The sequence below is a fragment of the Pseudomonas sp. KCJK8993 genome, from assembly GCF_046230915.1.
Classification (GTDB): Bacteria; Pseudomonadota; Gammaproteobacteria; order Pseudomonadales; family Pseudomonadaceae; genus Aquipseudomonas; species Aquipseudomonas piscis.
The window spans coordinates 1-55,328 of sequence record NZ_JBJJLO010000011.1 but is presented as its reverse complement, the minus strand read 5'-3'; the positions used below and the strand labels follow the sequence as shown (position 1 = coordinate 55,328).

Below are 55,328 nucleotides of genomic sequence, written 5' to 3'. Positions count from 1 at the left end.
AGGTGCTTGTCGTCCAGGAACAGCACGCTGGCTTCGCGCAGCCACTGGTTCTCGGCGGCGCTGATGCCGTCGAGGAAGGGCAATTGCTGGCGTACCTGCTGCCAGGTCTGGTCGCTGACCGGATGCCTGGCCAGGCGGCGTTTACGGCGCCAGGCACTCAAGGACCACATGCCGCTCAGCGGCTCCCGGCTTTTTCAGCGTTACGCCCGAAGCGGCTGCGCAGCACGCCGATGATCATCGGCACCAGGGACAGGAGAATGATCGCTACCACCAGCAGCGACAGGTTCTTCTTGATGAACGGCACGTTGCCGAAGAAGTAGCCCAGGGTCACCAGGCCACCGACCCAGAGGATGGTGCCCGCCACGCTGAAGGCGAAGAAACGCGGGTAGGGCATTCTCGCCACGCCGGCCACGAAAGGCGCAAAAGTCCGGATGATGGGCAGGAAGCGCGCCAGGGTCACGGTCTTGCCACCGTGCTTCTCATAGAAATCATGGGTTTTCTGCAGATAGTCGCGGCGGAAGATCTTCGAGTCGGGGTTGCTGAACAAGCGTTCTCCAGCCGTTCGTCCGATCACATAGTTGGTGCTATCGCCCAGGATCGCCGCGAGCATCAGCAATCCCCCCAGAAGCACCGGGTCCATGCCGCCGCCAGCCGCCACCGCGCCGGCGATGAACAGCAGCGAATCCCCCGGCAGGAAGGGGGTCACCACCAGGCCGGTCTCGCAGAATATCACCAGGAACAGGATGGCGTAGATCCAGGGCCCGTAGTTGGTCACCAACATGTCGAGATAGACGTCGAGATGGAGGATTAGGTCGATCGGGTTGAAATCCATTGAGGCACCTGTGGTGACGGCCCGGCTCGGCGGGCCTGTGCGGTTGCTTTGAGAAAAGGGGCTATGAGGGTGTGAGATTTTTCTGAGGGGCCAGAAAGGACGGCATTATAAAGGCTGACGGGTGAAATGCGTGTTCAGATTGTAGCGGCACATGTCGATCCGCAACCTGTCGGCACGCTGACAGATTCCGCGGTCTGGGACCGGAGACTCATGCCAATCAGTTAAGGAAAGGGTAGAAGCGAGGCTTGTCCGTGAGGGCTTCAGAGCGCTGCGTTTATCCAGTCGACACGCGCTACCGTTAACGAGCCTCGCGAGCAATCGAGCGTCGACCGGCTGCTCCCTCGGAGGATCACCTCGCTTGACTGACTGGCATCAGGCCCGGGCCGCTCTCAGTCTTCGCTTATGGGCAGGATGTAGTTCTTGAACTCCGTGTCCTCACGAAATCCCATGGATTCATAGGTCTTGCGCGCCACTTCGTTGTCGCTGCTGGTGGAAACCCGCATACGCACGGCATGGGTTTCCTTGGCCATCTTCTTCGCAGTGCGCATCAGGTTGTCGGCCACCAGTTGGCGGCGGGCATCCTCGGCGACATAGATGTCATTGAGGATCCACACACGCTTGAGGGACAGGGACGAGAAGCTCGGATAGAGCTGGCAGAAGCCCAGCAACTTGCTGCTGTCGTCATCGGCCAGGGCCAGGTAGATCACCGACTCCTTGCGCCGCAGGCGCTTTTCCAGGAACGCCCGGGAAGAGTCCGGGTAAGGCAGGGCGCCATAGAACTCGCGGTACTTGACGAATAGCGGGGTCAACAGATCCAGGTGCTCGAGGGTTGCTTGAGTAATCCGCATGATGGCTCTCAACTTCAAGTGGATGTGACGGCACAGGTTGGAGAACTCGGGCAGCCGCGTTGCGATGCTGCCCAAAGCGGTTAAAAAGCGCAATCGTCTTGCAAAATCACACTTGGGGCGGGCCCAGGAGGAAGTTGCCCTTCATGTCCGCGGGCGAGTCGCTGTCCAGGGTCTGGACCTGCGCCTCGTCCTTGAGGTTCACCCCCGACAATTGCCGGCGGCAGGCTTCGCGCATCAGGTACAGCAGCCGATGGGCGGCCATGCCGTAGCTCAGGCCCTCCAGGCGTACGTTGGAGATGCAGTTGCGGTAGGCATCGGTGAGCCCGACCTTCGGCTGGTAGGTGAAATATAGCCCCAGACTGTCGGGAGAGCTGAGTCCCGGACGCTCGCCGATCAGGATGACCGTCATCTTGGCGCCCAGCAGTTGGCCGATTTCGTCGGCCACCGCCACCCGGCCCTGTTCCACCAGGATCACCGGCGACAGCGACCAGCCTTCGGCGGCGGTCTGTTCTTCCATGCGCGCCAGGAACGGCAGGGTATGGCGATGCACGGCCAGCGCCGACAAGCCATCGGCCACCACGACCGCCAGGTCGACCCCGCCGGGGTGGGCCTGGGCATATTCGCGCAGGGCCTGGGCCGACTCGTCGCTGAGCCGGCGCCCCAGGTCAGGGCGTTGCAGGTAGCTGTGGCGATCGGTGGCGGCGCTGTGCAGCAGCAGGCTGTCGCGGCCCCGCTCGGCCAGCTGGGCGCTGAGTCCGGCATGGTCGAACGGCAGGTGCACGGCATCCCGGGCCTGGGCATGGGCGAACTGGAAATCCAGCTGGGCGCCAGTGGGCAGGCTGGTGCCGGTGCGGCCCAGGGCGATGCGCGCCGGGGTCAGGCGGCGCAGTTCCAGCCAGGGGTTTTGCGAGTCGCTCGGGTGTTTTTGCATGAGCCTGTTCCTTATCCCAACTGGGCCAGTGCCTGGCGGAAGGCCGGTGGCAGGTTGTTGCCGAAATGCACCTTGCCGTCGGCCTGGGTGAAGATCCCGGTCCGTGCCAGCCACTGCTCGAATTCGGGCGCGGGCTTCAGGCCCAGGGTCTGGCGGGCGTAGAGGGCGTCGTGGAAGGAGGTGGTCTGGTAGTTGAGCATGATGTCGTCGGACCCCGGGATGCCCATGATGAAGTTGATCCCGGCCACCCCCAGCAGGGTCAGCAGGTTGTCCATGTCGTCCTGGTCGGCTTCGGCGTGGTTGGTGTAGCAGATGTCGCAACCCATGGGCACGCCCAGCAGCTTGCCGCAGAAATGATCCTCCAGGCCGGCGCGGATGATCTGCTTGCCGTTGTACAGGTACTCCGGCCCGATGAAGCCGACCACGGTGTTGACCAGGAACGGCTTGAAGTGCCGCGCCACGGCGTAGGCGCGGGTTTCGCAGGTCTGCTGGTCGACGCCGAAGTGGGCGTTGGCCGACAGCGCGCTGCCCTGGCCGGTCTCGAAGTACATCAGGTTCTGCCCCAGGGTGCCGCGGTTCAGGCTCAGCCCTGCTTCGTAGCCTTCCTTGAGGATGTTGAGGTTGATGCCGAAGCTGGCGTTGGCCGCCTCGGTGCCGGCGATCGACTGGAACACCAGGTCCAGGGGCACGCCACGGTTGATCGCCTCGATGGAAGTGGTGACGTGGGTCAGCACGCAGGCCTGGGTGGGAATCTCGTAGCGCTGGATGATGGCGTCGAGCATCTCCAGCATGGCGCAGATCGAGGCGATGCTGTCGGTGGCCGGGTTGATGCCGATCATGGCGTCGCCGTTGCCGTACAGCAGGCCGTCGAGAATGCTCGCGGCGATGCCGGCCGGCTCGTCGGTGGGGTGGTTGGGCTGCAGGCGGGTGGACAGGCGCCCGCGCAGGCCCAGGGTGCCGCGGAACTGGGTCACCACGCGGATCTTCTGCGCCACCAGCACCAGGTCTTGCAGGCGCATGATCTTCGATACCGCGGCGGCCATTTCCGGGGTCAGGCCCGGGGCCAGGTCGCGCAGGCTCTGCTCGTCGGCGGCGTCGCTGAGCAGCCAGTCGCGGAAGCCGCCGACGGTCAGGTGGCTGACCGGGGCGAAGGCCGCCTTGTCGTGGCTGTCGATGATCAGCCGGGTGACTTCGTCGGATTCGTAGGGAATCAGCACCTCTTCGAGGAAGTGCTTGAGGGGGATGTCCGCCAGGGTCATCTGGGCGGCCACCCGCTCGCCGTCGTTGAGGGCGGCGACCCCGGCCAGGAAGTCCCCGGAACGGGCGGGGCTGGCCTTGGCCATGACTTCCTTGAGGCTATCGAAGCGATAGGTCTGAGAACCTACGCTGTGGGAAAATTGGGCCATCTCAGTCTCCGTTTCAACGATGTAGGGGCGTTGCCGAATGCTGGCGGATCATCAGGATGCCACCTTCTTCAGCAGGTTTTCCAGACGGTTGCCGGCAGCCCGGTGCTGGAGGATGGCAAAGGCCTTTTCCGCCACCAGGCTGCCGCCTTCCAGCGGCGGCAGGCCGCCGCTGTAGATGTTCGAGATCACGGTGTATTCGTAGCCGATACCCGGGTTGCCGCTGAACTGCGCCGCCGCGCGCCGGGCCTGGTCGTCCGGCAGGCGATAGCCCAGGTAGGCGGACATGCTGCGCGAGGCCAGGGCATCGCCGCCGGGACGTTCGCCGATCAGGACGATGATCAGCTGCGGTTGCAGCGCCTCGCCCACCGACTCCGCCAGCTTGACCCGGCCGTAAGGCGCGAGGATCGGTTGGCCGATACGCAGCTGGCGGCTGCGCAGGCCGTCCATCAGCACCGGGAGCAGCTCGGGAATGTTGTGGTGGATGGCCTCGGCGCTGAGGCCATCGGAAATCACGATCTGCACGTCGTTGTATTCCGGCTGCAGTTGGCGCAGTACCTCTTCGGTCAGGCGTGCCCCCAGTTCCGGGTCTTGCAGGTGGGCCAGCTTGTCCGGGGCGGCGGTGCGCAGCTCGCGCAGGGGAATCTCGCCGATCTCGGCCGGGCGCAGGTCGACGTAGATCGCCTCCCGGGCCACCGCCAGGTTGGCCCGCACGATGCGCGAGACCGTGTTGGCCGGGCGCGGCCCGGCATTGTCGAAACCGTAGGTGGCCGGGGTGGACTCCAGCAGGCGCTGGAAGTCGATGTCCGACTCGCAGAAGATCCGCGGGTTGCCCCAGTTCGGCCCGCGCTCGACGTTGCCATGGGCATCCTCCTGGAAGATCCCCTTGCCCAGGGCCCAGCGCAGGTACTCCGGAGCCGGCGCCAGGTCGTGGACTTCGCGCAGGGTCTGGTTGTCGTGGGCGCTGGTATCGAAGTAGGCCAGCATGCGATCGGTGCTCAGGTACACGTCCATGAAGAAGTTGGCGCCGGCCGCGGTCAGCAGCTCGGTGGCCATCTGCTGGCCTTCCAGGGTCACCTGGGAGTGCAGGGTGTAGCAGGGCGCCATGCCCATGGGCAGCCCCAGCAGCTTGCCCATGAACTGGTCCTGCAGGCAGGCGTAGGTCATCTCGAAGTTGTCGAGGTGGGTTTCCGGGCCGATGAAACCGGTGACGTTGTTGACCATGTACGGCCGGTAGCGCCGGGCCAGGCCGTAGCACAGCGCCTCGCAGGTGGTCATGTCGATGCCTTCGTGCTTGCCATAGGTCAGCTCGCTGCCCTGGCCGGTCTCGAAGTACATGAAGTTTTCCGCCACGTCCCTCAGCGGGCCACGCTCGGCCATGGCCTGCCAGGCCTGGTCGAGCAGTTGCACGGTGACGTCGAACTCGTCGGTCAGGGTGCGCTCGGTGCCCGCCAGGCTCTGGAACATGATTTCCACCGGCGCGCCCTGGTCCAGGCAGGCCAGTTGGGTCTTGATGTGCGACAGCACGCAGATCTGCGTGGGTGCCCCGGTTTCCCGGCGCAGCTTGTCCAGGTGGCACAGGGTGGCGCGGATGTTGTCCACGGTGTCGATGGCCGGGTTGAGGCCGATCAGCGCGTCGCCCGAACCCATGCTCAGCCCGGTGTACACCAGCAGGGTGATGCCGCTGAGGTTGTCGGTGGGGTGGTTGGGCTGCAAGCGCGACGACAGGGTGCCGGGCAGGCCCACCAGGGTCCGGGCCTTGGCGGCCGCACCGCTCTTGAGCTTCTTGGACAGCAGGATCAGCTCGTGCACGTCCAGCAGCTTGGCCAGGGCGGCGACCATCACCCCGGTCAGGCCCGTGCCGATGCGGCGGATCTGCGTGCCATGGCTACGCAACAGGCGGTCCTTGAGGGCGCCCAGGGTCAGCCCGGATATCTCGGCGAACACCTGGTGGTCGATGTCGTAGTTGACCTGCATGACGCTGTCGATACGGCCATGGCGGTCGGTCAGGGGATGCTCGAAGTAGTGGCCCAGGGTCAATTCCGAGAGCACCTTGCGGGCCGCTTCGCGAGTGATTTCGTCGGCCGCCGCCAGGCCGGCCACGCGGTCCCCGGCCTTGCTGATGTCGGCGGCGCCGAGTACCGCCTTGAGATTGGCGAAGCGGATTTCGCGATCCAGGACCCGGGTGCCGTAGCTGCGCTCTGCGGGCACCTCGGGCAGGCGGATGTGCTGGAGTTCGGTGAGTGGCATGGCAGGACTCTCCTTGGTTCGCATCGCCTCAGTGCACGCCGTAGAAGGCGACGGGCACGATGTGCTGATGGGGTTTTCCCAGGTTGATGAAGTGCGCCGAGCGCTCGCGTACCTCGTCGATGACGATCAGGTTGCAGGCACTGCGCCCCCAGTCCGTGGCGTAGTTGCCCAGGACCTTGCCGATGTTGCTTTCCAATAGCAGCACCAGTGGCCACTGCGGTGCCGGGGTCGCCGCTTGCAGGGCCTGGGCCAGGCGCGTGCCCAGTTGGCGGACCTGCTCCAACCGGGGAGCCTGGCCGCCATCGAGCAATTGCAGGCAGGCACCGTCGCGACTGCCCAGGGCCAGGCCCAGGGCGTCGCGCAGTTGGCGCTCGCTGGCGTCGATGGGCAGGCGCGCGACGATGGGCAGGTCCTTGAGCGGTAGCGCCTGTGGTCGTGGCAAGAACAGGGTGCTGCCGGAAATCTCGGTGTTGTGCAGGGTCAGGCCATAGACCGTGGCCCGCCCGCGGTTTTCCGGCAGCAGCCGGTTGGCATCCCCCACCAGCCGGGGCTGGCGAGCGATGGCCAGGGCCAGGTCGATGCCCAGGTCGCCATAGAAGGTGGTGCCGGGTAGCGTTTCGCCTTGCAGGTGGCGATAGAGCAACTCGCCGACGCCACCGGAAAACGTCAGCGCGGCACTGGCATGGCCTTGGGGTAAAAGCAGCGGCAACTGCTCGACCAGCCGGCCCAGCGGACTGGCGAAGAACGCCCGGTCGCCCTCGGCGATCGCCAGCAACGCTGCGATGTACCAGGCGAGGACGGCGTCCCGCTCCGGAGGCATGAGCTCCTGGCCGGGCTCCCTGGCGATGCCCAGGTGCTGGAGCAGGGCCCGGCCGTACGCCGAGATTTCCCTGAGCCGATAGCTGCCGGGTTCGAATTGCAGGTGCCGGGCCCCGATGAAATGGCAGCCACTGGCCAGGACGTTGCCATCCAGGCCCCAGGCGGCATTGCTGGTACCGCCGCCGATATCCAGGTTGAGCAGGGGCTGCTGGCGATGGAAGCGGCTCAGGGCCGAACAGCTGCCCATGAAGGCCAGCCAGGATTCCAGGCCGCCGTCGTCGGCCCGGGTCACCAGGACGTTGCCGAGCCGCTGTCCCACCTGTTGCGCCAGGGCCTGGGCATTGTGTCGCCGGGCAGCCAGGCCGGTGATGATCACCCCGCCGGCAAACAGCTGTTGCGGGCGGACTCCGGCCTGTTCCAGCCAGCCTTCGATCAAGTCGCCGATGGCCCCGGTGTCGATGATGTCGTCCTTGAACGGCGTGAACACCGGGTCGCCGCGAAACAGTACGCGGGGTTCATTGAGGGCCATGCGTCCGGTGACGCACTGGCTGCTGAGGCTGGCCTGGGCGATCAGCGCGCTGCTGGTGGTGGAGCCGAAGTCCAGCCCCAGCAGCAACACCGGTGCGCCGCCCGTGATGGCTGGCATGCAGGCGTTCCTTGTCGTGCCGGGCTCAGGCTGTGGCCTTTTGCCCGGGCCCTACTGGCGCTTCCTGCACGCTATCGCCCAGGTACTCGCCCTCGGCGATGATCCCGGCCGCACGGTCCTGGGCTTCCAGTTGCAGGGCCTTGGGCACCGACAGCCAGTAGGCCAGGCCCACGGCGACGAAACCGGCGCTGAGCTTGCCGATCAGCACCGGCAGGATGATGGTCGGCTGGAAGTTGGCGGTGAAGGACAAATGGTCGCCCAGCAGGAAGGCCGCGCAGACACCGAAGGCGATGTTGACCACCTTGTCCTTTGGCGGCATGTAGCGCACCAGGCGGAACATCGCCAGGATGTTGGCGATGGTGGCCAGCATGCCGGCGCTGCCCACGGCGCTCAGGCCGACCTTGCCGCCCAGGCTCTCCAGGGGCTTGCCCAGGTATTTGCGCAGCAGGTAGACCATGGGGAAGGCCCCGGCCAGCATGATGCCGATGTAGCCGGCGGTTTCCAGGGCGCGGGTCTGGTCCTCGGCGTCGGCGATGATCGGGTGGAAGCCCCAGTTGCCGAAGACCGTGGTGAACACGCCGGTGAAGTGCTGGACGATCGACGCCACCAGCACCAGCTTGATCACTGCGTCCAGGGTCCGGCCGAAGATGATGAAGCCCTTGATCATCAGGTCCGGCAGGAAACGCAGGCCCAGGGCCAGGGCCACGACGAAGATCAGGATCGGCAGCAGGTTGGCGAACAGGCCACCCACGGCCAGGGCCAGTTGGTAGCTGGCCTCGGAGTTGGTGCTGACCAGCTCACGGACCATCGGGTTGCTGAAGGCCAGGATCAGGCTGGCCACCATCACCCCGACCGGGATGGTCAGGATGCCGGACATGATCCCCAGGGCCATGTACTTGTGGTCGCGCTTGTCGAGCATCGCCAGGCCCATGGGGATCGAGAAGACGATGGTGGCGCCGCCCATGAAGCCGGTGATCAACGCCATCACCAGCGCTTCCTTGCTGGCCGCCAGGGCCGAGGCCAGGTGGTAGCCGCCCATGTCCGAGGCGATGATCATGGTCGCCGCCAAGGCCGGGTCGGCGCCCAGGGATTCGAAGAAGGGCCCGAAGACCGATTCGATCAATACGGTGAGATAGGGGATGGAAGCCATGATCCCCGCCGCCGGCACGAAGATGTAGCCCGTGGCGTGGATGCCTTCCATGAACTCCTTGCCCAGCCCGCGATCGCTGTCATAGATGGCAGCGAGGGCGCCGAGCACGGCGCAGAGCATGATGAGGTAGAGCACGTAGTTGCCGATCTGGTCCATTGCTTTGCTCCCTAGTCTTATTGTTTTTCAAGGCTCTTGTTCGAGCCCGGGGCTGTGCGCGCGAGGTCGTTGACTCAGAACTTCCGACAGCAGCGTCCCGTCCGGCAAGCCAGTGGCACCGGACCACGAAGGTATAGAGGTGCGGCAGGGCCGCGAAAAACCTCCCGGCGACCGTGGGGCCGCCGGGAGGGTCGATCAGAAGAAGCCCAGCGGATTGATGTCGTAGCTCACCAGCAGGTTCTTGGTCTGCTGGTAGTGGTCGAGCATCATCTTGTGGGTCTCGCGGCCCACGCCGGATTTCTTGTAGCCACCGAACGCGGCGTGCGCCGGGTACAGGTGGTAGCAGTTGGTCCACACGCGACCGGCCTTGATCCCACGGCCCATGCGGTAGGCGCGGTTGATGTCGCGGGTCCAGACCCCGGCCCCGAGGCCGAACTCGGTGTCGTTGGCGATCGCCAGGGCTTCGGCTTCGTCCTTGAAGGTGGTGATGCTCACCACTGGGCCGAAGATTTCTTCCTGGAATACGCGCATCTTGTTGGTGCCCTTGAGCAGGGTCGGCTGGATGTAGTAGCCGGTTGCCAGGTCGCCTTCGAGTTTCTCCACCTTGCCGCCGGTGAGCAGTTGCGCACCTTCGTTCTTGGCGATGTCCAGGTAGGACAGGATCTTGTCGAACTGCTGTTCGGAAGCCTGGGCGCCGACCATGGTGTCGGTGTCCAGCGGGTCGCCACGCTTGATCTGCTCGATCTTCTTCATCACCGCCTGCATGAATTCGTCGTAGATCGACTCCTGCACCAGGGCGCGGGATGGGCAGGTGCAGACCTCGCCCTGGTTGAAGAACGCCAGCACCAGGCCTTCGGCGGCCTTTTCGATGAACTTGGGCTCGGCCTGCATGATGTCTTCGAAGAAGATGTTCGGCGACTTGCCGCCCAGTTCCACGGTGGACGGGATGATGTTCTCGGCGGCGCATTTCATGATGTGCGAGCCCACCGGGGTCGAGCCGGTGAAGGCGATCTTGGCGATGCGCTTGCTGGTGGCCAGGGCCTCGCCGGCTTCGCGACCGAAACCTTGCACCACGTTGAGTACGCCTTTTGGCAGCAGGTCGCCGATCAGTTCCATGAGCACGGTGATGCCCAGCGGGGTCTGCTCGGCGGGCTTGAGCACCACGCAGTTGCCGGCGGCCAGGGCCGGGGCCAGTTTCCAGGCGGCCATCAGGATCGGGAAGTTCCACGGGATGATCTGGCCGACCACGCCCAGCGGTTCATGGATGTGGTAGGCCACGGTGTTGCCGTCGATCTCGGCGGCGCTGCCTTCCTGGGCCCGCAGGCAGCCAGCGAAGTAGCGGAAATGGTCGGCGGCCAGGGGGATGTCGGCGTTCAGGGTCTCGCGTACGGCCTTGCCGTTGTCCCAGGTTTCGGTGATGGCCAGCAGTTCGAGGTTCTGCTCGATGCGGTCGGCGATCTTCAGCAGGATCAGCGAACGGGCCTGGACCGAGGTCGCGCCCCAGGCATCGGCGGCGGCATGGGCGGCGTCCAGGGCTTTTTCGATGTCTTCGGCAGTGGAACGCGGGAATTCGGCGATCGGCTTGCCGTTCACCGGCGAGGTGTTGGTGAAGTACTGGCCTTTGATGGGCGCGACGAATTCGCCGTTGATGTAGTTGCCGTACTTGCTCTTGAACGAAACGATAGCGCCTTCAGTACCGGGGTGTGCGTAACGCATGGGGTATCTCCTGGCTTTTATGCTTATGGGGGAGGACGCGCTGTAGCGCATGGCAAGCGTAGAGCAAAGCCCGGGCCAGTGTGCCCCATGCCAGGTGAATCAAGGCCTTGTGACAGCAGGTCGCAGCCCCTGGGCCCGGACTGTGGCAAATCTGGCGCAGTATCGAGTGACATTTTGTAACCTTGATGGCACAACCTGTGACTTATGGGTCAAGCCGACGTTGCAATGCGGCCACGGCTGGAGGATGCTGATTCGCGTGTCGAATCCTGTCGGACCAATCCGCTGAATCCTCGGAGCTTTCGTCGGCGGGGAGCGATTCCCGGACTTCGGCGGCCACAGGATGGCGCCCGCGCGTGACAGCACAGCAGGAGAACAATAAGAAATGCACAGCAGCAATCATCTGACCCGCCATGCCCAGCAAGTGCTGACGGTCGCGCGGGGCAAGGCTCATCTGCAGGGACCTGGCAGCGATCCTTCCATTGCCCGTTCCTGGCTGCGCTGCCTGGAGGACTATCACCTCGACCCGGCCCTGGCCATGGCGCCGACGGTGCTCGAGCACGGTCGTTTGCTGGAGAGTCGCGAACGCCTGCGCGACGTGCTGCAGATCGCCGGCACCGAAATGGCCAACCTGCACCAACAGTTGTCCGGCGCCGGTCACGCGGTGCTGCTGACCGATGCCCGCGGGGTCATCCTCAACTGCATCACCGCTCCCAGCGAGCGCAAGATCTTCGAGCATGCCGGCCTGTGGCTCGGCGCCGACTGGAGCGAGGCCCGCGAGGGTACCAATGGCATCGGTACCTGCCTGGTCGAGCGCCAGTCGCTGACCATCCACCAGGACGAGCATTTCCGTGGCCGGCACACCGGCCTGACCTGCTCCGCCAGCCCGGTGTTCGACCCCCATGGCGAATTGCTGGCGGTACTGGACGTGTCTTCGGCCCGCCAGGATGTTTCCCGCCAGAGCCAGTTCCACACCATGGCCATGGTCAACCTCTCGGCGAAGATGATCGAGAGTTGTTACTTCCTGCGTTACTTCGAAAACCAATGGTTGCTGCGCTTTCATTTGCAGGCCGAGTCGGTGGGGCTGTTCAGCGAGGGGCTGCTGGCGTTCGACGGCGAAGGGCGGATTTGCGCGGTGAACCAGAGCGCCCTGAACCTGCTGGGGCATATTCGCGGTGGTCTGCTGGGCAAGCCCGTGGAGAGTTTTTTCGATTGTTCCCTGGACGAGCTGTTCGGTCGTGCCAGCCTCAATGCCAGCGCCAGCTGGCCATTGCGCACCCGGGATGGGCGGCGGTTGTTCGCCTTGTTGCGCGGTGTCCCGCAGCCCGTCACGCCACCCTTGTTGCGCGCGCCGCTGGAAGTGCTCCAGCCCCGCGCCCCGGGGATCTGCCTGGGGGACGCCGGCCTGCAGAACGATTTTCGCCGGGCTTCGCGGGTGTTCGAGCGTGATGTGCCGCTGCTGATCAATGGCGAGACCGGCTCCGGCAAGGAGGCGTTCGCCAAGGCCGTGCACCAGGGCAGCGTCCGGGCGGACAAGGCCTTTGTCGCCCTCAACTGCGCGGCGATCCCGGAAAGCCTGATCGAGAGCGAACTGTTCGGCTACCGCGGCGGCAGCTTCACCGGGGCGCGCAAGGAAGGCATGCGCGGCAAGCTGCAGCAGGCCGACGGCGGCACCCTGTTCCTGGACGAGATCGGCGACATGCCCCTGGCCTTGCAGACCCGCTTGCTGCGGGTCCTGGAGGATCGGCTGGTGGTGCCCATCGGCGGCGAGCCGCAACCGGTCAACGTGCGCATCATCAGTGCCACTCACCGCGACCTGCAGGAGCGGGTGCGCGATGGCAGCTTCCGCGAAGACTTGTACTACCGGCTCAATGGCCTGGAGATTGCCCTGCCGGCTTTGCGTGAGCGCAGCGACAAATCCCAACTGCTGGACTTTCTCCTGGCCGAGGAGGCGGGCACGCAGCCGGTGGGCCTGGACGAGGCTGCACGCCAGGCGCTGTTGGGCTATTCCTGGCCGGGCAACGTGCGGCAGCTGCGCAATGTGCTGCGGACCCTGGCGGCTTTGTGCGAAGACGGTCGGATCGGCATCGACGACTTGCCGGCGATGATTCGCCAGGGCAGCCGCCCGGCCCCGGCAAGCGAAGCGCTCGAGGCGCAGCCGGAGCGCCCCCTGGACGACGCCGAGCGCCAGGCGCTGCTGGCGGCCCTGGAGCAGCAGCGCTGGCACATGACCCATACCGCCGAGCAGTTGGGGGTCAGTCGCAACACCTTGTATCGCAAGCTGCGCAAGCACGGCATTTCGCGCTGAGCCCAGGCACGTCCATCGCCCGCCGTGGCCCAGGCCGCGGCGGCATCTCCCCGTCAGCTAAAGGGTGCGATTTGCAGCCCTCTAGGCTACCCTGCGCCGATGTTTTATGAGGTCGACTATGCACATCCATATTCTCGGTATCTGCGGCACTTTCATGGGGTCGATGGCGGTTCTGGCCAAAGAGCTCGGCCACCACGTCACCGGCTCCGACGCCAACGTCTATCCGCCGATGAGCACCCAGCTGCAAGCCCAGGGCATCGAGCTGACCCAGGGTTATGACCCGGCCCAGCTGGACCCGGCGCCGGACCTGGTGGTGATCGGCAACGCCATGTCCCGGGGCAACCCGGCGGTGGAATATGTGTTGAACAAGGGCTTGCCCTATGTGTCCGGCCCGCAATGGCTGGCGGACCATGTGCTGCAAGGGCGTTGGGTCCTGGCGGTGGCCGGTACCCATGGCAAGACCACCACCAGCAGCATGCTGGCCTGGGTGCTGGAGCATGCCGGGATGAGCCCGGGCTTTTTGATCGGCGGCGTGCCGCAGAACTTCGCGGTTTCGGCGCGCCTGGGCGGCACGCCGTTCTTCGTGATCGAGGCCGATGAGTACGACAGCGCTTTCTTCGACAAGCGCTCGAAATTCGTCCATTACCGTCCGCGCACCGCGATCCTCAACAACCTCGAATTCGACCATGCGGATATCTTCCCGGACCTGGCGGCCATCGAGCGGCAGTTCCACCATCTGGTGCGGACTATCCCCAGCGAAGGCCTGGTGATCCACCCCACCACCGAGCCCGCCTTGCAGCGAGTGATCGAGATGGGCTGCTGGACGCCGGTGCAGACCACCGGCGCCGGTGGCCAGTGGCAGGTCAAGCTGCTCAGTGAAGATGGCTCGGCCTTTGAAGTGCTGTTCGAGGGGGTGAGCCAGGGCGTAGTGGAGTGGCAACTGACGGGCCAACACAACGTCGCCAACGCCTTGGCGACCCTGGCCGCGGCCCGTCATGTGGGCGTGGTGCCGGCCATGGGCATCGCCGCGCTGAGTGCCTTCAAGAGTGTGAAGCGGCGCATGGAGAAAGTCGCCGAGGTGCAAGGGGTGAGCATCTACGATGACTTCGCCCACCACCCGACCGCCATCGCCACCACCCTGGACGGCCTGCGCAAGCGTGTCGGCGAGGCGCCGGTGATCGCCATCATCGAGCCGCGCTCCAACTCCATGAAGCTCGGTGCCCACCGTGACGGCCTGCCGGAAAGCGTCAACCAGGCCGACCAGGTGATCTGGTACGCGCCGCCCAACCTGGGCTGGGACCTGGCGGCCACCGCGGCCCAGTGCACGGTCCCGTCGATCGTCAGCGATTCGCTGGACGGCATCATCGAGCGAGTGAAGAGCCAGGCCAAGCCCGGGACCCAGGTGGTGATCATGAGCAACGGCGGCTTCGGCGGCCTGCACGGCAAGCTGGCCGAGGCGCTGCAATGAACAACGGCCCGGAACGCATCACCCTGGCCATGACCGGGGCGTCCGGCGCCCAATATGGCCTGCGCCTGCTCGACTGCCTGGTCCGCGAGGACCGGGAAGTGCATTTCCTGATCTCCAAGGCCGCGCAGTTGGTGATGGCCACCGAGACCGACGTGACCTTGCCGGCCAAGCCGCAATTGATGCAGGCCTTCCTCACCGAATACACAGGGGCGGCGGCGGGGCAGATCCGGGTCTACGGCAAGGAAGACTGGATGTCGCCGGTGGCCTCTGGCTCCGGCTCGCCCGCGGCGATGGTGGTGGTGCCTTGTTCTACAGGCACCTTGTCGGCGATTGCCACCGGGGCCTGCAACAACCTGATCGAACGGGCTGCGGACGTTACCCTCAAGGAGCGTCGGCAATTGATCCTGGTGCCGCGCGAGGCGCCGTACTCCAGTATTCACCTGGAGCACATGCTCAAGCTGTCGAACCTGGGCGTGACCATCCTGCCGGCGTCGCCGGGCTTCTATCACCAGCCGCAGACCATCGATGACCTGGTGGATTTCGTCGTGGCGCGGATTCTCAACCTGCTGAATATTCCCCAGGACATGCTGCCCCGCTGGGGCGAACATCACTTGAGCAGCGATGAGTAAAGCCCTGCTGCTGTTGCTGGCCGCCCTGCAGTTGGGCGGCTGCGCCACGGCCCGCACCCTGGACGCGGCGAAGCCCGGGGCGCCGGTGGTTTACGCCGGAACGCGCCTGGACCTGTATGCAATGCAGGGGGGATGCTGCCCGGTGGATCGCTTCGGCGCCCAGGCGCCCGGTTATCCGGGGCTGGACCTGCCGGCCAGCGCCTTGCTCGATACCCTGTTGCTGCCGTTGTCGGCACTGACGGCGCTGGGGGTGGGGTTTCGTGCCACGGGCGGTTTGTAGCGCGAGGTCATTTACCCAGTTTTCGCAGTTCGTCGGACTCCACGACCCGGGTGCCGCTTTGTTCTTCCAGGGCTAGGCGCCACATGGCCCGGGCCAGCTGGCAGGCCTCGATGCCGTGGTACTTGCCGGGGATCAGTCGCGACAGCGGACCGGCCAGTTGTTCGCCCAGGCGTGGTTCGACCCGGTCTCCGAGCAATAGGGAAGGTCGGCAGATGGTCAGTTGTGGCCAGCCCTGGCGCTTGAGGGCTTCTTCCATCTCGCCCTTGACCCGGTTGTAGAAGATCGATGACTTGGGATCGGCGCCCAGGGCGCTGACCACGACCAGGTGCCGTGCGCCCATTTCCAGGGCGCGCTCGCCAAACGCCAGCACCAGGTCCAGGTCGACGGCGCGGAAGGCCGCCTCGGAACCGGCGCGCTTGATGGTGGTGCCCAGGCAGCAAAAAGCGATCTCCACCTTGCCGACCAGTTGCGGCAGGAGTTCGGGAAGCTCGCCCACCGGGTTTTCCAGGCGTGGGTGCATGCTCAGTGGACGCCTGCTGGGGGCCAGGACACGGGTGATGGTGGGTTCGCTGAGCAGGCGATCGAGCAGTTGTTCCCCGGTCAGGCCAGAAGCGCCGGCCAGCAGAATGCGCTGAGGCGTCAAGTACATATTCATTTCCCCTAGATACTGGTTTCAGCTTAGTTGCTCTGTGCTTCCTTGCTGCTGATAGAGACACTTTGCAGCGCCTTTCGTGCTTGCTGCTTGCGCAGTTGTTGCCAGTGGGCGAGAACTCCCTTGGGGGCCCAGATCTGTGGTTCGGAGGGATCGAAGTTCTCGGCCTGCTCACGTTCGGCCACGGTTGCCTTGGCCAGCAGGAAGGCGTGCTCCAGATCGTCGGTCTGGTTCAGGGCCTGGGCGAACAGCGCATCGCCGAAGTAGGTGAAGTCGGCTTCCTCGGAACAGCCGAAGGACACCCGGTCGGCCCGGGAGGCGGTCATGACCAGGGTTCGTTCATCCTTGAGGGCCGGAATGAAGCCACCGGAATAGCAAGCCGAGATGACGACGATCTTGTCGCGATTCTTCAACGGTGCCAGGGCGTTGGCCAGTTCGTCGGCAGGCAGGTCCGCCAGCTCCAGGCGTGGTTGGTCCAGGACCAGTTCATGTTCGCTGGTGCCATGGCTGGTGAGGTAGATGAACACCAGGTCCTCGGGGCCGCTGCGTTCGGCCAGGGTCCGGGCGGCGCGGCGCAGGTTTTCCCGGGTAGCCATGGGGCGGGTCATCATCTGGTCGCGGTGGTTGACCAGGCGAACCTGGCCCAGGGCACCGAAGCGGCTGGCAAGCATGTTGCTGACGTAGTCGGCCTCGCGCAGGAATACGCTTTGCTTGCCGTCGCCGGCGAGCGTCAGGCTGTAGAGCTCGATAGCCGGGGTGGAGGCGGGCACGGCATCGAGGGCCTCCTGGAGCAAGTGGCCCTGGGCCAGCAGGGCGCCTTCAAGCGGGTCGGGGAGCAGCTTGCCCTCGGCGTCGCGAACTCGCAGGCCGTTGTTCCAGGTCCCGCTTTGCACGCTGCCGTCCCGCAGTACCAGTACCCCGCGGCCCTGGTAGTTGTCGCTGTCGAAGCCACCGATGTAGAAGCTGCCGTCGGTGAGGTTCAGGCGACCTTCGCCGCTGAAACGCCAATCGCTGAAGGTGCCGATGTAATGGCTGCCATCGGCGCCGATCAGCTCGCCCTTGCCACCCAGGGCGCCCTCCTTGAACTGGCCGATCCAGACATCGCCATCGGAGTTTTCGTAGCGTCCCTTGCCGTTGAGCTGATTGTGCTTGAAGCCGCCGACGTAGATATCGCCCTCGGCGCTGTTGAAGGTGCCATTGCCCTCCAGTTGGCCATCGACGAAGTGGCCGCTGAACTGGTTGCCGCTGGAGTCGCTGCGCTGGCCCTCGCCATTGGGCTTGCCCTTGGCGAACTGCCCCTGGTATTGGCTGCCGTCCTCGAGCTCCAGGCGGCCCAGGCCCGAGTACAGGTCGGCCTTGAACTCGCCCCGGTAGGTCATGCCGTCTTCCTTGAGGGTGCCTTCGCCATCCCGGCGCCCCAGCTTGAAGCCGCCGCTGTAGCTGCTGTCCTTGGTGGTCAGGGTGCCCTGGCCATGGAACAGCCCCTGTTGGAACTGGCCCCGATAGACCTCGCCATTGCTGCCGTGCCATTCACCCTGGCCGTGCCATTGGCCCTTGTCGAACTGGCCGGCGTACCAGCTGCCGTTGGGATAGTCGATGCGCCCCTGGCCCTGCAGCAGGCCATCCACCAGGTCGCCCCGGTAGCGACCGCCATCCGGTAGGCGGGCATCGGGCGGCAACAGCGATTCGCCGTCACCGCAAGCGCTGAGCAGGAGGATCATGACCAGGGGGACAAGTGGGCGCATAACGGGTTCCGGATGATTAGGGGTCCGAGTATGCCGTAGCGGTGTGCCTTGTATATAGAGAGACCGAGCGAAACAGCGTGAGCTGTTTCGCATCGAGGGGTATCAGACGAAGCAGAGCGACAGGGGCTCGGCGATGTAGGCGGGTTTTTCCTGGCCGTCGATCTCCAGGGTGGCGGTGACCTTGAGCAACCATTGGCCGGGTTTTTTCTCGGTGACGTCGGTCAGGTCGACCTTGAGCCGCACCTGGGAGCCGACCGCCACCGGCTGGATGAAACGCACGCTGTCCAGGCCGTAGTTGACCGCCATCTTCAGGCCCTTGGGCAGCACCAGGATGTCTTCCATCAGCTTGGGGATCAGCGACAGGGTCAGGAAGCCATGGGCGATGGTACCGCCGAACGGGGTTTGTGCGGCCTTGACCGGGTCCACATGGATGAACTGGAAGTCACCGGTGGCCTCGGCAAACAGGTTGATACGCTCCTGGTCGATGGTGAGCCATGCGGAACGTCCCAGTTCCTTCCCAACATAGTCCTTGAGCTCTGCAGCAGGAACATAGGGCATTGACACTCTCCTTGGTTTCAACAGTTTTAGTGATCGATAGGGTGTGTTTCGATCCAGAATCTCCACTGTAGATCATCATGGCGATCCGGCCCGGGTAAACGTCCATGCTTTTGGCGAATGCCGGTTCATAGCGCCTGCGTGCTTATAATGCGCCACAGGATCTGGCTGGAGAGGCAGTATGTTGCTACGGGGTTTGACATGGCTGGTGCTGTTCCAACTGCTCGGGACAGCGCTCAATCACTTGCTGCTGCCCGTGCTTCCCGGCCCGATCATCGGCCTGTTGCTGCTCCTGGTATTCCTGGTCGTTCGTGGTGAGGTGGGCGAGCCGTTGAGTCAGGCCGCCGGCAGCCTGCTGCGCTACCTGCCGCTGCTGCTGGTGCCGCCCGCCGTTGGGGTGATGGTCTATGCCCGGGATATCGCCGCGGACTTCTGGGCCATCGCCGGGGCGTTGGTGCTGTCGCTGGTGCTGTCCATGGCCTTCGCCGGTGTGCTGATGCAGCGCCTGGTCAAGCGCCAGGCGCGCCGGGAGGAAGGCCAATGACCTTCGATTGGCAGGGGGCCTGGGCGGCGGTGATCCACCATCCGCTGTTCGGCATCGGCATCACCCTGGGGGCCTATCAACTGGTGCTGGCGGCCTTCGAGAAGACCCGCTGGATATTCCTGCAACCGGTGCTGGTATCGATGCTGCTGGTGATCGGAGTATTGCTCGGTTGTGGCTTGAGCTACACCGAGTATCGCAAGAGCACCGAGATCCTGAGCATCCTGCTGGGGCCGGCCACCGTGGCCCTGGCGGTGCCGCTGTATCTCAACCTGCGGCGCATCCGCCAGTTGTTCTGGCCGATCTTTACTACGCTGGTGTTGGGCGGGGTCCTGGCCACCGGCCTGGGACTGTTGCTGGGCTGGTGGTTCGGGGCCGAGCACATGATCCTCATGACCATGGCGCCCAAGTCGGTGACATCACCGATCGCCATGCTGGTGGCCGAGCAGATCGGCGGGGTGGCGGCGCTGGCGGCGGTATTCGTGCTGATCACCGGGGTGCTGGGGGCGATCTTCGGCCCGGCGCTGCTGGATCGTCTGGGAGTCAGGGCGCCCGAGGCGCGAGGCATGGCCCTGGGCATGACGGCCCATGCGGTGGGCACTTCGGTGGCCTTGCAGGAAAGCGAGGAATGTGGCGCCTTCGCGGCGCTGGCGATGAGTCTGATGGGCGTGGCCACGGCGGTCTTGCTGCCGCTGGCGGTGTCGTTGCTGGTTTGAGGATGGTGGCATGAGTCTGGCGTTGTTCCCCCTGAATACCGTGTTGTTTCCCGAGTGCATCCTCGACCTGCAGATTTTCGAGGCGCGCTACCTGGACATGATCGGTCGCTGTATGAAGCAGGGCAGCGGCTTCGGTGTGGTGTGCATCCTGGAGGGCGAGGAGACCGGCCTGGCGCCCCAGGGTTACGCCCAGGTGGGGTGCGAGGCGCTGATCACCGACTTCCACCAGCAGGACAACGGCCTGCTGGGTATCCGGGTCAAGGGCGGGCGGCGTTTCCGCGTGCTGGACAGCGAGGTGCAGAAGGACCAGCTGACGGTGGCCCGGGTGCAATGGCTGGAGGAGGCGACGGAGCAGCCGCTGCGGGACGACGATGCCGACCTGGTAGCGCTGCTCAAGGCGCTGGCCGAGCATCCCATGGTGGAAGCCCTGGACATGGGCGCCGAGGCAGCCGGGCAGCGGTCCCTGGCCAACCAGTTGGCCTATCTGTTGCCCTTTTCCGAACTGGACAAGATCGACCTGCTGCAACTGGACGATCCGCAGCAGCGTCTGGACGCCATCCAGCAGTTGCTGGACGAACTGCAGGGCGAACTCTTCGCCTGAGTCACCGCGCCGCCCGCCTCAATAGGCGTAGCGCAGCAACGCCTGTGGCAGGTGCCGCATCGACATGAAGGCACACAGCAGGACCATCACCGGCAGCACCAACCACCAGGCCTTGGCCGGCATCGGCTTGAGCGGGACCTGCCACTGGCACAGGGTCAGGCTCGCGGCACAGACGCAGGTCGCCAACATGGCCCCGGCGAGAATGTCGGTAGGCCAGTGGGCCCCCAGGTAGACCCGCGACATCGCGATCGACAACGCCGGCAGGCTACCCAGCAGCAGCCAGGTCAGGCGCATCCGCGGCGGTTGGCCACGCCCGGCCAGTACGGCCAGGGTCAGGAACAGCGCGAAGGATCCGGAGGCATGCCCGCTGGGCATGCTGAAGCTGGTCAGCGGCTCGGCCAGCACCTCGGGGCGCACTCGGGCGAAGAACCATTTGCTGGCGGTGTTGGCCAGTGCGGTGCACAGCAGCGTGGCACCGGCGAATATCGCCTGGCGCCACTGGCGCAGTAGCACCAGCAGCAGGGTCAGGGTCGCGCTGATGATGAACATGGCGCGGAACTCGCCGATCTGGGTGACCATCACCATGACCTTGTCCAGCATCGGGTCACGATGCTCCTGCACCAGGGCGATCAGCCCCTGGTCGAACTGGGCCAGGTAGGGATAGCCGATGAACAGCCCGACCAGCAAGGCCAGGCCCAGGCCGGACATCAGCAGTGTTGCCCGGCGATGGCGGCGCAGGCTGCTGTTGACGCTCAGCCCGATCAGCACCGCAAGGCTGCCGATAACCATTCCGGCCTGGGGCCAGAAGCCCTCGGGCAGCGGCAGGCGAATGGCCGCGCCAGTGGCCCAGCCCGGCAACAGGTAGGCCACCGACCAACCCGCCGCGGCCAGCAGGCTGACGGCGAAGAAACGCGGGAACGGCATGTCGAACATGCCCGCCACCATCGGCAGCATCGGCCGTAGCGGGCCGATGAAGCGCCCGACCAGCAGGCTGGCGATGCCGTAGCGTTGGAAATAGGCCTCGGCGCCGTTGATCCATTCAGGATGCTGGCGCAAGCCCGGCAGGCGCCGGATGCTCTGGTGGAAGCGCCGCCCCAGGAGGTAGGAGGTGACATCGCCAAGGACCCCGGCGGTGAAGCCCAGCACTAAGGCCTCGCCCAGCGACAGGGCACCGTTGCCGGCCAGTACGGCAATGGCGAACAGCAGCACCGTACCGGGGACGATCAGGCCGGCGATGGCCAGGCATTCCACGAAGGCGACGATGAATACCGCAGCGGCCAGCCACTGCGGGTTGGTGCTCAGCCAGGCGGTCACGCTGTCGAGCCATGGGCCCATAGGTTCAACTCCATTTCTGTGTCAGGCAGGGCCGGTGGGTCAGCCCTGGATGAGGTAGTCGCGACCTTCGACCTGGCCCCGGCGTAGCGGGTTTCGCGTGCAGCAGGGAGCGTAGGCGGCATCGACGAAGCGATACATCAGGTGTTCGTCGCGCCCATGGGGAATGCCCAGGCGGGTGGTCTGGATGATCGTGGGCACGGTGTTGCCGACGTCTTCGACGAAGAGGATTTCGTGATCGAAGCGTTTCGCGTCCCAGACCGGGACTTTCAGGCCCAGGGCCTTGCATAGCAGGGTCTGGCCGGCGCAGAGCTTTTGCGCGGGGCGGGGCTGGCCGCTGGCATCCGGGTTGTTCAGTTGCATCCGTTGCAGGCTGGCAGGGCCTGAAACCTCGTCGATCCAGGGATAGGCGGACTTGATCAGCACCGCGTTACCGGGGCCCTGGGCGCTGAAGTTCAGCGAGTCGCCGCCCCGGGCGTAATACATATAGATGTGGCCACCATCCAGAAACAACGCCTTACGTTTTTCCGTGAAGCCGAGGGAGGCATGGCTGCCTTTTTCCTCGCAGTAATAGGCTTCAGTCTCGATAATGCGCGCGGACAGCCACAGGTCCCCGACTTTGTGGCGGATCACCTTGCCCAGCAGTTCACGGGCCAGGAGCTGAGCATCACGGTCGAAAAAGCTGTCAGGCAGGGCTTTGGGCAGTTTCGCAGAGGTCAGGATGGACATGATGGTGAGGGGTAATGGCCAGGAAAGTGCCGGAATGATAACAACTTCAGGCTTAATTCAGGCTGAACCAGCAGTATTTCGACCATCCGCCCGTGACCGCTGTCCGTGGGCCGGCGCGACAGCTATAATCAGCGGCTTTCCTCTTTGCCAAGACCACACCAGACCATGACTGAGTCCGTTCTTGACTACATGACCCGCTTGGGTCGCGCTGCCCGCCAGGCTTCCCGGGTCATCGCCCGCGCCACCACCGTGCAGAAGAACCGCGCGCTGCTGGCGGCTGCCGATGCGCTGGACGCCGCACGACCGGAACTGACCGCGGCCAACGAGCAGGACCTGGCCAGCGGCCGGGCCAATGGTCTGGAACCAGCCCTGCTGGATCGCCTGGCACTGACCCCCGCCCGTATCGACGAGATGATCGAAGGCCTGCGCCAGGTGGCCAAGCTGCCTGACCCCATCGGGGAAATCCGCGATATGCGCTACCTGCCCTCGGGTATCCAGGTGGGCAAGATGCGGGTGCCCCTGGGCGTGATCGGCATCATCTACGAGTCGCGTCCCAACGTGACCATCGATGCCGCCGCCCTGTGCCTCAAGTCCGGCAACGCCACCATCCTGCGTGGTGGTTCCGAGGCCATTCACTCCAATCGCGCCATCGCCGCTTGTATCCAGCAAGGGTTGGCGGCAGCCGACCTGCCGGCCCACGTGGTGCAGGTGGTGGAGACCACCGACCGCGCCGCAGTGGGCGCGCTGATCACCATGCCCGAGTTCGTCGACGTGATCGTGCCCCGGGGCGGCAAGAGCCTGATCGAGCGGGTCAGCCGTGATGCCCGGGTGCCGGTGATCAAGCATCTGGATGGCGTTTGCCATGTGTTCATCGATGCCGCGGCGGACCTGGACAAGGCCATCCGCATCGCCGACAACGCCAAGACCCAGCGCTATGCCCCGTGCAACACCATGGAAACCTTGCTGGTCCATGCCGGTATCGCCGGGCGCGTACTGCCGCCGCTGGCCGCGATCTATCGCGACAAGGGTGTCGAGCTGCGGGGCTGCGAGCAGACCCGGGCGATCCTCGGGGCCGATGTGCTGGAAGCCAGCGAAGAAGACTGGCGTACCGAGTACACCGCGCCGATCCTCTCGATCCGCGTGGTGGACGGCCTGGAGCAGGCCATCGAACACATCAATACCTACGGTTCGCACCATACCGACTCCATCGTCACCGAGAACTTCAGTGACGCCCGGCGCTTCCTCAACGAAGTGGATTCCAGCTCGGTCATGGTCAATGCCTCGACGCGTTTCGCCGACGGTTTCGAATACGGCCTGGGCGCGGAGATCGGCATTTCCACCGACAAGCTGCACGCCCGGGGGCCGGTGGGCCTGGAAGGCCTGACCAGCGAGAAGTACGTGGTCTTCGGCGACGGTCACGTGCGTACTTGATGGGCAAACGTATCGGCCTGCTGGGTGGCACTTTCGATCCGGTGCATATCGGCCACCTGCGTGGCGCACTGGAAGTGGCCGAATCCATGCGACTCGACGAGCTGCGCCTGACACCCAGTGCCAGGCCGCCTCATCGGGATACACCGCAGGTGTCGGCGCTCGATCGTCTGGCGATGGTCGAGCGGGCGGTGGCGGGCGTCTCACCCCTGGTGGTGGACGACCGTGAGCTGAAACGGGACAAACCGTCCTACACCATAGACACCCTGGAGCAGATGCGCGCCGAACTGGCCGCGGACGACCAGTTGTTCCTGTTGTTGGGCTGGGATGCTTTTTGCGGCCTGCCCACCTGGCATCGCTGGGAAGAGCTGCTCCTGCACTGCCACATCCTGGTGCTGCAACGCCCGGATGCCGACAGTGAGCCGCCGGATGCCCTGCGCAACCTGCTGGCGGCCCGCTCGGTGAGCGACCCGCTGGCCCTGCAAGGGCCGGGGGGACACATTGCATTCGTCTGGCAGACGCCGCTCGCGGTGTCTGCCACCCAGATCCGTCAACTGCTGGCCAGCGGTAAGTCGGTACGTTTCCTGGTGCCTGACGCGGTCCTGGCCTATATCGATGCTCACGGACTGTACCGTGTGCCGAACTGAAGGAAGGCTGCCGGCCCATGCCGTGCGGCGTTCCATACATACGAGCTGAACGAGTTTTATATGACTAACCAAGTAATGAAAGGCGAAGATCTGGTCAAGGTGGCTGTCGCCGCGCTGGAAGATGTCAAGGCCCAGGACATCCTGGTGATCGATGTGCGCGACAAGCAGAGCATCACCGACTACATGGTGATCGCCACCGGTACCTCCAACCGCCAGATCGGCGCGATGCTGGAAAAGGTCCGCGAGATGGTCAAGGCCCAGGGCGTGCGCCCGCTGGGTGAAGAAGGCAAGGGCGACAGCGACTGGGTGCTGCTGGACCTGGACGACGTGATCGTCCACATGATGACCGCCTCGGCCCGCCAGTTCTACGACCTGGAGCGCCTGTGGCAGGGCGCCGAGCAGAGCCGTGCGGCCGATGGCAAGCACCACAGCCCGGAAAACACCCACGAGCACTTCGCCAAGCTCAACAAAGACCAGCAATAAGGGACGGCTGTGCGCCTGCGTCTGATCGCTGTCGGTTCACGCATGCCCAAGTGGGTGGAAGAGGGTTGGCATGAGTATGCCAAGCGTCTGCCATCCGAGCTGGCGCTGGAACTGGTGGAAATACCGCTCAATACCCGGGGCAAGAATGCCGATGTGGCTCGCTTCATCCGTCAGGAAGGCGAGGCCATGCTGGCCAAGGTCGGGCATAACGAACGCGTCGTCACTCTCGAGGTGCATGGCAAGCCCTGGAGCACCGAGCAGTTGGCGGTGGAGCTGGATCGTTGGCGCCTCGACTCGCGTACCGTGAACTTCATGGTCGGCGGCCCGGAAGGGCTGGCGCCGGAAGTTTGTGCGCGGGCGGACCAGCGCTGGTCGCTGTCGCCACTGACCTTGCCGCACCCGCTGGTACGGATCCTCATCGGCGAACAGCTGTATCGTGCCTGGACCGTGCTGTCCGGCCACCCTTACCACAAGTAGCCCGCGCCTCCCATGCCCCAGCCGATCCGTATCAAGGACCATGAAAAAGACGCCCGCCTGGTGCGTAACCGGGTGGTGTTCGGTGCCATCCTGGTGGTCAGCCTGATCGGCGTGCTGATCGCCCGGCTGTATTACCTGCAGGTGATCCAGTACGAGATCCACTCCACAAAATCGGAGAGCAACCGGGTTCACATGCTGTCCATTCCTCCGAGCCGGGGTCTGATCTATGACCGCAACGGCGTGGTGGTGGCCGATAACCGGCCCAGCTTCAGCCTGAGCATGACCCGTGAGCGTTCCGGCGACTGGCGACAGGTCCTGGATGTGATAGTCGAGGTACTGGAGCTGACGCCGGAGGACCGGGTGCTGTTCGAGAAACGGGTCAAGCAGGGGCGGCGAGCGTTCGAGCCGGTGCCGATCCTGTTCGAGTTGACGGAAGAACAGATCGCCCGTATCGCGGTGAACCAGTTCCGCCTGCCTGGCGTGGAAGTGGTGGCCCAGTTGGTCCGGCATTATCCCCAGGGGGCACACTTTGCCCATTCCGTGGGGTATGTAGGGCGGATCAACGAAAAAGAACAGAAAACCTTGGACTCGGTGAACTACAGCGGTACGCACCATATCGGCAAGACCGGCATCGAACGTTTCTACGAGGCGGAGTTGCACGGCCAGGTGGGCTACGAGGAAGTCGAGTCCAATGCCCGTGGGCGCGTGCTGCGGGTACTCAAGCGCACCGACCCGATTCCCGGCAAGGACATTGTCCTGAGCCTGGATATCAAGCTGCAGGAGGCGGCGGAAGCGGCCCTGGGGGGGCGGCGCGGTGCAGTGGTGGCCCTGGACCCCAATACCGGCGAAGTGTTGGCAATGGTCAGCCAGCCGAGCTTCGATCCCAACCTGTTCGTCACCGGGATCAGCTTCAAGGCCTATGCCGAACTGCGTGACTCCATCGACCGGCCGCTGTTCAACCGAGTGCTGCGTGGGCTGTATCCACCGGGGTCGACCATCAAGCCGGCGGTAGCCATTGCCGGGCTCGACGCGGGAGTGGTGACGGCCACGAGCCGGGTCTACGACCCTGGCTATTACCAGTTGCCCAACTATGACCACAAATACCGGAACTGGAACCGCACCGGCGACGGTTTCGTCGACCTGGACACGGCGATCATGCGGTCCAACGATACCTATTTCTATGATCTGGCCCATAAGCTGGGGATCGACCGGCTCTCGGCCTACATGGGCAAGTTCGGCATCGGCCAGAAGGTGTCCCTGGATATGTTCGAGGAGTCGCCAGGGCTGATGCCGACCCGTGAGTGGAAGCGTGCGACCCGACGGCAGGCCTGGTTCCCGGGAGAAACCCTGATTCTCGGGATCGGCCAGGGCTATATGCAGTCGACTCCCTTGCAGTTGGCCCAGGCCACGGCCCTGGTGGCCAGCAAAGGGCGCTGGAATCGACCGCACCTGGCCAAGAGCATAGAGGGCGAGCGGCCGGTGGACCACAATCCGATGCCGGACATCGTCCTGCGCGATCCGGCCGACTGGATGCGGGTCAACCACGGTATGCAGCAGGTCATGCATGGCGCCCGGGGTACCGCGCGCAAGGCGGCGGTCGGCTCGCCCTATCGTATCGCCGGCAAGAGTGGTACCGCCCAAGTGGTGGCGATCAAGCAGGGTGAAAAATACGACCGCTCCAAGGTCCAGGAACGGCATCGCGACCACGCCTTGTTCGTTGGTTTCGCCCCGGCCGAGAACCCCAAGATCGTGGTGTCGGTGATGGTGGAGAACGGTGAGTCGGGCTCCGGTGTCGCGGCTCCTGTAGTGCGCCAGGTCATGGATGCCTGGCTCCTGGGCCCGGATGGCCAGCTCAAGCCAGAGTTCGCCAGCCCTACCAGTACGGAGGCTACGGCCCGTGAAGAGTAATTTCGACCGCATTCTTTCCAGCGAGGACGTGATGCGGCGTCGGGCGACGCTGTTGCAGCGCCTGCATATCGATGGTCCCTTGCTGATCCTGCTGCTGACGCTGGCGGCCGGCAGCCTGTTCGTCCTGTATTCGGCCAGTGGCAAGAGCTGGGATCTATTGGCCAAGCAGGCCACTTCGTTCGGCATCGGCCTGGTGTCGATGATCGTCATCGCCCAGTTCGAGCCACGCTTCATGGCCCGCTGGGTGCCGCTTGGCTATGTGTTCGGCGTGGTATTGCTGGTGGTGGTGGACGTGATGGGCCACAACGCCATGGGCGCGACCCGCTGGATCAACGTTCCCGGGGTGATCCGCTTCCAGCCCTCGGAGTTCATGAAGATCATCATGCCGGCGACCATTGCCTGGTATCTGTCCAAGCGCACCTTGCCGCCGCACCTCAAGCATGTGGGCATCAGCCTGGTACTGATCGGTATTCCATTCATGCTGATCGTGCGCCAGCCAGACCTGGGCACGGCGCTGCTGATCCTGGCCGGCGGCACCTTCGTGCTGTTCATGGGCGGGTTGCGCTGGCGCTGGATCATCAGCGTGCTGGCGGCCGCGGTGCCGGTGGCGGTGGCCATGTGGATGTTCATCATGCACGACTATCAGAAGCAGCGGATCCTGACGTTCCTCGATCCGGAAAGCGACCCCTTGGGGACCGGCTGGAACATCATCCAGTCCAAGGCCGCCATCGGCTCCGGCGGGGTGTTCGGCAAGGGCTGGCTGCTGGGTACCCAGTCGCACCTGGACTTTTTGCCGGAGAGCCACACCGACTTCATCATCGCGGTCATGGGCGAGGAGTTCGGCCTGGTGGGCATCTGCGCGTTGCTGCTGATCTACCTCTTGTTGATCGGGCGCGGACTGGTAATCACGGCCCAGGCCCAGACGCTGTTCGGCAAGTTGCTGGCAGGCAGCCTGACCATGACGTTTTTTGTTTACGTTTTCGTCAACATCGGTATGGTCAGTGGCTTGTTGCCGGTGGTGGGGGTGCCGTTGCCCTTCATCAGCTACGGAGGAACTTCGCTGGTGACGCTACTGTCAGCGTTTGGGGTTTTGATGTCGATCCATACCCATCGCAAGTGGATCGCGCAGGTTTGAATAAGGTGAACAACTCAATGCAAGTAATGCGTGGCTGGGCCGCTCGGTACGCACCATGGGTCGGCCTGGCAAGCATCCTGGGGGCCATCGAGCCTGCTTCGGCTGGTGCCTACGAAGGCTCGCCCCAGGTCGCCGAATTCGTCGGGGAAATGACCCGGGACTACGGTTTCGCCGGAGAACAGCTGATGGGCGTGTTCCGCGAGGCCGAGCGCAAGCAGGCGATCCTCGATGCCATTTCGCGGCCTGCCGAGCGGGTCAAGCAATGGAAGGAATACCGCCCGATGTTCATCACCGATGCGCGCATCGCTCGTGGCGTGGACTTCTGGCGCCAGCACGAGGCAGTCCTGGCCCGTGCCGAGCAGGAATATGGGGTTCCGGCCCAGGTCATCGTGTCGATCATCGGCGTCGAAACCTTTTTTGGCCGTAATACCGGCAATTACCGGGTGATCGACGCGCTTTCCACCTTGGGCTTCGATTATCCGCCACGTGCCGAATTCTTCCTCAAGGAGTTGCGCGAGTTCCTGCTGCTGGCCCGTGAAGAGCAGCTCGATCCCCTGAGCCTCAAGGGTTCCTACGCCGGAGCCATGGGGTTGCCGCAGTTCATGCCCAGCAGCTTTCGCGCCTACGCCGTGGACTTCGACGGGGATGGGCATATCAATATCTGGACCAATCCGGACGATGCCATCGGCAGCGTGGCCAGTTACTTCAAGCGTCATGGCTGGGTAGCCGGCGAACCGGTGGTCAGCCGCGCCGATGTGCGCGGGGATCGCGTGGACGAGGGACTGACCAGCGGCATCGAGCCGACCAAGACCGTCGGGGAGTTGCGAGCCCTGGGCTGGTCGAGTCATGATGCGCTGCGCGACGATATGCCGGTTACCGCTTTCCGCCTGGAGGGTGATAACGGTCCGGAATACTGGATGGGGCTGAAGAACTTCTACGCGATCACTCGTTATAACCGCAGCGTGATGTATGCCATGGCCGTACATCAGCTGTCTGAACAGCTGGTCCAAGCACGGGGCGTCAAGTAATGCTGGCAATGCCAATCCGCAAACCCCTGAAGCTGTTGGCTTTTGCCGCGTTGGCGCTGTCGCTGGCCAGTTGCTCGACGAGCCGTGCGCCGCAGCCCAAATCCTCCAATACCGTGCGTTCGATGCCTGGCCTGGATGTCAATCGGGCCCACAAGGATGGCGCGCCTTGGTGGGATGTCGACGTATCGCGCATTCCCGATGCGACGCCGACCCTGCATACCGGCCCATACAAGGCCAATCCCTATACGGTGCTGGGCAAGACCTACTTTCCCATCCAGGAATCCAGGAACTACGTGGCTTCGGGCACGGCTTCCTGGTACGGCACCAAGTTCCACGGCCAGAACACCGCCAATGGCGAGGTCTATGATCTGTATGGCATGAGTGCCGCACACAAGACCCTGCCGTTGCCCAGCTATGTGCGGGTGACCAACCTGGACAACAACCGCAGCGTGATCCTGCGGGTCAACGATCGTGGTCCGTTCTATTCCGACCGGATCATCGACTTGTCCTATGCTGCGGCGAAGAAACTCGGTTATGCCGAGACCGGTACCGCCCGGGTCAAGGTCGAGGGCATCGACCCGCAGCAATGGTGGGCCCAGCGTGGCCGTCCGGCGCCTTTGATGCTCAATGAGCCACAAGTGGCGCAGAATAGCGCGCCGGTGGTCACCAGCTCGGCCGGTACCGTCGAACAGTGGACGCCTCCGCCGCAGCAGCACGCGGCCGCCGTGGTCCCGGTGCAGGTCAAGAGCATCGCAGCCTCCGGCCAGTACCTGCAGGTGGGCGCCTTCGCCAACCCGGATGCTGCCGAACTGTTGAGGTCGAAACTGAGCTCGATGGTGAGCGCTCCGGTGTTCATCAGTTCCATCGTACGCAATCAGCAAACGCTGCATCGGGTACGCCTTGGGCCGTTCGGTTCGCCGGACGAAACCCAGCAAGCGCAGAACAGCGTGCGCCTGGCCAACCTGGGCCAGGCGAGCGTGGTCACTGCGGAATAGCGACATCGAGATTGAGGGTCCGCTTGCGACACTGGGGGCGGATCCGGGTTGTTGGCTCGCCGAACAACAAAAGCCCGGCAAGGGTCGTGAGTGAACAACGTACACGCGACAACCCTTCAGAAGGTTGTCTGAAATAGTTTTGCCCCCAGCGGGCAAGTTTCCATTAGCGACTTCGAGAGACGGATGAACATCACCACCTTTGCCAAACGCCTGTGCCTGCTTCTACCGCTGATCATCACGCCCGCCGCCTGGGCGGTCGAGGTGATGCCGTCACCACCGCAGCTGGCCGCCAAGTCCTACGTGCTCATGGATGCCAGCAGCGGAAACGTGCTGGTGGAGAACAATGGTGACCAGCGCCTGCCGCCGGCCAGCCTGACCAAGCTGATGACCGCCTATATCGCCACCCTGGAAATCCGTCGTGGCCAGATCGGCGAGAACGACCCGGTGACCGTCAGCGAAAACGCCTGGCGCACTGGCGGTTCGCGGATGTTCATCAAGGTGGGATCGCAGGTGTCCGTCAGCGACCTGTTGCACGGCATCATCATCCAGTCGGGTAACGATGCCAGCGTGGCGATTTCCGAGCACATCGCCGGCAGCGAAGACGCCTTCGCCGACATGATGAACAAGACCGCCGGCGACCTGGGCATGAGCAACAGCCACTTCATGAACCCCACCGGCCTGCCGAACCCCGAGCATTACTCGTCGGCCCATGACATGGCGCTGCTGGCACGCGCGATCATTCATGAAGATCCGGCCCACTATGCGATCTACTCGCAGAAGGAGTTCTTCTGGAACGGCATCAAGCAGCCCAACCGCAACCTGTTGCTGTGGCGTGACAAGACCGTCGATGGCCTGAAGACCGGCCATACCGACGAAGCGGGCTACTGCATGGTGTCCTCGGCGGTACGTGATGGCATGCGCCTGATTGCCGTGGTATTCGGCACCAACAGCGAGCAGGCCCGGGCTGCCGAGACCCAGAAGCTGCTGACCTATGGCTTCCGTTTCTTCGAAACCCAGACCTTCTACCAGAAGGGCACCGAGCTGGCCCAGGCGCCGGTGTGGAAGGGCACCACTCATCAGGTCAAGGCTGGCCTGGCCCAGGACCTGACCATGACCATGCCCAAGGGCCAGCTGAAGAAACTGGCGGCCAGCATGACCATGAACCCGCAACTGGTCGCGCCGATCGCCAAGGGCGACGTGATCGGTAAAGTCGAAGTGAAACTGGACGACAAGGTGGTGCACAGCGCCGACCTGATCGCTCTGGAAGCAGTCGACGAAGGTGGTATCTTCCGTCGCATGTGGGATAGCATCCGTCTATTCTTCTACGGCTTGTTCAACTGATATTGTCGACCCACGTGGCCCTCGCTCCCAAGCGGAGCGGGGGCCATCCCCGTCGCCACGGCTTACGAGGCCGTTATTGCCATGACAGACACTGACGTTAAGTCGCATAAGATTGAGTTTCCCGTCGATGACTATCCGATCAAGGTGATCGGTGACACGGTCGTCGGCTTCAAGGACACCGTGATCGAGATCCTTGCCAAGTACGCCACCCTGGACATCAAGTCCCTGGCCGAGCGCCAGAGCAGCAATGGCAAGTACACCACGGTGCAACTGCACATCACCGCCACTGGTGAAGACCAACTGCGTGATATCAATAGTGCCCTGCGCGCTACCGGTGTCGTCCACATGGTGCTGTGATGCCACAGACGCTGGGCTTTCGTGAGCTTGGCCTGAGGGCCTACGAGCCGGTCTGGCAGGCCATGCAGCGCTTTACCAACGAACGCGGGACCGATGCACCGGACGAGGTCTGGCTGGTGCAACATCCTCCGGTCTTCACCCAGGGGCAGGCCGGCAAGGCCGAGCATCTGCTGGTGCCGGGGGATATCCCGGTGGTGCAGGCCGATCGTGGTGGCCAGGTGACCTATCATGGTCCGGGCCAGCTGGTGGCCTATCTGCTGCTGGACGTGCGCAGGCTGGGTTTCGGCGTGCGTGAACTGGTCAGCCGCATGGAGCACTGCCTGGTTGAGTTGCTGGCCAGCTACGGCGTGCCGGCGGCGGCCAAGCCCGATGCACCGGGTGTCTACGTCGATGGAGCGAAAATCGCTTCCTTGGGCCTGCGCATCCGTCATGGATGTTCCTTTCACGGTCTGGCCTTGAACGTGGATATGGATTTGCAGCCGTTTCGACGGATTAACCCCTGTGGTTATGCCGGCCTGGCGATGACCCAGTTGAGCGACCATGCAGGGCCGATTGAATTTGCCGAGGTAAGTGCCCGGCTGCGTGCGCAGCTCGTCAAACACCTCGACTACGCTGAGCAGACGACCCTAACGGGCGGAATCGACTGATATGACTACTGCGCAACAAGACGCTGTTCAAACCCTGATCCCGACGCTGGATGTTTCGGAGCGGCCCGCCCGCGCGAAAGTTGAAACCGGCGTCAAGTTGCGCGGTGCGGAAAAGGTCGCGCGTATTCCGGTGAAGATCATCCCGACCACCGAGCTGCCGAAGAAGCCCGACTGGATCCGCGTACGTATCCCGGTATCCCCGGAAGTCGACCGGATCAAGCAACTGCTGCGCAAGCACAAGCTGCATAGCGTCTGCGAAGAGGCGTCCTGCCCGAACCTGGGCGAGTGCTTCTCCGGCGGCACCGCGACCTTCATGATCATGGGTGACATCTGCACCCGCCGTTGCCCGTTTTGCGACGTAGGTCATGGTCGTCCGAAACCCCTGGACGTGGATGAACCGATGAACCTGGCGGTGGCCATCGCCGACCTGCGCCTGAAGTACGTGGTGATCACCTCGGTGGATCGCGACGACCTGCGTGACGGTGGTGCCCAGCACTTTGCCGACTGCATCCGCGAAATCCGCAAGCTCTCGCCGAACGTACAGTTGGAAACCCTGGTTCCCGACTACCGTGGCCGCATGGACATTGCCCTGGAAATCACCGCGGCGACTCCACCGGACGTCTTCAACCACAACCTGGAAACCGTGCCGCGCCTGTACAAGGCCGCCCGCCCGGGTTCCGACTACCAGTGGTCGCTGACCCTGCTGCAGAAGTTCAAGCAGATGGTGCCCCATGTGCCGACCAAATCCGGCTTGATGCTGGGCCTGGGGGAGACCGACGACGAAGTCATCGAGGTGATGAAGCGCATGCGCGAACATGACATCGACATGCTGACTCTTGGCCAGTATCTGCAGCCGTCGCGTAACCACCTGCCGGTGCAGCGTTTCGTGCATCCGGACACCTTCGCCTGGTTCTCCGAGGAAGGCTACCGGATGGGCTTCAAGAACGTGGCCTCCGGCCCGCTGGTGCGTTCCTCGTACCACGCCGACGAACAAGCGAAGCTGGCCAAGGAAGGCCTGGTTTCCTGATCGCCAAGCCCGCAGGAGTTGGCTCCTGCGGGCGTTCTCGCCGCTTCCTCTCGAGTCCCATCGCCTGCCCCTGGGCTTTCTGCTCCTCGCCAGCTATTTCCCCCTTCTGTTTCGCGACATTCATGGCTACTGTGCTCCAGTGAATTCACACAGGGAGAATCCGCATGCCCATCCAACCGACCGCCGCCCTCCATGCCCACCTGCCCGTGCCGGCGCTGGCGGCCGAAGGCGTCATCGGTCTTATCGCCCCGGCCGGTCCGGCCGCGCTGGACACTGCCAAGGCCTTCCAGTGGATGCGCTCCAGGGGCTATGACTTGCGGATCTTCCCCGGAGTAGGGCAGCAGGACGGCTACCTGGCCGGCAGCGACGAGGTGCGCCTGCAAGACCTGCATGACGCTTTCGCCGACCCCGAGGTGGATGCCATCCTGTGCTTGCGTGGGGGCTATGGCAGCCCTCGGTTGCTGGACAAGATCGACTTCGACCTGTTGCGGCGCAATCCCAAGCCCTTCGTCGGCTACAGCGATATCACCGCCTTGCACCTGGCAATCAATCGTTACGCCGGGTTCGTGAGTTTTCACGGACCGCTGCTCAACGCCGACCTGCTGGCAGCCAAGCAGGCTCCCACCGAGGCGTCGTTCTTCAATCTATTGCGCGGGCAGGTCAGGGCCGGCAGCCTGTTGTCCCACCCCGTGGCATTTCCCTTGACCACCATCGAGCCAGGTATCGCGCAGGGGGCGCTGCTGGGGGGGAACCTGTCGATCATCGCCAGCACCCTGGGCACGTCCTACGACATCGTCGCCGACGGCACCATCCTGTTCATCGAGGACGTCAACGAGCCGCTGTATCGCATCGATCGCCTGCTCAATCACCTGCGCCTGGCGGGCAAGCTCGGCAAGTTGCGGGGCGTGTTGGTGGGGGATGTGGCCGGAGTGGACTTCACTGCGCTGTGTGATTTGCTCAAGCGCACCTTCGAGCCGTTGCGGATTCCGGTGCTGGCTGGCTGGCGCAGCGGTCATTGCGACCCCAACCTGACCTTGCCCATGGGGGCGCTGGTCAGGTTGGATGCCGGAGCCAGGGAACTGACCCTGGCCCAGGATGTGGTCTTCAAATAATTGGCTGGCGGAGCAGCGAGCTTTTCTGCTCCGGCCTGCGGTTCAACGGTTACGCAGGCTGTCCAGCAGTTTGCGGGTCGGGTAACCGTCCGCCGGCCAGCCCAGGGTCTGCTGGGCGCTGCGGATGGCTTTGCGGGTGTTGGCGCCGATGATGCCGTCGGGGTTGCCGGCATCGTAGTTGCTGGCATTGAGCTGGGTCTGCAGGTCGATACGTTCGCTGCGACTCAAGGGCAGTTCGTCCTTGGGCCAGGCGCCGCTGATCAGTCCGGCACCGCTGAAACGCTCGGACAACAGGTTCACCGCCAGCGCATAGGATGAGGAGTTGTTGTACTTGAGCACGGCCCGGAAGTTATCCAGGATCAGGAACGCCGGTCCCCGATAACCCGCTGGCAGCAGCAAGGACGCGGACAGTTGCTCGGAACCGTAGGGCAATGCCTTGCCGTTGGCTGGCCTCATCCCCAGGCGCATCCACTCGGCCACGCTCTTGCGCGTGCTGGCATCGGCCAGGGCGTAGTCGAAACCACTGTTGAGCTGGACTTCCAGGCCCCAGGGCTGGCCTTTCTGCCAGCCCGAGCTTTGCAGGTAGTGCGCCGTCGAGGCCAGGGCATCGGCAGGGCTGTTCCAGATATCCCGGCGGCCGTCACCGTCGAAATCCACGGCGTGGGTGTTGTAGGTGGTCGGGATGAATTGGGTCTGGCCCATGGCCCCGGCCCATGAGCCGAGCATCTTCTCGGGTTGGATATCGCCATGCTGGATGATCTGCAGTGCGGCAATCAGCTGGCTATTGGCGAAGGCCGGGCGCCGGCCTTCATAGGCCAGGGTCGCCAGCGAGCGGATCACCGACTTGTTGCCCTGGAAATCGCCGAAGTTGCTTTCCATGCCCCAGACGGCCACCAGCGCCTGGCGATCCACGCCGTAGCGCTGTTCGATACGTTGCAGGATGTCGCCATACTGGTTCAGCAGGGCCTGGCCCTTGCGCACGCGTACGGGGGATAGGGCGCCGTCCAGGTATTCCCATACCGGACGGGTGAACTCCGGCTGGCTGCGGTCGGCCTTGATCACGCTCATGTCCGGAGTGACGCCGGCGAAGGAGCGGTCGAACACATCGGCACGGATACCGGCATTCAGCGCTTCAGCGCGAAAGGCACTCAGCCACTGTTCGAAGCTCTGGGTCGGTTGGATGTCCAGGTTATCGACCACCAGGGGGGCGACGGTCGCTGGTGCGGTAATGGGGGCCGACTGGAGTGCGGGCAACGGTTGGGCGTCGGCGGCGGTAGGTTTTTCCGCGCAGGCGACGAGCAGAATCAGGCTGGAGGCAGCGATCAGTTGGCGTAGGTGCCAACGACGGGAAATACAAAAGGGCATGCACAGGTCCAGGGAGAATGACTATCAGGTGCAGACCTTATCATGCCTGTGGGGTCCAGGGCTTCAGGCGGCCAGAAAGTAAGAAGCCTCCCAGCTTTTGGACTGGAAGGCTTCGCGGCGGTAGCTGCCTTTGCCCTTGGCCGGGCGTTCCTGGCGGCAACGGAACAGTGGCTGGGCAATGATGGATTTGGCCTTGTTGGGGCCATGCTTGGATGGCTTGCTCATGCTCGATACTCGCTTGATGGGGAGAGGTACGACGGCGCGCATCATCGGCCAGCTGGGCACTGCTGTCCAGTACCCATGATCTTTTCCCGTATGGGCGGGCTTACTCGGCGGGCAAGGGTAGGCGTTGGCCGGCCATCAGCAGCGACAGGCGGCTCAGGCTGCTCCAGGCGGAACCGCTGGCCTGGCCCTTGATCTGTGCGTCGATACGCTGGGCGTCCAGCAGCAATTGGCTCCAGCGCTGGGCGGAATAGCGTTGCAGGGCCTTGCTCATCAGCGGCTTGCGCTTGTCCCAGACGGGCGGGCGGGCCTGGCTGAAAACCTTGTCCAGGGGAATTCCCTGGCCGAATTGCAGGGCCAGGTTGGCCAGCAGCCGCAGTTCCCGGGACAGGGCCCAGAGGATCACCGGAGGCTCGACCCCTTCGCCCTTGAGTCCTTCGAGCATACGCAAGGCGTGCGCCGCTTCGCCGTTGAGGATGGCATCGACCAGGCCGAAGACGTCGAAGCGGGCACTGTCGGCCACGGCCGCTTGTACCGTTTCGACAGTGATCTGTCCTCCCTCGGCCATCAACTTGAGCTTTTCGATTTCCTGGGCGGCAGCCAACAGGTTGCCTTCGACCCGGGCGGCGATCAGCTCCACGGCGTCCTGGTTGGCGGTCATTCCGGCTTGGGACAGGCGCTGGCGAATCCACTGTGGCAGCTGGTTGGCGTCCACTGGCCAGATCTGCACGAACTGGGTCTGGGCACCTTCGACCAGGGCCTTGCCCCATTTGGTTTTCTGCGCGCTACCGTCGAGCTTGGGCAGGCTGATCAACAGCACGGTGTCTTCGGCCGGGCGCGAGCAGTATTCGATCAGGGCAGCAGCACCTTTGTCCCCGGGCTTGCCCGAAGGCAGGCGCAGTTCCAGCAAGCGCTTCTGTGCGAACAGCGACATGCTGGCGCCAGCCAGCAACAGGCTGCCCCAGTCGAAATTGGCATCGGCGCTGAACACCTGGCGCTCGTCGTAGCCCTGCTGGCGTGCCGCGGTGCGTATGGCATCGGCGGCTTCCTGGCAGAGCAGGGGATCGTCGCCGCTGATCACATAAACAGGGGCGAGGGAACCTTGCAGGTGTTTGCCGAGTTGAGCGGGGGCGAGTTTCATAGATGCGGGTCGGTGGGGCGCCGGAGCGCCCCACAAGGCTTACTGGTTCGGCAGTTCCAGGGGAGACTGTCGCGGAGTTTCGGCTTCGGCCTTGCGCGCTGCTTCCAGCGCCTGCGCTTCGGCCTTGGCCTTGGCTTCGGCAGTAGCCTGCAGTTGTGCCAGTTGCTCCGGGCTCAGCAGTTGCAGGCGGATCAGCATGCGCTGGACCAGATCGCGGCGCATTTCCCGACGGGTTTCAGCCGCTTCCTGGTCGGAGCCGGTGATGTTGTTGCCGTCATGCAGGAAGACTTTCTGCACTTGCAGCTTGTCACTCAGCAATTGCAGATTGTCGCGGGTGCGGATCTGGTAGTTGAGTACCATGCTGATCTCGTATTCCGCAGAGCGGCCGCCGCCGCTATAACTGAGGTTGCGCTGATTCTCCGCTTCGCTGACCAGAACCAGTTTGTACGGTGCACCGGCATGCACGTCGACGCCACTGTTCTCGAGGATCTGACGCATCATCTTGACGGTGGTGCCGTAGGCGTCCCGGGCGCTGAGGTCGAGCTCCTTGATGCTCAATTCCTGGCTGCCAGTACCGCGCAGTTGAAAGCCGCAGGCGCTCAACACCAGAGCCAGGCCCATCACCAGCAGATTACGTTTGATCATGTATTGCTCCCCTTGAAACCGTATGGGCCAACCTTGTGGCCCCGAAGGTCTTGTTCGGCGCCCGGTTCCCACCGGGCGCCCGATCCAATTAGCTGGCGACGATGTTGACCAGTTTGTCCGGTACCACGATGACCTTGCGGATGGTCAGCCCCTCGGTGAAGCGCAGTACGTTTTCGTTGCTGCGTGCGGCCGCTTCGACTTCCTCGCGGCTGGCGCTGGCCGGCATCTCGATCTGGCCACGCAGCTTGCCGTTGACCTGCACCACCAGTTGCAGGCTGTCCTGCACCAGGGCGCTTTCGTCCACGACCGGCCAGTTGGCATCGATGACCGCACCCTCATGGCCCAGCCGGTTCCACAGTTCATGGCTGATGTGCGGAGTGATCGGGGCCAGCAACAAGGTGACGGCCTCCAGGCCTTCCTGCAGCAGGGCGCGGTCCTGTTCGCTGGCTTGTGGTGCTTTTTCCAGCACGTTCATCACGGTCATCACTTGGGCGATGGCGGTATTGAACTTGTGGAACTGGCCCACATCGTTACTGGCCTGCTTGATGGCGGCGTGGATGGCGCGACGAATCACTTTCTGCTCGTCGCTCAGGGCGGCGACATCCAGCTTGCCCGGCAGGCCATGGATTACGTGGGCCTGGGCCAGGCGCCAGACGCGGCGCAGGAAGCGACTGGCACCTTCGACGCCGGAGTCGGACCATTCCAGGCTCATGTCGGGCGGCGAGGCGAACATCATGAACAGGCGGCAGGTGTCGGCGCCGTACTGCTCGATCATCGATTGTGGATCGACGCCGTTGTTCTTCGATTTCGACATTTTCTCGGTGCCGCCGATTTCCACCGGCAGGCCGTCGGTCTTCAGGCGCGCGCCAATGATCTTGGCCTTGGCATCACGCTCGACTTCGACATCGGCCGGGTTGAACCAGTCCTTGCCGCCATTGCTGGCGACACGGTAGTAGGTCTCGGCGACCACCATGCCCTGGGTCAGCAGGTTCTTGAAAGGCTCGTTGGAGGTCACCAGGCCTTCATCGCGCATCAGCTTGTGGAAGAAGCGCGCGTACAGCAGGTGCAGGATCGCGTGTTCGATACCGCCGATGTACTGGTCCACCGGCAGCCAGTGGTTGGCGGCTTTCGGATCGACCATGCCACCTTCGTAGTTCGGCGAGGCGTAGCGGGCGAAGTACCAGGACGACTCGACGAAGGTATCCATGGTGTCGGTTTCGCGCTTGGCCGCAGTGCCGCATTTCGGGCAAGTGCACTCGTAGAATTCCGGCATGCGCGCCAGTGGTGAACCGGCGCCGTCGGGCACCACGTCCTCGGGCAGCTTGACCGGCAGTTGGTCTTCTGGCACCGGCACGTCGCCACAGGACGGGCAATGGATGATCGGGATTGGACAGCCCCAGTAGCGCTGGCGGCTGATGCCCCAGTCGCGCAGGCGGAACTGGGTGCGCGACTTGCCCAGTTCCTTGCGCAGCAGCGCGGCTTCGATGGCATCGAAGGCGCCAGCGAAGTCCAGGCCGTCGAACTCGCCGGAGTTGATCAGCTGGCCGTGCTCGCCGTAGGCCGCCTGCCACTCGTCGCCGACTTCATCACCGGCGCTGGTGCGCACCACAGCCTTGACCGGCAGGTTGTACTTATGGGCGAACTCGAAGTCGCGCTCGTCGTGGGCTGGCACGGCCATCACCGCGCCATCGCCGTAGTGCATCAGTACGTAGTTGGCGACCCACACCGGCAGCTTCTCGCCTGTCAGTGGGTGTTCGACGAACAGGGAAGTGGGCATGCCCTTCTTCTCCTGGGTGGCCATGTCGGCCTCGGCCACGCTGCCGCTCTTGCATTCGTCGATGAACGCCTGCAGCGCGGCATCGCCCTGGGCAGCCTGGGTGGCCAGCGGGTGTTCGGCGGCGACGGCCACGTAGGTGGCGCCCATCAGGGTGTCCGGACGGGTGGTGAAGACCTTGAGGGTGCCTTCATGGCCGATGCTGGCCTGGTCGAACGGGAACTGCACTTCCATGCCGCGGGACTTGCCGATCCAGTTACGCTGCATGGTCTTGACCTGCTCGGGCCAACCCGGCAGCTCGTCGAGGCTTTCCAGCAGCTCGTCGGCGTAGTCGGTGATGCGGAAGTAGTACATCGGGATTTCGCGCTTCTCGATCAGCGCGCCCGAGCGCCAGCCACGACCGTCGATGACCTGTTCGTTGGCCAGGACGGTCTGGTCCGCCGGGTCCCAGTTCACGGTGCCGTTCTTGCGGTAGATCACGCCTTTCTCGAACAGGCGGGTGAACAGCCACTGTTCCCAGCGGTAGTAGTCCGGCTTGCAGGTGGTGACTTCGCGCGACCAGTCCACCGCCAGGCCCAGGCTACGCAGCTGGCTCTTCATGTAGGCGATGTTTTCGTAGGTCCACTTGGCCGGCGCGACGTTGTTCTTCATCGCGGCGTTTTCCGCCGGCATGCCGAAGGCGTCCCAACCCATGGGTTGCAGGACGTTCTTGCCTTGCATGCGCTGGTAGCGGGAAATGACGTCGCCGATGGTGTAGTTGCGCACGTGCCCCATGTGTAGCTTGCCGCTCGGGTACGGGAACATCGATAGGCAGTAGTAAGTATCCTTGCCTGGCTGTTCGCTGACTTCAAACGACTTTTGCTCATCCCAGAAGGACTGGGCGGCGGCTTCTATATCACGGGGCAGGTATTGTTCGTGCATGGCTACTTTATGTACTGGATAAGGGTGGCCTAATCCTCTTCAACGCGACTCGGGTAGTGAGGGCGCCAGGCATGGCGTTTTCGGTTCCCGGTGGAGCTGGAAGTGGAGTTACAGGAAGCGCCGTAGCATACATGACCGCGCTCAGCCTAGGGAAACCCTGATTGCGCGCCTGGGCCGTTGGTCGCGGCGGCGCGTGGCCCGCGGCGGCCCGGCTAAGCTCAAAAAGGGGAGTGAGTCTTATTCTTCGATGAGGTGAACGGATGCTTGAATTGCAGCGCAAGGCAACAGGTCCTGAGGTGTACGAGCGGCTGCTGAATCGACTGGCTCTGGCCCTGGATGCGGCGAGAACCGCGGATCGGCTGCGCGATGAACGCTCCGTCGAGTTGGAGCTGCGGGGGTTGAGCCCCGCCGAACTGGAATTGATCCGAGCCTACCTGGCCCACAACCGGCGCGAGGTGCCGGTCGATGTATCGAGCAGTCTGCACCACCAGGAGGCACCTCGTTCGGCCAAGATCCTCTGGTTGAAGGACAAGGCCCCCGTCCGGAACTCGGTGAAGGTCCGTTCCCGGCAGTTCAAGTAGTTCCCGGGGCGCGGGGGCGAGCGAGGTCGTTGCCGAGGACCTCGAAAGCGAAAATCACCGGCAGCGGTTGTTGCCGGATAACCATCCCTTTAGGCTTCGGACATATTCTGGAGATGTCCGATGCCTTTTCGCTATTTCATCAAGCAGTTACTGCTGCCGCCCGGTGTTCTCCTGCTGTTGCTGCTGCTCGCCTGGATGTTGCGTCGTTCCAGGCCGCGTCTCGCCCGTTGCTGCTTCTTTCTCGGTCTGGGCGGCTTCTGGCTGATGAGCTTGCCGGTGATGATGCAGTGGGGCGCCCGTGGGCTCGAGCAACTGCCGCCCCTGCCGCCGGAGCAGTGGGCGAGGTTGGCCGAGCAGGCCGATGCCATTGTGGTCCTGGGATCTGGGCGCGAGCGTGGCGATCCGGCGTGGGGCACTGACCAGCCCACTGGCGTGGGGTTGGAGCGCGAGCGCTATGCCGCCCGGCTGGCCAAGGCTTCCGGCCTGCCCTTGCTGACCAGTGGTGGCCTGCATTACGGCACGCCGCCAAGCGAGGCCGCGTTGATGGCTGACTCACTGCGCGACGATTTCGGAGTGACGGTGCGCTGGCAGGAAGACCGCAGCCGTACCACCTGGGAGAATGCGCAGTTCAGTGCCCAGGTCCTGTTGCCCAGGGGCATCAAGCGCGTGGTGGTCGTGACCCAAGCCTGGCACATGCCGCGTTCGGTCTGGAGCTTCGAACGCGCAGGGTTCATCGTGGTGCCGGCGCCGGTGGGGTTCCTGGGGGTGGACAACGCCCGTCCGTTGGGTGGCTGGATGCCGGAGTTCAAGTCCATCTGGCAGAGCGGGCAATTGCTCAATGAGGCGGTGGGCCAGGTGGGGTATCGCCTGTTCTATCGCTGAGTGCCGGCTCCCGGGGGAGCCGGCGCAGGGCTCAGACGGTCTTGGCGATCCGGCTGGCGAGCAGCGCCCAGCCCAGCAGCAGGGTGCAGAGCGCTACCAGAGGCCAGGAGCGCCATTGCAGGTAGGGCGTCAGGTTGTGCATGGGCACCACTTCGCCATAGAGGATGCCGCGTTCGAACTGGGGGATCTGCACGGTGATCTTGCCGAACGGGTCGATCAGCCCGGTGACGCCGTTGTTGGTGGCGCGGATCATCCAGCGGCCGGCTTCCAGGGCGCGCATCTGGGCCATCTGCAGGTGCTGCAGGGGGCCGATGGACGTGCCGAACCAGGTGTCGTTGCTGATGGTCAGCAGCAGGTCGCTGCGGGCCGACAGACTAGCGGCGAACTCGGGGTAGACCACCTCATAGCAAATGAAGGGCGCGACCTGGTAGCCCTTGGCTTGCAGCAAGGGTTGGTCGGCCGGGCCGCGGGCGAAGTCGGACATGGGCAGGTCGAAGAAGTCGATCAGGCCTCGCAGCAGGTCCTGTAGCGGTACATATTCGCCAAAGGGCACCAGCTTCTGCTTCAGGTAGGTGCCATCGCCCTCGCCAGTCACGGTGATGCCATTGAAGTAGCGCTTCTCGTGGTGCACCAGCTGGCGTACCGGTACTCCGGTGATCAGCGCGGAATGACGATCGGCGGCGAAGTTGCCCATCATTGACAGATAGCCCTCGGCCGACTCCTTGAGCACCGGGACCGCGGTCTCCGGCCACACCAGCAGGTCCACGCGCTTGCTGGCCAGGCTCATGTCGCGGTACAGCCCCAGTTGCGCATTGAGCTGGGCAGGGTCCCACTTCACGCTCTGTTCGATATTGCCCTGGATGGCCGCGACCGACAGCGGCTCTCCCGCTGGACTGGTCCAGGCGTGGCCCTTGAGTGCCAGGCCGGCTACCCAGGGGGCCGCCAGCAGTACCAGCCCTGCCGCGATGAAACCCTTGCGGCCATTGCCGATCAGGCGTGGCAGGTTGTAGAGCAGGGCGGCGGTCAAGGCCAGGGCGAAGGAAATCAACCAGATGCCGCCTAGCGGCGCGAGCCCGGCCAGAGGGCCGTCCAGCTGGCTGTAGCCGGAATAGAGCCACGGGAAGCCGGTGAGGAACCAGCCTCGGAAGGCTTCCTGGCCCAGCCACAGGGCGGCGAACGCCAGGGCATCGGCCAGTGGCGCTTCGTTGCGTCGTAGCCAGCGGGCCCAGAGCCAGGCGGGCAGGGCGAAGAACCAGGCGATGGCGGCGATGAAGGCCAGCATCAGCAAGCCCGCAAGCAGGACCGAGGCACCACCGTAGGTATGGATGCTGACATAGATCCAGCTGGTGCCGGCGCCGAACAGGCCGAAACCGAAGCACCAGCCCCGGCCCAGGGCCTGGCGTGGGGTCAATTGCCGCAGGCCGGCGTAGAACAGGGCGACGGCCAGCAGCGCCAGTGGCCAGATGTCGTAGGGGGCCAGGGCCAGGGTGGTGATGGCGCCAGCCGCGACGGCCAGCAGGTTGCCGGGCCAGCCGGGTTGAAGCGAGCGCTGCAAGAGGCGTTTCATCAGCTCTTTCCTGTATCGCACCGGGCAGGGCGCGAGGAGATGGTTCGGGTTGGTGCAGCTGAGCGTCGAATCACGCAGCCCTTCACCGCTGGCCCCTGCGCAGGCCCCCTGCCGGCTGCCGATCGGTCGGCGGCAGGCAAGGTTCCAGTGGGAGGGGCGAGACGTCCAGTTCTCAGCGAGAGACGGGGGTCAGGCGCAGCAGGTGGATCCGCCGGCTGTCGGCATTGAGCACACGGAAGCGATAGGCGCCGATTTCAGTGATTTCGTTGCGTTTTGGCAAGTGGCCAAACGCACTCATCACTAGCCCGCCGACGGTATCGAACTCGTCGTCGGAGAAATCGCTGTCGAAGAACTGGTTGAAGTTCTCGATCGGCGTCAGCGCCTTGATCAGGAAGTCGCCACTGGGCAGCGGCTTGATGTAGCTGTCTTCCTCGACGTCGTGCTCGTCCTCGATATCGCCGACGATCTGTTCCAGTACGTCCTCGATGGTCACCAGGCCTGCCACGCCGCCGTATTCGTCGATGACGATGGCCATGTGGTTATGGTTGGCGCGGAACTCGCGCAGCAGCACGTTCAGGCGCTTGGACTCCGGCACGAAGGTGGCCGGGCGCAGCAGGTCCTTGATATTGAAGCTGTCGCCGTTCTCCTTGAGGATCAGGGGCAACAGGTCCTTGGCCAGGAGGACGCCCATCACGTCGTCATGGCTTTCGCCGATCACCGGATAGCGCGAGTGTGCGGAGTCGATGACCGCGGGCAGGAACTCCCGGGGAGTCTGGGTCGCCTTGATGCTGATCATCTGCGAGCGCGGGACCATGATGTCCCGGACTTGCAGGTCAGCGACCTGGATGGCGCCTTCGACGATGGCCAGCGCTTCGCTGTCCAGCAGTTTGTTCTGATGGGCTTCGCGCAGCAGCTCCAGCAGCTCCTGGCGGTTTTTCGGCTCATGGGCAAAAGCCTGGGTCAGTTTGCCCAGCCATGACTTTTGCCCGTTGCTCGATCGATCTTCGCTCATAGCGATTGCTCTGAATCCTTAGGTTGTTACACGTGGGTTGTTCAGCTTTCGTCGTCTGCATAAGGGTCGGGATGACCCAGTTCTGCAAGCAATGTACGTTCCAGGGCTTCCATTTCCTCGGCTTCGTCGTCATCTATATGGTCGTAGCCCAACAGATGCAAGCAGCCGTGAATCACCAGATGGGCCCAGTGGGCCTCGAGCGCCTTGCCTTGCTCGGCCGCTTCGCGCTCGACCACCGGGATGCAGATCACCAGGTCTCCCAGCAGGGGAATATCCAGCAGCTCATCCGGCACTTCCGCGGGAAATGACAGCACATTGGTGGCGTAATCTTTATGACGCCAGGTGTGGTTCAGCTCGCGGCCTTCGGCTTCGTCGACCAGGCGGATGGTCAGTTCCGAATCGGCGGTGCGCTGGCGCAGGGCCAGCTCGCACCACCGGCGGAACTGCTGGTCGCTGGGGGCCGGCTGTAGGCTGGCGCGCTGCAGATCGAGCTCAAGCATCGTGGCGGTTGTCCTTGTCGGCGGCGGCCTTGGCGGCTTCGTCGGCATTGCGCTGCTCGAAGCGCTCGTAGGCTTCGACGATGCGTTGCACCAGTGGGTGGCGCACCACGTCCTTGGGCATGAAATGCGTGAAGCTGATGCCCGGGACGTCGCCCAGCACCTTGATCACGTGGGCCAGGCCAGACTTGGTGCCCTTGGGCAGGTCGACCTGGGTGATGTCGCCGGTGATCACCGCCGTGGAGCCGAAGCCGATCCGGGTAAGGAACATCTTCATCTGTTCCACGGTGGTGTTCTGGCTTTCGTCGAGGATGATGAAGCTGTTGTTCAGGGTCCGGCCACGCATGTAGGCCAAGGGCGCGATCTCGATGACCTGGCGTTCGATGAGCTTGGCCACATGCTCGAAGCCGAGCATTTCATACAGCGCGTCGTACAGGGGGCGCAGGTACGGGTCGATCTTCTGGGCCAGGTCGCCAGGCAGGAAACCCAGTTTTTCGCCGGCTTCCACCGCCGGGCGCACCAACAGGATGCGACGTACTTGTTCGCGCTCCAGGGCATCCACCGCGCAGGCTACCGCCAGGTAGGTCTTGCCGGTACCGGCCGGGCCAATGCCGAAGTTGATGTCGTTGGCGAGGATTTCCTTGACGTAGCGCTGCTGGTTCAGGCCGCGCGGACGGATCATGCCCTTGCGGGTGCGCAGGGCGACGGCGGCGTCGGCCACTGAAGGGTTGTCGAGTTCTTCCACGGCGGATTCCTGGAGGAACAGGTGCACCAGGTCCGGCGACAGCTCGGTACCCTTGGTTTCCCGGTACAGGCGGCGCAGGAGGTTTTCCGCGGAGGTGGTGTGCTTGGGTTCGCCGATCAGTTCGAACTGGTTGCCGCGATTGCGGATTTCGATCGTCAGGCGCTGTTCGATCAAGCGCAAATGCTCGTCGAACTGCCCGCACAGATTGGCGAAGCGGCGAGCCTCGAAGGGCTCGAGGATGAAACGATGAGGTTCTATGGGTGCGTTCAAGGTCGTTTTTAGCCGCCCAACGGCAATTGAGATGAATTCAAGGATAACGCCAGCAGCCTGGGTGCGAAAGCTCTTATGAGGAGCGATGACTGCCGGTATTTCCCCTGGCCTCTGGCCCGGTCGGCAGGCTGGCTTGCGCCCAGGCCGGTTTCCTCGTCCCTACGTCAGCAACGAACCTCGTAGCGAGTGCGGTTGCGCGGAATCGATGTGCACGTCGGCGAACTGGCCGATCAGGGTCGGATCATCGCAACGGAAGTTGACGATCCGGTTGTTTTCGGTCCGCCCTTGCAGCTCTCCCGGGTCTTTCTTGGAGTAGTCGGTCACCAGGATGCGCTGGGTCGAGCCGACCATCTGTCGGCTGATTTCGAAACCTTGCTGATTCAACCGGTGTTGCAGGGCGTTCAGGCGTTCTTTCTTCAGCGCTTCCGGAGTGTCGTCCGCAAGGTCCGCGGCCGGGGTGCCAGGGCGCTGGCTGTAGAAGAAGGAGTAGGAGAAGTCGAACCCCACGTCCTCGATCAGCTTCATGGTCTGCTGGAAGTCTTTCTCCGTTTCCCCGGGGAAACCGACGATGAAGTCCGAGCTGATGCAGATACCCGGCACCGCCGCGCGCAGCTTGCGCAGCTTGGACTTGTACTCCAGGGCGGTGTGGTTGCGCTTCATCGCGGCCAGGATGCGATCCGAGCCCGACTGGACCGGCAGGTGCAGGTGCTTCACCAGTTCGGGCACTTCGGCGTGGGCCTGGATCAGGCTGTCGGAGAACTCCAGCGGGTGCGAAGTGGTGTAGCGGATCCGCTCGATGCCGTCGACGGCGGCGACCACGCGGATCAGTTCGGCCAGGTCCGCAGTGCGCCCCTCGTGGGTCTGGCCACGGTAGCCGTTGACATTCTGGCCCAGCAGGGTGACCTCACGGACGCCGTTTTCCGCCAGATGGATGATCTCGGCGATCACATCATCGAACGGTCGGCTGACTTCTTCGCCACGGGTGTAGGGGACGACGCAGAAGGTGCAGTACTTGCTGCAGCCTTCCATCACCGAGACATAGGCGCTGGGGCCGTCGATACGTGGCTCGGGCAGGTGGTCGAACTTCTCGATCTCCGGGAACGAGACATCCACCTGCGGCAGCTTGGTGGCCCGCGCGATGTCGATCATTTCCGGCAAGCGGTGCAGGGTCTGCGGGCCGAAGACCACGTCGACATAGGGAGCCCGGTCGCGGATGGCCGCGCCTTCCTGGCTGGCCACGCAGCCACCCACGGCGATCACCATTTCCGGGTTGGCCAGTTTCAGTTCGCGCCAGCGCCCCAGTTGGGAATAGACCCGGTCCTGGGCGCGTTCGCGGATGGAGCAGGTGTTGAGCAGTATGACGTCCGCGTCTTCGGCGCGCGCCGTGACTTCCAGGGCCTGGTTTTCGCCCAGCAGATCCACCATGCGCGAGCTGTCGTACTCGTTCATCTGGCAACCGTGGGTTTCGATGTAAAGCTTCTTGGCCATGGACCTAGGTCTCAGGTGATTCAAAGAACCGCGCATTATAGGGGGCATGCCCCCAGGTTCCTAGCATTGCGCGTCGGGTAGCTATGCTATAGTTCGCGCCCCATTTTTTTCCTCGACCTGTTGTCCGTCCGCCATGACCAAACGCGAAGCTCCAATCTACAAGGTGATTTTCCTCAACCAGGGCCAGGTGTTCGAGATGTACGCCAAGCAGATCTATCAGAGCGATCTGTGGGGATTCCTGGAAGTCGAGGAATTCGTCTTTGGCGAGCGCACGCAGGTGGTGGTCGACCCCAGCGAAGAGAAACTCAAGGCCCAGTTCGAAGGCGTGGTACGCAGCTTCGTGCCCATGCATTCGATCGTGCGCATCGACGAGGTGGAGCGCCTGGGAACGCCGAAGATCAGCGAGGCCCGTGGCGTGGGCAATGTCATGCCGTTCCCGATGCCGATGCCCGAGAAGTAACGTCGTTCGATGATTGCTGGCCGTTCCAGGTGAGCGGCGGCCGTCTTGCTGGCCAATGGCTGGCCGAGGCGGTCAAGGCAGGGGGGAGAAGGGCGAGCGGCCGTCGGCGCTCTGCAGTTCCAGCAGGTATTTACGGAAAATCTGTCCCAGCACCTGGGTGGCGACTTCCAGCTCGTCGCGCTGCATGTGCTCGGCGACTTCGTCGGCGGTATCCAGGGCGTCTTCGGCGCCATTGACCGCAGCCATCTTCAGCACGATATAGGCCTGCACGTTGTTGGCCGGTACGCCTTCGCCGTGGAAGAACATGGTGCCGAGCTTGAACTGCGCCTGGGCGTGGCCTTGCAGGGAAGCTTTCTCGAAGTAGCTCAGGGCCAGGTTGAGGTCGCGTGGCGCGCCCTTGCCCTCGTAGTAGAACTCACCCAACTCGTATTGCGCCTGGGCATCCCCTTCATCGGCGGCCTTCTGGCACGCGGCGAGAGCCTCGGCCTGTTCCTGTGCCTGGGGATCGAGGGTGCAGCGACCCAGCGCTGGGATCAACAACGAGTTGCCGCCTGCTTGTGCGTGCGCGAGCAGGGGTTGAAAGAGCAACAGGCAGCCCAGTGTCAGGGCGCGGCCGGTGCGGTTCATGGGAATCGACTTACCTCTGAGGGGCGCGCGGCCCAGCGTGGGGCCCAATAAGCGCGCATTATGAAATAAGCAGGGCCCACCTTACAAAGTCTTTACTCGTTTTTCTGCCGCATGGGCGCGATAGTCGCCGCTTTCGCCAGTATTTCTCCGGTCGGAGGAAGCAAAGTCCGCGTAAAGAGCGTGGCGGACGCTGAGGATCGCAGCGTCCGCCGGCCAGGGCATCACTTCAAGGCGGCGAAGGCGCGTTCCGCGGCATCCAGGGTCAGCTTCAGCTCGGTCTCGCCGTGGGCGATCGAGGTGAAGCCGGCTTCGAAGGCGCTTGGCGCCAGGTAGACGCCACCTTCGAGCATCAGGTGGAAGAAACGCTTGAACAGGTTGGCGTCGCTGGCCATCACGTCGTCGAAGGTGACGATGTCGTCGGCGCCGCTGAAGTACAGGCCGAACATGCCGCCCGCCTGGGTGGTGACGAACGGGATGCCGGCGGCATCGGCGCGTTGCTGCAGGCCTTCGAGCAGGCGGCTGGTGTAGTCGCTCAGCTCGGCGTGGAAGCCCGGGCGGCTGATCAGGCGCAGGGTGGTCAGGCCGGCCGCCATGGCCAGAGGGTTACCGGACAGGGTGCCTGCCTGGTAGACCGGGCCCAGGGGAGCGATGCAGCCCATGATCTCGCGCTTGCCGCCGAAGCAGCCCACTGGCATGCCGCCACCGACGATCTTGCCGAAGGTCGAGAGATCCGGAGTCACGCCATAGTGGGCCTGGGCGCCGCCGAGAGCGACCCGGAAGCCAGTCATCACTTCGTCGAAGATCAGCACCACGCCGTGTTTGTCGCACTGCTCGCGCAGGCCTTCGAGGAAGCCTGGCGCCGGCGGTACGCAGTTCATGTTGCCGGCCACCGGTTCGACGATGATGCAAGCCACGGTCTGGCCGACTTCGGCCAGGGTCTTCTCGACGGCGGCGATGTCGTTGAACGGCAGGGTCAGGGTGTGTTTGGCGAAGTCCGCCGGAACCCCGGCCGAGCTGGGCACGCCCTGGGTCAGCAAGCCGGAGCCGGCCTTGACCAGCAGGCTGTCGGAGTGGCCGTGGTAGCAGCCTTCGAACTTGATGATGGCGTCACGACCGGTATAGCCCCGCGCCAGGCGGATGGCGCTCATGGTGGCTTCGGTGCCGGAGCTGACCATGCGCACCATCTCCATGGACGGCACGATGGAGCACACCAGGTCGGCCATCTCGGTCTCCATGGCGGTCGGCGCACCGTAGGACAGGCCGTGTTCCAGCTGCCTGCGTACGGCGTCCAGCACTTGCGGGTGGCTGTGGCCGAGGATCATCGGGCCCCAGGAGCCGACATAGTCGACATAGCGCTTGTCATCTTCGTCGGTGACGTAGGCGCCTTCGGCATGCTTGAAGAACAACGGAGTGCCCCCCACGCTGCGAAAAGCGCGGACCGGCGAGTTCACGCCACCGGGGATGTGTTTCTGGGCATTGGCGAACAATGTTTCGGAACGAGACATGGCAGGGCTCTCAAAAAATATCAAAGATCGAACAGGGCATTGAAGGCGCGGGCACGATGGGTTACCTGCTCGGCGCTATCGGCACCGAACAGCCCGTGGACCACGGCCAGCAGGTCGGCGCCATGGCTGACCAGCGGTGCTGCGTTATCCAGGGTGATACCACCGATCACGCAGATCGGCAGTTGCAGGCTGGCACGGGCCTGGTCCAGCAACTCGAGGCTGGCGGTGGGCACGCCGGGCTTGGTGCTGGAGTTGAAGAAGCGGCCGAAGGCGACATAGCTGGCGCCTTCGCGCGCTGCTTGCTCGGCCAGTGCCAGCTGGCTGTGGCAGGTGGAGCCGATGATCGCCTGGCGGCCCAGCAGGGCCCGGGCTGGGGTCAGCGGGCCGTCGGTCTGGCCCAGGTGCACGCCAGCGCCGATGCGCGCCGCCAGTTCGGCGTCATCGTTGATGATCAGCTGGGTCTTGTAGCGCTCGCACAGGCCCAGCAACGCTTCGGCTTCCCGCAGGCGACGGGCCTGGTCGTTGCTCTTGTCGCGGTACTGCAACAGGGTGACGCCACCATCGAGCGCTGCTTCCACGTATTCCAGGAGCTTGCCGGCCAGCAGCTGGCTATCGGTGATGGCATACAGACCACGTAGTTTCATAGGGCGAGCCTCATGGCATTACGAGCAGAAATCCAGCGGCAAGCGGCGTGGGACGAATTGCCCGCGCCCCAGTTGTTCGGCGTCGCGCAGGGTCCGCCAGGTGTAGTCCAGGGCTGTCTGCACGGCGCTGGCCAGTTGCTCGCCCTGGGCCAGGCGGCCGGCCAGGGCGCTGGCCAGGGTGCAACCGGAGCCGTGGTAGCTGCCCGGCAGGCGCTGGCAGGTATAGGTTTCACGCAGGCCCTCGCGGCTGTACAGGCGGTTGTGCACTTCGTGCTCGTCGCCATGGCCGCCGGTGATCAGCAGGTGCTTGACGTAGGGTAGGAGTTTTTCGGCGCATTGGTCGGCGGTGCCTTCGGGCAGTTCCGCCAGGATCCGGGCTTCGGGGAGGTTGGGGGTGGCGATGGTCGCCAGGGGCAGCAAGCGTTCGCGCATGGCGTAGCCCACTTCATCCTTGCCCAGCCGGCCGCCGCCGCCGGCGCGCAGCACCGGGTCGCAGACCAGGGGCAGGTGCGGATGCGCCTGGAGCAGCTCGACCACGGTGTCGACCATTTCCAGGGAGCCGAGCATGCCCAGCTTGACCGCGGCCACCGTAGAGTCGTTGAGCACGGCATTGGCCTGGGCCAGTACCCACTCGCGATCCAGGACGCGGAAATCGCTGACGTTGACCGTGTCTTGCACGGTCAGGGCGGTGACAGCCGGAGCTGCGTGGCAACCCTGGGCCAGCAGGGCTTCGATATCTGCCTGCAAGCCGGCGCCGCCACTGGGGTCGTGGCCGGAGAGACAGAGGACAACGGGGCGGGAGCTGTAGGTATTCATGGGCGGCGAGCTTACCACCAAACGCTTTTTTGCGTGGCGCCTGGCGCGGAATGATCCATGGGACTGTTTTTCTGCCGCCAATCCTGACCGAGGCAACAGCTCTAGTACGCGGGGTTGCGCTGAAAAGCCTGTTCTAGAGCCTTTAGACTAATATTCTCAATAGTGTTCAATGGCCATCAGCGGCTATGCTAGAGTGGTTTCAAACCAATAACAGGTCATGCTGGTTGACGTCTTCTCAAAGGGAAATGGGGGGCTTCCTGACACAACCGGACAAGCCACGCCGGGGCTTTAATGCGCTATTTGCTGATGTTGCTGTTAAGCCTGCCGATGCTGGCTGGTGCCGTCGAGTTCGACGAGTTCACCCAACGCCTGCCCTTGGGGCGGGTGATGCAAGTCCTCGAGGATACAAGTGGCCAGGCGACGATCGCCGATGTCAGTTCCGGAGCCCTGTCCGGAGCCTTCAAGGCCCACGACCAGGACACGCTCAATGCCGGCTACTCGCGCTCGGCATTCTGGCTGCGGATCGACCTGGACTACCGCCCCGCGAACCCCGCCGCGCAACGCAGCTGGCTGCTGGAATTGGCCTATCCCCCCCTGGACCGCCTGGACCTGTACGTCCCCGATGAAAGCGGCGGTTATCGTTTGGCCGGGCGCACCGGTGACGCCTTGCCCTTTCGCAGCCGGCAGATCCACCAGAACAACTACCTGTTCAGCCTGAATTTCTCGCCCCACGAACACAAGACCGTCTACCTGCGCCTGGCCAGCGAAGGTTCGATCCAGGCGCCGGTGAGCCTCTGGTCCAGCACCGCCTACCTCGAGGCCCAGCCCGTCCGGCTGTATGTACTGGGGCTGATCTACGGGGTGTTGCTGGGCATGCTGGTGTACAACCTCTTCATCTACCTCAGCGTCCGCGACACCAGCTACCTCTACTACATCGTCTATATCGCCTCGTTCGGCCTGTACCAGCTCTCGGTCAACGGCGCCGCAGTGGAGTATTTCTGGCCCGATAATCCCTGGTGGGCCAACGCCGCGACCCCCTTCTTCATCGGCTCGGCCGGCTTGTTCGGCAGCCAGTTCGCCCGCAGCTTCCTGCAAACGGCCCGGCATAGCCCCTGGGTCGATCGTGTCTTGCTGGCGCTGATGGCCTTCGGTGCCGTGGTCATGGTCCTGTCGCTGATGACCAGCTACGCCCTGGCGCTGCGTCTGGCCACCACCCTGGCCCTGGTCTTCACCGTGGTCATCTATGTGGCGGGGATCGTCGCCTGGTGCCGTGGCCTGCGAGTGGCGCGCTATTTCATCATCGCCTGGTCGGCCTTCCTGTTCGGTGGCGTGATCAATACCCTGATGGTGCTCGGCTACCTGCCCAACGTGTTCCTGACCATGTACGCCAGCCAGATCGGCTCGGCGATCGAGGTGGCGCTGCTGTCCCTGGCCCTGGCCGACCGGATCAACTCGATGCGCGAACAGCAGGCCCGGACCCTGCAGGACGCCGGGCAGAAGCTGGAGGTACTGAACCAGCAACTGGCCCATAGCAACCGGCTCAAGGACGAATTCCTGGCCACCCTGACCCACGAACTGCGCACCCCGATGAATGGCGTCATCGGTTCCCTGGAACTGATGCAGACCCTGGAGCTGGACCCGGAGCTGGAGCAGTACCAGCAGACCGCCGCCGGCTCCGCCCGGGACATGATGCGCATGGTCAATGGCATCCTCACCCTCACCGAACTGCAGGCCGGCAAGCTCACGGCGCAAAGCCAGCCGTTCAGCCTGCGTTCGTTGCTCAGTGCCTTGCAGGCCCAGTTCGGCGCGAGCGCCGCGAACAAGTCGTTGTCGTTCCGGGTCGACTTGGGCGGCGGCATTCCCGATCGTTTGCTGGGCGATCGCTGCAAGCTCAGCCATTGTCTGGAGTGCCTGCTGGAGAATGCGGTCAAGTTCACCCCGGCTGGGGGCGTGATATTGCGTGTGGTCAGCAGGGCCGCTCCGGCTGGGCGGGTGAACCTGATCTTCGAGGTGATCGATAGCGGCATCGGCTTCGTCAACCTCGACGAAGCCACCCTGTACCAGCGTTTCTTCCAGCTCGATGGCTCCATGACCCGCGAATACGGTGGCCTGGGAATCGGCCTGGCGATCTGCCGGCAGTTGGTGGAATTGCTTGGCGGGCAGTTGACCCATGAATCAACACCAGGCCAGGGCAGTTGCTTCCGCCTGCATGTGGCGCTCGACTCCCAGGAGCCGGCGGCCCGTTCGTCGGCCGTCGGTTCGCGGCGCCTGCCCGAGGATTGCACCGTGTTGCTGGTGGACGACAACGACGTCAACCAGTTGGTGCTGCGGGGCATGCTGCTCAAGCTGGGATACCGGGTACGTACCGTCGCCAGCCCCACCGATGCCTTGCAGGCTTTGGGGCGCGAAGCCATCAGCGCGGTGCTGCTGGACGGTCAGATCAATACCTCCCAGGTCGGAGCGTTCCGCCTCCAGGCCCAGGCCTTGCCGGGTTATGCCCGTTTGCCGATCCTGCTGGCCTGCGTTCCCGGTACAGAGGGCTGCATCGGCGGTTCCGGGGCCGATTACCTGGGAAAGCCGGTGAAATTCGAAGAACTGCAAACCGTGCTGGCCAAGTGGCTACTACGGGAAGAACAAGGCGAAAGCGCCGATGTTTAGGCGGATATGCCACTTTGAACGGAGGGAGGCGGGTGCTTAACTGGGGTCTTGGCACACCCTGAAGGAGCCCCGTGATGAACCTCCACCAGTTCGCTGAAACCCACGAAGTCACCAACCAGCCACCCGCCCTGGACGGCATCAACCTCTATCGGATCGACCTGCCATTGCAACAGTGGCTGCGCCGGTTCGATGCCGGCTGGGCCGAGTCCCGGGTCGATGCCTATGGTGCCCTGGCCGGCGGGCCGCTGATGGAGGCGGGGTTCCTGGCCAACCAGAACAAGCCGGTGTTCAACAGTCATGATCGCTTCGGCCACCGGATCGACCTGGTGGAGTTCCACCCGGCCTACCATCAGTTGATGCAGGCGGCGATCGAAGGCGGCCTGACCTCTCTGCCCTGGACCCACCCCAAGCCTGGCGCCCATGTGGCGCGGGCCGCCATGACCTACCTGCACAGCCAGGCCGAGGCCGGCAGCGGTTGCCCGCTGACCATGACTTTCGCCTGCGTGCCGGCATTGAAGCTGCAGCCGGACATCGCCGAACAGTGGTTGCCGAAGATCCTCGCCACCGAGTACGACCCGCGCAACGTCGGCATGCAGCACAAGGCCGGGTTGACCATCGG

Annotated in this window: 52 protein-coding genes and 1 pseudogene (1 of these 53 running past the window's edge); 25 read left to right on the top strand and 28 right to left on the bottom strand. The window is 64.0% G+C overall.

The genetic code is table 11. The annotated features are described in order from the left end of the window. From ACK6AU_RS06050 to ACK6AU_RS06010, 9 genes are all read right to left on the bottom strand, one after another. A protein-coding gene (locus tag ACK6AU_RS06050) for a zinc-dependent peptidase (protein ID WP_409298251.1) crosses the window boundary here: on the bottom strand, positions 1-170 show its 5' end (the start). 643 nt of this gene lie to the left of the window's left edge; only the first 170 of its 813 coding nucleotides appear in the window; its start codon is at positions 168-170; its stop codon lies beyond the left edge, outside the window. Positions 171-175: 5 nt separating this feature from the next. Continuing rightward, the gene (locus ACK6AU_RS06045; protein WP_185698235.1) at positions 176-832 is read right to left on the bottom strand and encodes a DedA family protein; all 657 of its coding nucleotides are present in this window, start codon (positions 830-832) and stop codon (positions 176-178) included. Positions 833-1,221: 389 nt separating this feature from the next. Then, the gene (locus tag ACK6AU_RS06040) at positions 1,222-1,680 is read right to left on the bottom strand and encodes an N-acetyltransferase (protein ID WP_185698236.1); all 459 of its coding nucleotides are present in this window, start codon (positions 1,678-1,680) and stop codon (positions 1,222-1,224) included. A gap of 106 nt (positions 1,681-1,786) precedes the next feature. Beyond that, a complete protein-coding gene (gene eutC, locus ACK6AU_RS06035) occupies positions 1,787-2,611 on the bottom strand; it encodes an ethanolamine ammonia-lyase subunit EutC (protein WP_022641228.1) in 825 nt (274 codons plus the stop codon). 11 nt (positions 2,612-2,622) lie between these two features. Continuing rightward, positions 2,623-4,017, bottom strand: coding sequence for an ethanolamine ammonia-lyase subunit EutB (locus tag ACK6AU_RS06030; RefSeq protein WP_185698237.1), 1,395 nt, complete (start codon positions 4,015-4,017; stop codon positions 2,623-2,625). 51 nt (positions 4,018-4,068) lie between these two features. Beyond that, positions 4,069-6,264, bottom strand: a complete 2,196-nt coding sequence (locus ACK6AU_RS06025; protein ID WP_185698238.1) for an ethanolamine ammonia-lyase — start codon at positions 6,262-6,264, stop codon at positions 4,069-4,071. 28 nt (positions 6,265-6,292) lie between these two features. Then, positions 6,293-7,729 (bottom strand): ethanolamine ammonia-lyase reactivating factor EutA, encoded by a 1,437-nt coding sequence (locus tag ACK6AU_RS06020; protein WP_409298248.1) that lies wholly within the window; start codon positions 7,727-7,729, stop codon positions 6,293-6,295. A 25-nt stretch (positions 7,730-7,754) separates the two neighbouring features. Next, the gene (eutH, locus tag ACK6AU_RS06015) at positions 7,755-9,035 is read right to left on the bottom strand and encodes an ethanolamine utilization protein EutH (protein WP_185698240.1); all 1,281 of its coding nucleotides are present in this window, start codon (positions 9,033-9,035) and stop codon (positions 7,755-7,757) included. 195 nt (positions 9,036-9,230) lie between these two features. Next, complete coding sequence (locus tag ACK6AU_RS06010; protein ID WP_409298246.1) at positions 9,231-10,751, bottom strand: aldehyde dehydrogenase family protein; 1,521 nt, start codon at positions 10,749-10,751, stop codon at positions 9,231-9,233. 382 nt (positions 10,752-11,133) lie between these two features. Between ACK6AU_RS06010 and ACK6AU_RS06005 the strand changes: the two genes are divergently transcribed. The 4 genes from ACK6AU_RS06005 (at position 11,134) to ACK6AU_RS05990 (ending at position 15,433) form a co-directional block, all read left to right on the top strand. Then, positions 11,134-13,056, top strand: a complete 1,923-nt coding sequence (locus tag ACK6AU_RS06005; RefSeq protein ID WP_185698242.1) for a sigma-54-dependent Fis family transcriptional regulator — start codon at positions 11,134-11,136, stop codon at positions 13,054-13,056. A gap of 118 nt (positions 13,057-13,174) precedes the next feature. Then, positions 13,175-14,524, top strand: a complete 1,350-nt coding sequence (gene mpl, locus ACK6AU_RS06000) for a UDP-N-acetylmuramate:L-alanyl-gamma-D-glutamyl-meso-diaminopimelate ligase (RefSeq protein WP_185698243.1) — start codon at positions 13,175-13,177, stop codon at positions 14,522-14,524. After that, positions 14,521-15,153 (top strand): flavin prenyltransferase UbiX, encoded by a 633-nt coding sequence (gene ubiX, locus ACK6AU_RS05995; protein ID WP_022641219.1) that lies wholly within the window; start codon positions 14,521-14,523, stop codon positions 15,151-15,153. Before mpl ends, ubiX begins: the two co-directional genes overlap by 4 nt. Beyond that, positions 15,146-15,433 carry a YceK/YidQ family lipoprotein gene (locus ACK6AU_RS05990; RefSeq protein ID WP_185698244.1) on the top strand — a complete coding sequence of 96 codons (288 nt, stop codon included), beginning with the start codon at positions 15,146-15,148 and terminating at the stop codon, positions 15,431-15,433. Before ubiX ends, ACK6AU_RS05990 begins: the two co-directional genes overlap by 8 nt. Before the next feature lie 7 nt (positions 15,434-15,440). Here the strand turns inward: ACK6AU_RS05990 and ACK6AU_RS05985 are convergent, their stop codons facing one another. The 3 genes from ACK6AU_RS05985 to ACK6AU_RS05975 form a co-directional block, all read right to left on the bottom strand. Next, complete coding sequence (locus ACK6AU_RS05985; protein WP_185698245.1) at positions 15,441-16,082, bottom strand: oxidoreductase; 642 nt, start codon at positions 16,080-16,082, stop codon at positions 15,441-15,443. A gap of 29 nt (positions 16,083-16,111) precedes the next feature. Next, positions 16,112-17,830: a C13 family peptidase gene (locus tag ACK6AU_RS05980; protein ID WP_409298242.1), complete on the bottom strand. Its 1,719-nt coding sequence runs from the start codon at positions 17,828-17,830 to the stop codon at positions 16,112-16,114. A 102-nt stretch (positions 17,831-17,932) separates the two neighbouring features. Then, the gene (locus tag ACK6AU_RS05975; RefSeq protein WP_185698247.1) at positions 17,933-18,388 is read right to left on the bottom strand and encodes a MaoC family dehydratase; all 456 of its coding nucleotides are present in this window, start codon (positions 18,386-18,388) and stop codon (positions 17,933-17,935) included. 178 nt (positions 18,389-18,566) lie between these two features. Between ACK6AU_RS05975 and ACK6AU_RS05970 the strand changes: the two genes are divergently transcribed. Genes ACK6AU_RS05970 through ACK6AU_RS05960 form a run of 3 tightly spaced genes read left to right on the top strand, consistent with a single transcriptional unit; the run spans position 18,567 to position 20,243 of the window. Beyond that, positions 18,567-18,929 carry a CidA/LrgA family protein gene (locus ACK6AU_RS05970; RefSeq protein WP_409298240.1) on the top strand — a complete coding sequence of 121 codons (363 nt, stop codon included), beginning with the start codon at positions 18,567-18,569 and terminating at the stop codon, positions 18,927-18,929. Next, on the top strand, positions 18,926-19,642 hold the full coding sequence (locus ACK6AU_RS05965; protein WP_185698249.1) for an LrgB family protein: 717 nt from the start codon (positions 18,926-18,928) through the stop codon (positions 19,640-19,642). Before ACK6AU_RS05970 ends, ACK6AU_RS05965 begins: the two co-directional genes overlap by 4 nt. A gap of 10 nt (positions 19,643-19,652) precedes the next feature. Continuing rightward, complete coding sequence (locus ACK6AU_RS05960; RefSeq protein WP_185698250.1) at positions 19,653-20,243, top strand: LON peptidase substrate-binding domain-containing protein; 591 nt, start codon at positions 19,653-19,655, stop codon at positions 20,241-20,243. Positions 20,244-20,261: 18 nt separating this feature from the next. Here ACK6AU_RS05960 and ACK6AU_RS05955 read toward each other — a convergent pair whose 3' ends face one another. Next, positions 20,262-21,578 (bottom strand): bifunctional DedA family/phosphatase PAP2 family protein, encoded by a 1,317-nt coding sequence (locus ACK6AU_RS05955; protein ID WP_409298237.1) that lies wholly within the window; start codon positions 21,576-21,578, stop codon positions 20,262-20,264. A 39-nt stretch (positions 21,579-21,617) separates the two neighbouring features. After that, a complete protein-coding gene (locus ACK6AU_RS05950; RefSeq protein ID WP_185698252.1) occupies positions 21,618-22,304 on the bottom strand; it encodes a DNA-3-methyladenine glycosylase in 687 nt (228 codons plus the stop codon). Between the two features lie 165 nt (positions 22,305-22,469). On the opposite strand from ACK6AU_RS05950, the gene ACK6AU_RS05945 reads away from it, so the two are divergent. The 13 genes from ACK6AU_RS05945 (at position 22,470) to ACK6AU_RS05885 (ending at position 34,889) form a co-directional block, all read left to right on the top strand. Then, positions 22,470-23,735: a glutamate-5-semialdehyde dehydrogenase gene (locus ACK6AU_RS05945; protein ID WP_409298235.1), complete on the top strand. Its 1,266-nt coding sequence runs from the start codon at positions 22,470-22,472 to the stop codon at positions 23,733-23,735. After that, positions 23,735-24,379, top strand: coding sequence for a nicotinate-nucleotide adenylyltransferase (gene nadD, locus ACK6AU_RS05940; RefSeq protein ID WP_185698254.1), 645 nt, complete (start codon positions 23,735-23,737; stop codon positions 24,377-24,379). The genes ACK6AU_RS05945 and nadD overlap by 1 nt, the downstream gene beginning before the upstream one ends. A gap of 60 nt (positions 24,380-24,439) precedes the next feature. After that, positions 24,440-24,862: a ribosome silencing factor gene (gene rsfS, locus ACK6AU_RS05935; RefSeq protein ID WP_083235698.1), complete on the top strand. Its 423-nt coding sequence runs from the start codon at positions 24,440-24,442 to the stop codon at positions 24,860-24,862. A gap of 9 nt (positions 24,863-24,871) precedes the next feature. Next, positions 24,872-25,339, top strand: a complete 468-nt coding sequence (rlmH, locus tag ACK6AU_RS05930; RefSeq protein WP_095181903.1) for a 23S rRNA (pseudouridine(1915)-N(3))-methyltransferase RlmH — start codon at positions 24,872-24,874, stop codon at positions 25,337-25,339. Between the two features lie 12 nt (positions 25,340-25,351). Then, positions 25,352-27,247, top strand: coding sequence for a penicillin-binding protein 2 (gene mrdA / locus ACK6AU_RS05925; RefSeq protein WP_185698255.1), 1,896 nt, complete (start codon positions 25,352-25,354; stop codon positions 27,245-27,247). A gap of 31 nt (positions 27,248-27,278) precedes the next feature. Next, positions 27,279-28,382 carry a rod shape-determining protein RodA gene (rodA, locus tag ACK6AU_RS05920; protein WP_152899701.1) on the top strand — a complete coding sequence of 368 codons (1,104 nt, stop codon included), beginning with the start codon at positions 27,279-27,281 and terminating at the stop codon, positions 28,380-28,382. A gap of 17 nt (positions 28,383-28,399) precedes the next feature. Then, complete coding sequence (mltB, locus tag ACK6AU_RS05915; RefSeq protein WP_185698256.1) at positions 28,400-29,410, top strand: lytic murein transglycosylase B; 1,011 nt, start codon at positions 28,400-28,402, stop codon at positions 29,408-29,410. Beyond that, positions 29,410-30,405: a septal ring lytic transglycosylase RlpA family protein gene (locus ACK6AU_RS05910; protein ID WP_185698257.1), complete on the top strand. Its 996-nt coding sequence runs from the start codon at positions 29,410-29,412 to the stop codon at positions 30,403-30,405. Before mltB ends, ACK6AU_RS05910 begins: the two co-directional genes overlap by 1 nt. A gap of 183 nt (positions 30,406-30,588) precedes the next feature. Beyond that, positions 30,589-31,746, top strand: a complete 1,158-nt coding sequence (locus ACK6AU_RS05905) for a D-alanyl-D-alanine carboxypeptidase family protein (RefSeq protein WP_022641202.1) — start codon at positions 30,589-30,591, stop codon at positions 31,744-31,746. Between the two features lie 81 nt (positions 31,747-31,827). Continuing rightward, entirely contained in the window at positions 31,828-32,103 is a 276-nt protein-coding gene (locus tag ACK6AU_RS05900) for a DUF493 domain-containing protein (RefSeq protein ID WP_025129297.1), read from the top strand. Beyond that, positions 32,103-32,750 (top strand): lipoyl(octanoyl) transferase LipB, encoded by a 648-nt coding sequence (gene lipB, locus ACK6AU_RS05895; protein WP_185698258.1) that lies wholly within the window; start codon positions 32,103-32,105, stop codon positions 32,748-32,750. Before ACK6AU_RS05900 ends, lipB begins: the two co-directional genes overlap by 1 nt. Before the next feature lies 1 nt (position 32,751). Continuing rightward, a complete protein-coding gene (lipA, locus tag ACK6AU_RS05890) occupies positions 32,752-33,777 on the top strand; it encodes a lipoyl synthase (RefSeq protein ID WP_260497934.1) in 1,026 nt (341 codons plus the stop codon). Positions 33,778-33,941: 164 nt separating this feature from the next. Further along, on the top strand, positions 33,942-34,889 hold the full coding sequence (locus tag ACK6AU_RS05885) for an LD-carboxypeptidase (protein WP_409298230.1): 948 nt from the start codon (positions 33,942-33,944) through the stop codon (positions 34,887-34,889). Between the two features lie 42 nt (positions 34,890-34,931). On the opposite strand, the gene ACK6AU_RS05880 is transcribed toward ACK6AU_RS05885, so the two are convergent. The 5 genes from ACK6AU_RS05880 to leuS form a co-directional block, all read right to left on the bottom strand. Further along, on the bottom strand, positions 34,932-36,254 hold the full coding sequence (locus ACK6AU_RS05880) for a lytic murein transglycosylase (protein WP_185698260.1): 1,323 nt from the start codon (positions 36,252-36,254) through the stop codon (positions 34,932-34,934). Between the two features lie 63 nt (positions 36,255-36,317). Next, the gene (arfA, locus tag ACK6AU_RS05875) at positions 36,318-36,479 is read right to left on the bottom strand and encodes an alternative ribosome rescue factor ArfA (RefSeq protein ID WP_103325142.1); all 162 of its coding nucleotides are present in this window, start codon (positions 36,477-36,479) and stop codon (positions 36,318-36,320) included. 100 nt (positions 36,480-36,579) lie between these two features. Beyond that, a complete protein-coding gene (gene holA / locus ACK6AU_RS05870; protein WP_185698261.1) occupies positions 36,580-37,617 on the bottom strand; it encodes a DNA polymerase III subunit delta in 1,038 nt (345 codons plus the stop codon). A 39-nt stretch (positions 37,618-37,656) separates the two neighbouring features. Then, positions 37,657-38,262 (bottom strand): LPS assembly lipoprotein LptE, encoded by a 606-nt coding sequence (lptE, locus tag ACK6AU_RS05865; protein WP_185698262.1) that lies wholly within the window; start codon positions 38,260-38,262, stop codon positions 37,657-37,659. An 88-nt stretch (positions 38,263-38,350) separates the two neighbouring features. After that, entirely contained in the window at positions 38,351-40,957 is a 2,607-nt protein-coding gene (gene leuS, locus ACK6AU_RS05860; protein WP_409298226.1) for a leucine--tRNA ligase, read from the bottom strand. 260 nt (positions 40,958-41,217) lie between these two features. On the opposite strand from leuS, the gene ACK6AU_RS05855 reads away from it, so the two are divergent. Together ACK6AU_RS05855 and ACK6AU_RS05850 are read left to right on the top strand one after the other, a co-directional pair. Then, a complete protein-coding gene (locus ACK6AU_RS05855) occupies positions 41,218-41,538 on the top strand; it encodes a hypothetical protein (RefSeq protein ID WP_185698264.1) in 321 nt (106 codons plus the stop codon). A gap of 120 nt (positions 41,539-41,658) precedes the next feature. Continuing rightward, positions 41,659-42,420, top strand: coding sequence for a YdcF family protein (locus tag ACK6AU_RS05850; RefSeq protein WP_409298224.1), 762 nt, complete (start codon positions 41,659-41,661; stop codon positions 42,418-42,420). Between the two features lie 31 nt (positions 42,421-42,451). Here ACK6AU_RS05850 and lnt read toward each other — a convergent pair whose 3' ends face one another. From lnt to miaB, 5 genes are all read right to left on the bottom strand, one after another. After that, the gene (gene lnt / locus ACK6AU_RS05845) at positions 42,452-43,987 is read right to left on the bottom strand and encodes an apolipoprotein N-acyltransferase (protein ID WP_409298222.1); all 1,536 of its coding nucleotides are present in this window, start codon (positions 43,985-43,987) and stop codon (positions 42,452-42,454) included. Positions 43,988-44,159: 172 nt separating this feature from the next. Continuing rightward, positions 44,160-44,999 carry an HlyC/CorC family transporter gene (locus ACK6AU_RS05840; RefSeq protein ID WP_022641189.1) on the bottom strand — a complete coding sequence of 280 codons (840 nt, stop codon included), beginning with the start codon at positions 44,997-44,999 and terminating at the stop codon, positions 44,160-44,162. Positions 45,000-45,040: 41 nt separating this feature from the next. Continuing rightward, positions 45,041-45,499 (bottom strand): rRNA maturation RNase YbeY, encoded by a 459-nt coding sequence (gene ybeY, locus ACK6AU_RS05835; RefSeq protein ID WP_409298220.1) that lies wholly within the window; start codon positions 45,497-45,499, stop codon positions 45,041-45,043. Beyond that, a complete protein-coding gene (locus tag ACK6AU_RS05830) occupies positions 45,492-46,511 on the bottom strand; it encodes a PhoH family protein (protein ID WP_185698267.1) in 1,020 nt (339 codons plus the stop codon). Before ACK6AU_RS05830 ends, ybeY begins: the two co-directional genes overlap by 8 nt. A 159-nt stretch (positions 46,512-46,670) precedes the next feature. Next, the gene (miaB, locus tag ACK6AU_RS05825; protein ID WP_409298217.1) at positions 46,671-47,999 is read right to left on the bottom strand and encodes a tRNA (N6-isopentenyl adenosine(37)-C2)-methylthiotransferase MiaB; all 1,329 of its coding nucleotides are present in this window, start codon (positions 47,997-47,999) and stop codon (positions 46,671-46,673) included. Between the two features lie 133 nt (positions 48,000-48,132). Between miaB and ACK6AU_RS05820 the strand changes: the two genes are divergently transcribed. Then, complete coding sequence (locus ACK6AU_RS05820; protein WP_022641185.1) at positions 48,133-48,459, top strand: DUF1820 family protein; 327 nt, start codon at positions 48,133-48,135, stop codon at positions 48,457-48,459. A gap of 72 nt (positions 48,460-48,531) precedes the next feature. Here the strand turns inward: ACK6AU_RS05820 and ACK6AU_RS05815 are convergent, their stop codons facing one another. From ACK6AU_RS05815 to ACK6AU_RS05800, 4 genes are all read right to left on the bottom strand, one after another. Beyond that, entirely contained in the window at positions 48,532-49,086 is a 555-nt protein-coding gene (locus tag ACK6AU_RS05815; protein ID WP_185698269.1) for a tetratricopeptide repeat protein, read from the bottom strand. A 221-nt stretch (positions 49,087-49,307) separates the two neighbouring features. Next, the gene (gene hemL, locus ACK6AU_RS05810; RefSeq protein WP_409298214.1) at positions 49,308-50,591 is read right to left on the bottom strand and encodes a glutamate-1-semialdehyde 2,1-aminomutase; all 1,284 of its coding nucleotides are present in this window, start codon (positions 50,589-50,591) and stop codon (positions 49,308-49,310) included. Positions 50,592-50,611: 20 nt separating this feature from the next. Continuing rightward, positions 50,612-51,235 carry a thiamine phosphate synthase gene (gene thiE / locus ACK6AU_RS05805; RefSeq protein WP_409298212.1) on the bottom strand — a complete coding sequence of 208 codons (624 nt, stop codon included), beginning with the start codon at positions 51,233-51,235 and terminating at the stop codon, positions 50,612-50,614. 18 nt (positions 51,236-51,253) lie between these two features. After that, entirely contained in the window at positions 51,254-52,051 is a 798-nt protein-coding gene (locus tag ACK6AU_RS05800) for a hydroxymethylpyrimidine/phosphomethylpyrimidine kinase (RefSeq protein WP_409298210.1), read from the bottom strand. 291 nt (positions 52,052-52,342) lie between these two features. Here ACK6AU_RS05800 and ACK6AU_RS05795 point away from each other — a divergent pair, with 291 nt between their 5' ends. Together ACK6AU_RS05795 and ACK6AU_RS05790 are read left to right on the top strand one after the other, a co-directional pair. Then, a complete protein-coding gene (locus ACK6AU_RS05795) occupies positions 52,343-54,709 on the top strand; it encodes a 7TM diverse intracellular signaling domain-containing protein (RefSeq protein ID WP_185698273.1) in 2,367 nt (788 codons plus the stop codon). A gap of 74 nt (positions 54,710-54,783) precedes the next feature. Next, a pseudogene (locus tag ACK6AU_RS05790) lies at positions 54,784-55,328 on the top strand (DNA alkylation response protein); the annotation flags it as partial.

Coding starts and splice junctions, on each gene's coding strand:
- ACK6AU_RS05855 (WP_185698264.1), top strand. CDS start 41,218: ATGCTTGAATTGCAGCGCAAGGCAACAGGTCCTGAGGTGTACGAGCGG.
- ACK6AU_RS05950 (WP_185698252.1), bottom strand. CDS start 22,304: ATGTCCATCCTGACCTCTGCGAAACTGCCCAAAGCCCTGCCTGACAGC.
- mrdA (WP_185698255.1), top strand. CDS start 25,352: ATGCCCCAGCCGATCCGTATCAAGGACCATGAAAAAGACGCCCGCCTG.
- ACK6AU_RS05990 (WP_185698244.1), top strand. CDS start 15,146: ATGAGTAAAGCCCTGCTGCTGTTGCTGGCCGCCCTGCAGTTGGGCGGC.
- ACK6AU_RS05820 (WP_022641185.1), top strand. CDS start 48,133: ATGACCAAACGCGAAGCTCCAATCTACAAGGTGATTTTCCTCAACCAG.
- ACK6AU_RS06045 (WP_185698235.1), bottom strand. CDS start 832: ATGGATTTCAACCCGATCGACCTAATCCTCCATCTCGACGTCTATCTC.
- eutC (WP_022641228.1), bottom strand. CDS start 2,611: ATGCAAAAACACCCGAGCGACTCGCAAAACCCCTGGCTGGAACTGCGC.
- ACK6AU_RS06010 (WP_409298246.1), bottom strand. CDS start 10,751: ATGCGTTACGCACACCCCGGTACTGAAGGCGCTATCGTTTCGTTCAAG.
- mpl (WP_185698243.1), top strand. CDS start 13,175: ATGCACATCCATATTCTCGGTATCTGCGGCACTTTCATGGGGTCGATG.
- nadD (WP_185698254.1), top strand. CDS start 23,735: ATGGGCAAACGTATCGGCCTGCTGGGTGGCACTTTCGATCCGGTGCAT.
- ACK6AU_RS06040 (WP_185698236.1), bottom strand. CDS start 1,680: ATGCGGATTACTCAAGCAACCCTCGAGCACCTGGATCTGTTGACCCCG.
- ACK6AU_RS05985 (WP_185698245.1), bottom strand. CDS start 16,082: ATGTACTTGACGCCTCAGCGCATTCTGCTGGCCGGCGCTTCTGGCCTG.
- rodA (WP_152899701.1), top strand. CDS start 27,279: ATGCGGCGTCGGGCGACGCTGTTGCAGCGCCTGCATATCGATGGTCCC.
- ACK6AU_RS06005 (WP_185698242.1), top strand. CDS start 11,134: ATGCACAGCAGCAATCATCTGACCCGCCATGCCCAGCAAGTGCTGACG.
- ACK6AU_RS06025 (WP_185698238.1), bottom strand. CDS start 6,264: ATGCCACTCACCGAACTCCAGCACATCCGCCTGCCCGAGGTGCCCGCA.
- ybeY (WP_409298220.1), bottom strand. CDS start 45,499: ATGCTTGAGCTCGATCTGCAGCGCGCCAGCCTACAGCCGGCCCCCAGC.
- holA (WP_185698261.1), bottom strand. CDS start 37,617: ATGAAACTCGCCCCCGCTCAACTCGGCAAACACCTGCAAGGTTCCCTC.
- thiE (WP_409298212.1), bottom strand. CDS start 51,235: ATGAAACTACGTGGTCTGTATGCCATCACCGATAGCCAGCTGCTGGCC.
- ACK6AU_RS05975 (WP_185698247.1), bottom strand. CDS start 18,388: ATGCCCTATGTTCCTGCTGCAGAGCTCAAGGACTATGTTGGGAAGGAA.
- ubiX (WP_022641219.1), top strand. CDS start 14,521: ATGAACAACGGCCCGGAACGCATCACCCTGGCCATGACCGGGGCGTCC.
- ACK6AU_RS05885 (WP_409298230.1), top strand. CDS start 33,942: ATGCCCATCCAACCGACCGCCGCCCTCCATGCCCACCTGCCCGTGCCG.
- eutH (WP_185698240.1), bottom strand. CDS start 9,035: ATGGACCAGATCGGCAACTACGTGCTCTACCTCATCATGCTCTGCGCC.
- leuS (WP_409298226.1), bottom strand. CDS start 40,957: ATGCACGAACAATACCTGCCCCGTGATATAGAAGCCGCCGCCCAGTCC.
- lptE (WP_185698262.1), bottom strand. CDS start 38,262: ATGATCAAACGTAATCTGCTGGTGATGGGCCTGGCTCTGGTGTTGAGC.
- miaB (WP_409298217.1), bottom strand. CDS start 47,999: ATGGCCAAGAAGCTTTACATCGAAACCCACGGTTGCCAGATGAACGAG.
- ACK6AU_RS05900 (WP_025129297.1), top strand. CDS start 31,828: ATGACAGACACTGACGTTAAGTCGCATAAGATTGAGTTTCCCGTCGAT.
- ACK6AU_RS05880 (WP_185698260.1), bottom strand. CDS start 36,254: ATGCCCTTTTGTATTTCCCGTCGTTGGCACCTACGCCAACTGATCGCT.
- ACK6AU_RS06030 (WP_185698237.1), bottom strand. CDS start 4,017: ATGGCCCAATTTTCCCACAGCGTAGGTTCTCAGACCTATCGCTTCGAT.
- ACK6AU_RS05960 (WP_185698250.1), top strand. CDS start 19,653: ATGAGTCTGGCGTTGTTCCCCCTGAATACCGTGTTGTTTCCCGAGTGC.
- ACK6AU_RS05970 (WP_409298240.1), top strand. CDS start 18,567: ATGTTGCTACGGGGTTTGACATGGCTGGTGCTGTTCCAACTGCTCGGG.
- ACK6AU_RS05800 (WP_409298210.1), bottom strand. CDS start 52,051: ATGAATACCTACAGCTCCCGCCCCGTTGTCCTCTGTCTCTCCGGCCAC.
- lnt (WP_409298222.1), bottom strand. CDS start 43,987: ATGAAACGCCTCTTGCAGCGCTCGCTTCAACCCGGCTGGCCCGGCAAC.
- ACK6AU_RS05795 (WP_185698273.1), top strand. CDS start 52,343: ATGCGCTATTTGCTGATGTTGCTGTTAAGCCTGCCGATGCTGGCTGGT.
- ACK6AU_RS06020 (WP_409298248.1), bottom strand. CDS start 7,729: ATGCCAGCCATCACGGGCGGCGCACCGGTGTTGCTGCTGGGGCTGGAC.
- ACK6AU_RS05840 (WP_022641189.1), bottom strand. CDS start 44,999: ATGAGCGAAGATCGATCGAGCAACGGGCAAAAGTCATGGCTGGGCAAA.
- lipA (WP_260497934.1), top strand. CDS start 32,752: ATGACTACTGCGCAACAAGACGCTGTTCAAACCCTGATCCCGACGCTG.
- ACK6AU_RS05965 (WP_185698249.1), top strand. CDS start 18,926: ATGACCTTCGATTGGCAGGGGGCCTGGGCGGCGGTGATCCACCATCCG.
- ACK6AU_RS05955 (WP_409298237.1), bottom strand. CDS start 21,578: ATGGGCCCATGGCTCGACAGCGTGACCGCCTGGCTGAGCACCAACCCG.
- hemL (WP_409298214.1), bottom strand. CDS start 50,591: ATGTCTCGTTCCGAAACATTGTTCGCCAATGCCCAGAAACACATCCCC.
- lipB (WP_185698258.1), top strand. CDS start 32,103: ATGCCACAGACGCTGGGCTTTCGTGAGCTTGGCCTGAGGGCCTACGAG.
- ACK6AU_RS05905 (WP_022641202.1), top strand. CDS start 30,589: ATGAACATCACCACCTTTGCCAAACGCCTGTGCCTGCTTCTACCGCTG.
- ACK6AU_RS05980 (WP_409298242.1), bottom strand. CDS start 17,830: ATGCGCCCACTTGTCCCCCTGGTCATGATCCTCCTGCTCAGCGCTTGC.
- ACK6AU_RS05945 (WP_409298235.1), top strand. CDS start 22,470: ATGACTGAGTCCGTTCTTGACTACATGACCCGCTTGGGTCGCGCTGCC.
- ACK6AU_RS05910 (WP_185698257.1), top strand. CDS start 29,410: ATGCTGGCAATGCCAATCCGCAAACCCCTGAAGCTGTTGGCTTTTGCC.
- mltB (WP_185698256.1), top strand. CDS start 28,400: ATGCAAGTAATGCGTGGCTGGGCCGCTCGGTACGCACCATGGGTCGGC.
- rsfS (WP_083235698.1), top strand. CDS start 24,440: ATGACTAACCAAGTAATGAAAGGCGAAGATCTGGTCAAGGTGGCTGTC.
- ACK6AU_RS05850 (WP_409298224.1), top strand. CDS start 41,659: ATGCCTTTTCGCTATTTCATCAAGCAGTTACTGCTGCCGCCCGGTGTT.
- arfA (WP_103325142.1), bottom strand. CDS start 36,479: ATGAGCAAGCCATCCAAGCATGGCCCCAACAAGGCCAAATCCATCATT.
- ACK6AU_RS05815 (WP_185698269.1), bottom strand. CDS start 49,086: ATGAACCGCACCGGCCGCGCCCTGACACTGGGCTGCCTGTTGCTCTTT.